Consider the following 57,671-nt stretch of genomic DNA (forward strand, 5'->3'; position numbering starts at 1 on the left):
AAAACCGCTGCACACTTTTTGGCATATCGCTCCAGGTTTTTGTTTTGTCGCGATATTCAGCCAAAAACCGCTGCACACTTTTTGGCATATCGCTCTAAATCGACATCCCCCAGATGACGGCGGCGACGGTGACCACGCAGACGCCGAAGCCGATCCGCCACAGCGGATTGCGCACGCCCAGGGCGAACAGCTCGACGATCGCCCCGCCTCCGATCAGCACGATGCCGGCGAAGATGAAGTCCGACTGGGTCCACTGGACCTCGGACGTGAATTGCATCGCCACGGCGGGCGCGATCAGTATCGCGGCCACCCCCAGCCAGCCCAGTATCCTGAGCGTCTGCCACGCCCTGTCCGCCATAGTCATGCTCGCCGTGTTCGTATTCGCCGTCATCCCGTGATCTCCTCTGCTACGGATGGAGTCCCGTCATGGCCCGGCGCGGCCTGAAAGACATGAGCACATCGTGAGGACGGGCTGAAATCGCTTTGCGGGGCCGGGAGGCGCTCAATTTCCCCCTTTGACTGCATTCAGCCGCCGTTCATCGCCGGCGGCCTATAGCGGGGCATTCGAGGGAGTCTTTTGCGGCCCGCCAAACCTCAGGCCCGGCGGCCCGTCATGCGCAGGTGATGCATCTTGTTGCGCGCTGACATTTCGGCATCGGCGACCAGCGAATGGAGCAGCAGGTTGCCCTGCTCGGGCGAGACGTGGCCCTGGGCGATCTGCTGGATGATCGCGGTGACATTTTCGGATCGCTTCGTGAACATCATTTCCTCTTTTTCGCGAATATGCACACAGAGGCGTTAAGGTTCAATTATCCGCCGCCGACACCGACGCAAGGGCCGCGTTCCTCCCCGCCACACAATTACCCCAATTAAGCGATTGGCAATCGAACGGTGCTATCCTGCCTGTAATCAAATGGTGGCCGCGTCATGGCCGCTCCGAGTGCGGGGAAGCGTAAAGTGAACAAAAACAAGGCAAAACCCAGCCAGGACAAGACCCGTTTCGACAGCCCGTTCGATGTGCTGTTCGAACAGAATCCGGTGCCGATGTGGATCTTCGACATCCGCAGCCTCGACTTCGTCGCCGCCAATCCCGCCGCCAGCGCGCTCTATGGCTATGCCCACGGCGAACTGACCGGCAAGAGCATCCTGCAGGTCCACCCGACCGAGGATTGGGCCGCCACCCGCCGCAACGCCCGCGCGCTCAAGACCTTCATCGCTCCGGACAAGTGCTTCACCCACGTCAAGTCCAACGGCAAACGCATCCAGGTCCTGATCTTCGCCCAGCGCATCCGCTATGGAGACCGCGACTGCGGCGTTGTCTGGACGATCGACGTCACTGAACGCGAACGCGCCTCGGTCGAGTTGAAATCGACCCAGATCTTCCTCGATGCCGTCGTTGAAAGCATCCCGTCCATGGTCTTCGTCAAGGACGCCCGCGACGGCCGCTTCGTCCTGCTCAACAAGGCCGGCGAAGACCTTTTGGGCATCAGCCGCCACGACCTGGTCGGCAAGACCGATTTCGACCTGTTCAGCGAAGACGACGCCCGGCGCTTCCGCACCGCAGACCAGGCCGTCGTCGCCTCGGGCAAGCTGGTGTGCATCGAGAACGAGCCGCTGGAAACCCCCACCGGCCCGCGGTCCCTGCGCACCCAGAAGATCGGCGTGCCCGACGTCGACGGTAAACCGCGCTACCTGCTGGGCATCTCCGAGGACGTTACCGAGAAGCTGAAGACCGAGGAACGCAGCCGCCACCTGGCGCTTCACGACGTCCTGACCGACCTGCCCAACCGCCTCAAGTTCCAGGACATTCTCGAGGCCGGAATGGACGGTGATGTTTCAGAGGGCGGGGAGGACTTCGTCCTGCTTCTGCTCGACCTCGACCGCTTCAAGGCCGTCAATGACAGCTTCGGCCACCACGCCGGCGACGACCTGCTGCGCCAGGCGGCCGACCGGATGCGCCGGCACGCCGGGCCCGACGACATCATCGCGCGCCTGGGCGGCGACGAATTCGGCGTCATCCATCGCGGCGACGTGTCCGACACCAGCGCCGCGCGCCTGGCGACGCAGTTGATCCATACCCTGTCCGAGCCATTCAATGTCGACGGCGACATCGTCTCGATCGGCTGCAGCGTCGGCCTGGCGCGCAAATCCACCCACGGCGCCAATGCCGACGCCCTGATGAAGCGCGCCGACCTGGCGCTGTATGCCGCCAAGGCCACCGGCAAGGGTGACTATGCCTGGTTCGAGCTGGCCATGGAGGAAAGCGCCGACCGCCAACGCATCCTGCGGGATGAACTGAGCGTGGCGCTCGAAAAGCACCAGCTGCACCTCGAATACCAGCCGATCGTATGCACCAAGTCGGGCCGCATCGTCTGTTTCGAAGCCCTGCTGCGCTGGCGCCATCCCGACCGCGGCCTGATCTCGCCGGCGGAGTTCATTCCGGTCGCCGAAAGCTCGGGCCTGATCGAGCCGATCGGCCGCTGGGTTCTGCAACAGGCGTGCACCGAGGCGGCGTCTTGGCCGGGCGACCTGCGCGTGGCGGTCAACCTGTCGCCGCGCCAGTTCACCGGTTTTTCGCTGGTGTCGGACGTCATCCACGCGCTCGACGTCTCGCACCTGGCGCCGTCGCGGCTCGAGCTGGAAATCACCGAGTCGATCTTCCTCAACGACAGCGCCGAAAACCTGCGCCTGCTGGGCCAGATGAAGTCGTTGGGCATCCGCATCGCCCTGGACGACTTCGGCACCGGCTATTCCAGCCTGGCCTATCTGCGCCGTTTCCCGTTCGACAAGCTGAAGATCGACCGGTCGTTCATCACCGACATGACGACCACGCCGGAAAACCTGGCCATCGTCCGCGCGGTCATCGGCCTCGGCAAGAGCTTCAGCGCCGTGGTCACCGCCGAGGGCGTGGAGACCGAGGCAGAGCTGGCTTGCCTGGCGCGCGAGGGCTGCGACCAGGCGCAGGGATTTTTGCTGGGCCGCCCGATGACGGCGGATAAGGTGCATGGCCTGTTCGGCGCGGGCCTTGAGGTGCGCAACCCGATCATCTTCAAGGGCCCCTACACCGCCAGGAGCCACCGCGTACGCAGCGGGTAAGGCCGCTTGCTTTTCCGCCACCCTACCCTTCTTTTTTGCGGCCTGGAGTGTTATCTCTGGCTTCGAATGTGAGGTTGTTGGATTCGTGGCTGAGACTGCCGGACATTTTATCGTTGGTCCTCAGGCCGTGGTATCGGTCGGCGATGTCGCGCATCTTCTGCCTGACTTCGGCGCGAAGTATCCTGGCGGATGGTCATGGTTGGAAAAGAAACTGGCCAGCACGCATAGCGACTCCACAAATCTCTGGCTGCTCGTCGACGATGCAAAGATTTTTGCGCTGGCGATCGAGAGCCTGAAACAGGTTCGGACGCGCAAGCTGTCGACCTTCGTGGTGGCTTCCGACCGGCGCGGCATAGGCTACGGCCGGTGTCTGCTCAGGCATCTGCAGGACGAATGGTGCCGCCGTGACGTCGAACAGGTCCATGTGACCATCGATGAGACTGACCTCGCCACCCAGTCTTTTTTTGTCCGCAACCATTTCACAGTGGATCGCGGCGCGTGTGTGCGTTACGGCGCGCGCCGCCTTGACACTGTCTTCCGGTGGTCGCGCCAGACCCAGCCCTCCAATGATTTTGCTGTCCCTGCAGACACGGTTCGCTGACGCCATCTACTCCGGCCGCAAGAGGCAGGAGTTTCGACGGCGTCCGCCCAGACGAGGCATTCCCGGCCTGGCGTTGATTTATGAAACCAAGCCCACAGGCATGGTCACGGGCATGGTTCGCATCGACGGCGTGATCGCCGTTCCCACCGGACAGGCAGCGAACCTGGCCTTCGAAGACGACCCTTACCGGGACTATTACGACCGCTATCTCGAAGGCGCGCACGAACCGGTCGCTCTGATGCTGGGGCCACCGGTCCGGTTCGTGCGCCCCCAGCCCCTGATGCCGTTGACCGGCCTGCGGCTCGCCCCGCAATCCTTCTGCTACGTCGACTCCGCGCGGCCGGAAATCACCGCCCTACTCCATCCTGAATCTTGTCGTTCCAGCGTAGCTGAGTCTGAAGACGAATGAGTTGGTCCTTGAGCTTCTGCAGGGCGGACGGGCTAAGCTTTTTCCATATCTCGTCATCGGCAAACCTGTCCGCCGTGGTCATTCCGCTGCCGTCGCCGACCAGGTTCATGGCCGACAGGGGGCCCTGCGGTGGATTGGCCGGATGCAGCTTGTCCGAGCCCTCCGCCTCAAGGTAGATAACACCGAGCGGCGGGGCATTACCGATATCGTTGATACTGAAGGCCATCAGGCAGCCCGCGACGGGGTTGGCAATCGCCGCGTGCGGCATAATCTCTTCCTGCGTGAAGCCCCATTCGCGCAGCAGCGCCTTTTCGCCGTTCTCGACCTTGGGAAAATACTGACTGCCCTGGAGACGCCAGGCTTTTCCGATAATGCCGAAGCGAACGGAGAAGCGGCGGCCGATGACCTTTTCGTCACCCAGGCGCCAGTTACCGCTGTACCGGGTCGCCTGGATCAGTTCCTGGCCGACAAAGCCCGGGACGAAAAGCGTCGCGCGGTAAGGGATGGCGGACAGGTTGACGCCAGCGTTGCGAAACGCCCCGACAATCTCCTGCATGACATTCTGGAATTGCGCGTTCAGTTTGGAGCGCTTCAGCGTATTCGTGTAGGTTTCGACAATGTCGCTGCCCAGGGCGCGTTCCCGTGCCGTGATGCTGGCCCGGACAGACTGCAGGTCGTTGAAATTTATCGTCACTCCGAACGCGGATAACGAACCGCTACGCGCCACAGTATTGCGGAAGGACGGACTTGAAAGCCACAGGATCAACAGTACGCAGAGCATGAAAAAACAAAAAAAGCTGACGGCGCCCGTCCATTTCAGGAAGCGGCGAAGCTGATCGTAAAGCACCGAAGGGACATCCTTGGATGCCTCGGCGCCGTTGAAAATGCGCTGCCGCTGCTTGCGGAGATCGCCAAGGTAGGCCGCGAGCGACTGATCGAAATTCCGGGCCGTTATATAATAGGCGGTATCCGCTGCTTCGGCGTCTTTCAACGATGCGTCGACCTTGGAACGGATATCGTCACGGCTCGCCTTCGGCAGATTGTCGGCCGCCGTCCGGATGGCGACGAGGTCGGCCTTGAGGCTTCGGAGCTTCTCGGAGGCATCCGTGGCTCCGCTGGCGCCCTTGGCCTGCGCATCCACGAGCAACTTTTCAATATTGTCGACATCCATCAATAATTGACGGGTAGATGCCGTGACCAATGACGGTTGCTTGACTTCATAACCAATATAAAATCCGATCGGCAGAAATACGCAGAAAGACAAAAACAAGGCCCAGCCGTTAAAAATCCGGACAAGCCAAATCCTGATAAAATCGCCGATTTTCTTGCCCAGTTCTTGCAATATACCCCCCATGAGCCATCGGTGAGCGCGAATCCTCGTCAAGTAAATCGTATCAAATAGCCGGATTGGAGACAAACCGGGAATTGTGCCCGCCGCCGGCACAACTTCGTCCCTGGCCCTGAATGCCCGCCAATCTGACCCTAATCGAGGCCTTTTGTGTCCGCGAGCAGCTTGAGCTTGCGGTCATAGTCCCGCCAGCCATTGGCGTGGCGCGACATGATCGCCGAATGCCACAAATGCCTGCGGCCGTCAGCGACCTTGCCCGTCGCCAGTTCGTGTCGGCCCAGTTGCTCGCAGGCCTGCGCCTTCATGGGCTCGTCGTCGAAGCCGGCGTAATCGCACAGCTTGCGGTAAGACGCCATTGCCCCTTCCCTGTCCCCGAGCTTTTCGAGGACATTACCGCTCCAGAAGGTTACGACCGGACGGCGGTCCTTGTCGGTGTCGAACGCGGCGACCAGGCGCCGGGCCGGCGCCTCCAGGCCAGGCGAAGACACGTCGGACAGCAGGCGCAGCATGTAAACATCCGGCGCGCCGAAGCGATCGGGGGCGACCCGCTGCAAAAGCTCCGTCAGTTGCACGGCACGCTCCGCGCCCTCGCCCGTCATGCGGGCGCGATAGGCCTGCATCAGCGCTTCGTTCAGCAGCGCCTCGACCACCATGGGCGGCGGCGTCTCACCCAATGTCTTCGCGACGTCCGCGACCGGCCGATCGAAATCGATCGTCTTGCCGCCCATGACCCAGGTGTCCAGGAAGGCAAGCCCGAAGGGCTGGCGCAGCGCGTCCGCATAGTCCAGTTGCGCCAGCGCCGACGGCGTGTCGGCGTTCGACAGGAAGATGAAGGTGAGCTTCTTGTCCGGCACGCGCAGGAACAGGGCGGATTCGGCCTGCCCATAGCCGAACACCCAGTGCAGCCGCAGCCCGCCGTGGCTTACCTGCGTGAACCAGCCGTATCCATAGGGATGGCCATGCCTCGGCGCGGTCAGCCGGTCATAGGCCGACTGGCCGACCAGCGCGTTCCCGTCGAGGGCGGCGGCGTACTTCGCCAGGTCGTCGATCGTCGAAATCAGTCCCGAGGCGGGATAGGCCGCGTCCCAGTCATAAGGCCGTTCGACATAGTCCCAGCCATGGGCCGACGGCTGGGCCTCATAGCGCTTGACCGCCCTGGCCGCCAGGGGACTGTCCTTCTGATAGCCCGCCATCGTATCGTCCATGCCCAGCGGCCGCAGGATACGCTGCCGGTTCTGCGTCACATAACTTTGCGGCGAGGCCGTCTGGCTGACCCTGTCGAACACGCCGGACAGGAGATTGAACCGCGCGCCGTTGTAGACATAGGTTTCGCCCGGCCGATCGCCGGCGCTCATGCTGAGCACGTCGCCGAGCGTGATGTTGGGATCGCCGATCCCTTCCGGCGGGTGCCAGCCGGCGTCGAGCGGATAGGCCAGCAGCGGGTCGTCCAGCCGGATCTGGCCCTCGCGCTCAAGCTGCTCCATGATGATGCCGGTCATCGACTTGGTCACCGAAGCGATGCCGAACAGAGAATCGCGCGCCACGGGCGTCCTGGCGTTCAGATCTGTCACGCCTTCGCTGTGGCGGTAGACAATCTTTCCGTCTCGCACGATGGCGACGCTGAAGCCGGGCAAGGCCAGTTGCCCGGCTATGCGGTGAAGCCTTTGCGTCAACGCCTTGTCACGAGTCTGCGCCACCGCGGTCGTGGCGGGCAGCAGGCATGCCGCCAGCAATACCAGGCAGCGCAGGCAAAATACCGAAAGACCGATCTTCGCCATGTCATAACCCCTCATGTCCAGGCGGCTTCTCTTTTAACAGCCGCTGAAAAACATTCAAACGGCGTTATGAAGCCGGTCGCCGGACTAACCTAATCCCATGGACGGGAATAGGCCCGGCGGACGTGGACAGAGGACGCCACCATGATGGCCGCCCAGACATAACGAAGCGCTCTGATAACAAACATGTCGTGTTGCCTTTCACGGGTCAGAAATTGCACAGAAGTTTCGCGCCGATCAGCCACATCACCACGCCGATGACCGCTTCCAGGATCCGCCAGGCCCGAGGCGTCGCCAGGACGGGCCTGAGCCATACGGCGCCATAGCCGAGCGCGAAGAAGAACAGGACGGAGCCGGTAATGGCGCCGACGATGAACTCGGCCTTGTGGCCTTCGAACTGCGTCGACAAGGCGCCCAACAGTCCGACCACATCGAGATAGACCTGCGGATTCAGCCAGGTGAAGGCCAGGCACGCCATCAGCGTCGGGCCCAGCCCGGCCTTCCCGGCCGTGGCGTCCGTGACCAGCCCGCCCGTCGCGCGCCACGCCGACCACAGGCTGCGGGCGCCGTAGCCGATGAGAAAGGCCGCGCCGCCATAGCGCATCACCGGATCGAGCCAGGGCGCCAGCAGGAGCAGCCGGCCGAAGCCCAACACGCCGAACGGGATCAGCACCGCGTCCGACAGCGCGCAGACCAGGCAGACGGCGAACACGTGTTCGTTGCGCAGGCCCTGGCGCAGGACGAAGGCGTTCTGCGCGCCGATGCAGACGATCAGGCTCAGATCCAGCGTCAGGCCGGCAAGAAAGACGGAAAGGTCCAAGACGGTCTCCACCAGATAAAACGGCTTCGAAGGTGTAGCGCCCTGCATCAAATTAGACTATTTAAGTTTCCTCACTTCAGCTTAGCCAAACTTAACCCATGCTCGACTATCCCGCCGCCCGCGCCGTCGCCATGGTCGCCCAGACCGGCAGCTTCGAAAAAGCCGCCCAGGCGTTGCACGTCACGCCCTCGGCCGTCTCTCAGCGCATCAAACACCTCGAAGAGCGTCTCGGCGTGGTGCTGATCGCGCGCGGCAATCCGTGCGCCGCCACCGAACAGGGCGAATGGCTGTGCCGGCACATGGAGCACGTCGGCATGCTGGAGCAGGAACTGGTCCGGCAACTGCCCGGCCTCGGCATGGATGACGCGCCCCAGGCCCGCGTAACGCTCAGTGTCGCGGTCAATTCCGACAGCCTGGCGACCTGGTTTGTCCCCGCCATGGCGGCCTTTACCGAAACCTCGGACATCCTGCTCAACATCGCCATCGAAGACCAGGACCATACGAAGGACTGGCTGGAGAACGGCCGCGTCCTGGCTGCCGTCACCACATACGCCAGGCCGGTGCGCGGCTGCCAGGTGATCCCGCTGGGCACGCTTCGCTACGCCACGACCGCCAGCCCGGCCTATATGGCGCGCCATTTTCCCGATGGCGTGACGCCTGAGGCGCTCAGCCGCGCCCCCGCCCTGACCTTCAACCAGAAGGACAGCATGCAGTCCGACTGGGCGCGCGGCGCGCTGGGCCATGCCGTCAGCTTCCCGACCCACTGGATGGCATCAACGCACAGCTTCATCGACGCCTGCGTGGCCGGGGTGGGCTGGGGCCTGCATCCCGTGGCGATGATCGCGGACCACCTGGCGGCGGGGCGGCTGGTCGAACTGGTGCCCGGCCACGGCGTGGACATGGCGCTCTACTGGCAGATCAACCGGCTGGCCGCCCCGCGCCTGAGCGCGCTGACCCGCCACGTACGGGCAGCGGCTGGCGCATATCTTATCATGCCGTGACCTCCACGCGCCCAGGCCTTTGCTCCACGGCGCGCCGGTACGTGAACCGACCCTGCCGGGCGGACAGGGTGAGTAAAGCGTTCGACGCCTGGCAAATTTCTGTCCGGCACGCGGATTCTTGCTGTCGCTGTCCGGGGCTATGGTATGGTCCTAACAACGCAGAGTTGCTCCATGCCGACAGCTGAAATTCGCCGTATTGCCCTGACTTCGGACGCCCTCATGCGCCCGGCGGCCCGCAGGCGCGTGCTGGCGGCATGTGGTTCGGTCGCCGTCCACGCCGTCCTTATCCTGTTTCTGGTGTGGCAACCGCACACCGGCATTCACGGCAATCTGGGCCGCTACGATGGTACCGAAGGACAAGGCGCCGGCTTCGACCCCGTCTTCGCCGAACTGGTCAGCCGGCACGCGGCGCAAACCCGTTTGACCAAACCCGCACCGCCGCAACCCGTCGAAGCGGTTGCGCTGGACGCTTCGGATCCGGCTGACACCGCCGCGCAGACACCCTCCCCGGATAATATTGCCACGCCCGGCGACCCGGGCCTGCCGGCGCAGACGACGTTGAGCGGTGGCGCGGCGCCGGGAACCCCGAACGGCCAGCATGCGCTGCTGGAACAGATCGCCCGCTGCCTGCCGCCCGATGCCCGGCCCAGTCTGAAGACCGCAAGTTTGCGCCTCAGCGTCGACGGCGGCGGCCATCTCACCGCCGCCCCCCGGCTGGAGGTCGATGTCACGCGGCTGACAGAAACGCAACTGCGCGGTGCCAACCAGATCGTCCAGGCGGCGATGCAATGCGGCCCCTATGTGGTGACGCAGGGACAGGTGGCGATGATCGATATCGTGCCGGATTTTACCGGCATTTCACCGGCTGAACGCTGAGGGGAAAAATATGGTGCGGATAGCGGTCGTCATGGGGCTGTGCCTGACGCTTTCAGGCTGCGGCGGGTCGGAAACCTTTGTCAGCTTCGGCGGCAAGGCCGGCGGCCAGCCGGTATTTTGTGTATCGGAAAAGCCCAACTGCGCCGATCCGGGCGGCAGCTTACGTGTGCTTCAGGTCGACCGCATCGACGAAGACGGGCGCGAGATCGAGGTCATGTGGCGGATCGAAGGCCCCGGCGGCTGGGGCTCCAGCTATCGGCTGGACAAGATCGCCTATGGCGCGGCGCCGGTCGGCTGGACGGTCAAGACACCCGCCCGGCAACTGGTGGCCGGGGAGCATTACCGGGTCAACAAGCAGTTCTATTTTTCGGTGACCAGTAACGGGTTGGTGCTGGTGGAGAAGAAGCGATAGTGCCGCCTTTTTTACTTTCTATTGCAATTCGAGCGGCGCCTTCAATCCACCCTTGGCATTGGCCGAAGATAAAAAAATCCGACGATGAGCCGCTGGCGACACTTCAACGCAGCAAGTATAAGTGGTTTTTTTTCACGTGCCGATCTAATTTGGAAAGATTCAGATCTTGTCGAAGTTGTACTTCATCGGTGAAATCCCATCCGGATATAATTCTAATGCCCCATTCGGGAATGAATATGTCCCAACTGGAGGAGTCATGTTTTAAAATTCCATTGTACACCATCGTAAAAACCTGGTTCGCATTTATTTCGAGGTAATTCAAGCGCCCTTTCTTAATGAATGCGCCATTTGTACTTAACTCTCGATACAATCGGGCGAACGAAATCGCCATCCTGCGAAATTCTGCGAGATGCCCATTCAAAGTCGCCTCCCTATGAGAGAACCATCGTAAGTTCAAAATTTCACTTCCTGACAGAAAATGATCAAAATATGAGACATAAAGCGGCGCAGAATATCGCCTTTGGGCGTTAAACGATTGATCGTGCTCTGGAAAATTTTCTCTCATCTCAGTATCGTAAGAGCACGCCGTCTTCGTTCATAGTCGCGACTCTCTCGCCTTTCGAATTGGTCAGCTTAAATGATCCACCGTGCGGTACCTTGTCTAAGCTTTTTTGATACCAGTACTTAGAAACTGGGTCGTACCACGCTGGCTTACCTGCCCCCGGCCCCTTACCCGGCAGCAATCCTTTCACGGTAAAAAGGCCTCCATCAATTCGATTTCCGAATTTGGCTTTGTTGGGAGGCGTGAACAAAAGTTGGGTGTCGCACCACGCGTCCTTTTTTACCATCACGCCATTCTTAAATGCAAAGCTGCGTGTAAGCTCTTCAAGTTTGTTCTGCGCAAATTTATCTCTCGCCGCGTCTCCTTCAATTGTTTGGGCAGATATACCCTTAGGCCCCTTCGTCAAGACGGTAGTCTTTGTGGTAGGAGTCGTATTAGTCATCTCAGCGGTCACTCCCTTAACAGTCACGCTGCCAAGGCCCGTCTGTATTCTATACGTCGTTACTTGCATCTCGACCGTTGTTAGCCCAAACGGATCGACAAAGTTATATGGCTCCCCATCGACATAGGCGTACGGGTTCTGGCCGCCGTCCAATCCAATCGGATCGACCTGGATATATCGCCCCAGGCTAGGGTCATAATCCCGGTGATGGTTCTGGTTTAGGCCTGAGCCTGCCGCTTCCGCCTGAAACCACTGGCCAGGCAGGCGGATATCGACATTGGCCATGGCCGTCGTGAACACCTTTGCAGAACCAAACGGCGTGACATAGGCGTCCCAGACCTTGGCCTTGGCGGTATCGGTCATCATCTGCGGTTCGTTGAGATGACCGGTATGGATAAAGTAGGTGACCGCCGTGCCAGAGGTTTTATCGATCACCGCTACCGGCATGTCGTCGGCCCAGACATATTCGCGTAAAGTCGCGCCGGAATAGCCGTTGTGTTCGGCCAGCAGGTGGCCGTCCTTGTCGAAGATGTAGTGAATCTCTGACGATGAGCCGCCGCTGAACAGCCTGCGCCAGACGCGCTGTTCGCGGAAGTCGTAGCCATACCAGGCGGCATCGGCGCCGTTGTTCTGTACGCCGACGAGCCGTTTGCGGGCGCAATAGATGTAAATTGGATCCAGCTACCTCCGGCGACAATCAAGTCGCCGGCCTGAATGACCTTTTGATGAGATTGAGGCAAAATTATTCAATTTATACAAGATTTTTTGAATTTGGACAAATCTTCTTTAAGGTCTCTGGTAATTAATCCCTTTCCGCACAAGTATTCGTCATATATTTCTAATATTCCACTTTTAGTTGAAAGCTTTATTATTATTGGAATGTATTTTTTGTGAAATTTTATCCTAAATAATTTCGATAATTCTCCGCTTTTTTCCTTAATTAATAAAGAGTCATCTATATAAAATCTTTCATCAGAAAACATACTTTCCAACGCAATTTGTGCCATAGTTTCCGATTCATCATGATAATTAGTTCTTACTATTTCAATCATTATTCGATGAATTGATAATGATGGGACCACATCCATATATAAAATTACATTGTAATCATTTCCATTTAAAACATATTTTCTACCACTTTTAACAAAGCCGCTTGTAAACAATTCTTCTTTTAGGTCGTTTAGTGTCATTAGGATTACTTTTTTGGAGGAGAATAAAAGTCGACGTGCCCAGTCCATTTTTCTCCCGTCTGCGATTCTAATTGACGCACATATTTATTTACTTGGCTTTGCCCCGCGCGTCGACCCGAGGGCGTATCTGGTTTAGGTTCCCGTACGATACGATTGAACCAATTGATCGCATCTGGCCTAAGTCCATTTAAGAGGGGCTGATTGTATTGGTATTGTGAGCCCAATGCATTGGGATAATTTCGGCGGGCCGTGCGCCCGTACATTGCTGCATATGTTTCGCCTCCGAAAGCGTTTTTTGTTAAACACGTGCCATTACGAATTGCGGCACGCGCAGCGGATTCCATTGCCATTTGTCGCGCGGTGTGGACGGCAATAACGTCGGGGTTTCCAACATAGGTATACCCCCGATAGCTTGGATCCGCATTGCGGCCTTGTTGGTTATAATATTGAATTTGCTGCGCGTTATAATATCCTGAGGGCGTTGTGATCCGGCCAATGTGATAAGTGGACCGCGGCGTTGACGAAGGGCGGCCATTTTGGCCTTTCGGATCCACCCAGTCATACACCATTCCGTCGACATAGGCGTACGGGTTCTGGCCGCCGTCCAATCCAATCGGATCGACCTGCATATATCGCCCCAGGCTAGGGTCATAATCTCGGTGATGGTTCTGGTTGAGACCTGAGCCTGCGGCTTCGGCCTGGTACCACTGGCCCGGCAGGCGGATATCAACATTGGCTGTGGCCGTCGTGAACACCTTAGCCGAACCGAACGGCGTGACATAGGCGTCCCAGACCTTGGCCTTTGCGGCATCGGCCATCATCTGCGGCTCGTTGAGGTGGCCGTTATGGATGAAATAAGTCACCGCCGTGCCCGAGGTCTTGTCGATCACCGCCACAGGCATGTCGTCAGCCCAGACATATTCCCGCAGCAACCCGCCCGAATAGCCATTATGTTCGGCCAGCAGATGGCCTGTCTGGTCGAAGATATAGTGGATCTCGGTCGACGAGCCGCCGTTGAACAGCCGCCGCCAGACGCGTTGTTCGCGGAAGTCGTAGCCATACCAGGCGGCATCGGCGCCGTTGTTCTGTACGCCGACGAGCCGTTTGCGCGCGCTGTACTGGTAGGTATAGGTCGCGCCGCCCGAGATGGCGTCGGAATACAGGTCGCCACCCGTGCGGTAGGTCAGTTGGCGCTTGACCGCCGCGCTGGCGTCCTGGACCTGGACCAGCCGGTTGCTGTTGCCGGCGGTAATTTCATTGTTCGACGTCGTCACGCCGCCGACCGTCAGGTACGAACCCGTGCGGTTGCCGGCGGCGTCATAGGCATAGCTCTCCTGCCCCCACGGCCCGTTGGCGTAGGTCAGCCGGCCGGAATTGCTTAAGGACATATAGACAGTGCGGCCGGTGGCGGCATTATCGACAATCTCACCCAGGCGGCCATCGTCATAATGGGTATAGCCAAGGTCAAGCTTCGGGTCTGAACCGTCCTTGACGGCGATACGCGTCAGCCAGTCATTGGTGTTGAAGGTCCGCGTCAGCGTCAGGCCGTTGCCGTAGGTGGCGCTGGTCAGACCGCCGAACGGTGCATAGGCCATGGACGACAGCACGGCCGAAGCAGCTCCACCCGCCGTCGGTTTGGTGGTGATGCCGGTGATCAGACCGTCATTGTCACGCGCGAACGTAATCACGCGCCCCGAAGGCAGGGTGGTTTCGGTCACCTGGCCATTGGCGTCATAGGCATAGCCGACATTATAGTTCACGCCCTGGATGGTCTTGGCGTCGGTCGTCACGCGGCCTTGCGCATCGTAGGTAAAGGCCGAGCCACCCGATTGCTCGGTCACGCTGGTCAGGCGGCCGGTGCAGTAGGTGCGCGTGCCGCGATATAGAAATTGCTCACCTCCAATCACACCGGCATGAGAATAAGTCTGAGTTATGACCATTAATTATCATTTATCATACATTTTGCGGTTGACACACGCACCTTCAAGCATAACCTAAAGGCGACCAAGCCATAAAGGTCATCTCCGCGCATACCGTGCACGGATAAAAAAAGAAAGTGCCGGCGTACCTTACGAACAGGCTTGCGTCTCCCGGGGAGTGGAGGCGCCACGAAAAAGAGGAATACCCCATGAAAACCCCGGGAAAATCGCCTGCGAAGGCGATGCTTTTGTGCACGTCCGTGCTCTCTGGCGCTCTTCTGGGCGCCGCCGCGCTCCTGACGACGCCCGCCCTTGCGCAGGACACCCCTGCCCCCGCCGCCGAAGACAGCGACGTTGTCGTCGTGACCGGCTTCCGCAATAGCTTGCAAACCGCCCTGTCCGACAAGAAGAAGTCGAACGGCGTCATCGACGTCATCCGCGCCGAGGACATCTCGAAGTTCCCCGACGCGAATCTCGCCGAGTCGCTGCAGCGCGTGCCGGGCGTGTCGATCTCACGCGTCGCCGGCGAAGGCCGCTCGATCACCGTGCGCGGCCTGCCGCCGTCGTTCACGCGCGTCCGCATCAACGGCATGGAAGCCCAGTCGGTCTCCGGCGCCACCACGTCGGATCGCGGAATCGGCACCGGCCGCGGCTTCGACTTCAACACCTTCTCGTCGGACCTGTTCTCGAACCTGACCGTGCGCAAGACCGCTTCGCCCGAGACCATCGAAGGCTCATTGGGCGCCACGGTCGACCTGCACACCTCGCGCCCCTTTGACTATAAGGGGTTTACCGCCGTGGTGAACGGCCAGGTCGGTTACAACACCCTCAGCAAGGAAGCCGATGACCGCAAGTTCTCAGGCGTCATTTCCAACCGCTGGGACACCTCGATCGGCCAGATCGGCGTCCTGGCCTCGCTGGCCTACACCAAGCGGCACTATTACGAAGACCAGTTCGGATCGGGCGGCTGGAACCCTGGCTCGGTCGACGGTGGCTTCTGTACGCCGGTCGGCGTGACGCCCCAGGTCCCGGCCAATGACGCGGCAAAGGGCACGGACGCGGCCAACTGCGCCACCGGCGTCGCACGCCCGCCCGCCGGCGATCCGCTCTACGCCCAGGCCAGCGCCTCGACGACCTTCTTCCCGCGCCTTCCGCGCTATGGCCGCTTCGAGCACGACCAGGAACGCACGGGCGCCAGCTTGTCGGTCCAATGGCGGCCGCAAACCGGCACGACGATCAATTTCGACGCCCTCTATTCGAACTATGATGTCAAACGCGAGGAAAGCTGGCTTGAGGGCTTCTCGTTCGCCCGCGCCATCAGCCAGAACGGCAAGCCACAGACGGCCGTGCGTGAGTTGATCCTCTTTCCGGCCGGCACCAGCCAGACGGCCGGCGTCAACTTCGGCAAGCAGGTGTCGGACGTGGCCTATGCGCGCTTCGACGGCGTCGATGTCCGTTCCGACACCCAGCACGACGAATTCGAGAACAACTTCACGCAGTTCACCCTGTCGGGCAGCCACAACTTCTCGGACAGCCTGTCGATCAACGGCCTGATCGGCGTGTCGGAATCGAAGTTCGACCAGACCGCCCAGACGACGCTGATGTTCCAGCGCCAGAACGCCGGCATGACGGTCGACTTCCGCAACAATCGCGACCAGCCGATCATCACGCACGATTTCGACGTGACCAACCCGGACAATTACAGCTTCAGCAGCCCGGACGGCACAGCCAATACCGCCAATGCCGAAATTCGCCTGAACCCGTCGCAGGTGACCAACAAGTATGAAACGATCGAAGCCAACCTGGTCTGGCGCGCCAACGACAACCTGACGCTCAAGACCGGCCTGCACCACAACACCTTCACCTTCGACATCAAGGCGTGGCAGCGTCCGAACACCTTCCTGGTGCCGAACCTGACCGCCCAGCAGCTGCGCGACGTGACGCGGACGGTCGAATTCCCAGGCGACGGGCTGGATTCGGGCGTCTTCCCGACGGCCTGGGCGACGATCGACTACGACAAGTTCGTGGCCGTGCACAACATCTATAGCGGCACGGCGCCGTATCAGCTGGTCGTCAACAACGGCAATACGCGCGGCGTCGAGGAAAAGGTCGATGCGATCTATGTCCAGGGCGAACTGACAAGCCAGATCCACGGCATGACGCTGCGCACCGAGGCCGGCCTGCGCTACGCCAAGACGCAGCTTTCGGCGCGCGGCATCATCGTCGGCCAGACCAACCCGGTCTTTGTCGAACACGAATATGACGACCTGCTGCCATCGATCAACGCCACGCTCGAAGTCACGCCCGACTTCTACGTCCGGGGTTCGGCGGCGCGCGTCGTGTCGCGGCCCGAGCTGGGCTTCCTGACGCCAGGCGGCAACCTGGCGCTTACGGGGACGCCATCCCTGTCGTCGGGCAATCCGTTCCTGGAGCCGATCCGCGCCGACAATCTCGACCTGTCGGCGGAATGGTATTTCTCACGCGGATCATTGCTTTCGGCCGGCATCTTCTACAAGGACATCAAGTCCTACGTGCAGAACGCTTCGCGCCAGATGTCGTTCGTCGAGACCGGCCTGCCGCTGTCGCTGATCGGCAGCTCGGGCGTCGATCCGAACAACACGCCGATCACCGTCACCCAGCCGGTCAATACCGAAGGCGGCCCGCTCAAGGGCTTCGAGCTGAACTATCAACAGTCGTTCGGCTTCCTGCCGGGCTGGTTGAGCCACACCGGCGTGCTGGTCAACTATACTTTCGTCGATTCGGACATCACCTATAACCTGGCCGGCGGCGGCACCACCGAACAGAGCCTGATCGGCCTGTCCAAGAACGCCTATAATGCCACGGCCTACTACGAAGACGAAAAGGTCAGCGTGCGCCTGTCGGCCTCTTACCGGTCGAAGTTCATCATCGCGCTGCCGGCTAACAATCCGCTGCAAGACCTTGAAGGGGTTGATGAAAACCTGGTGTTCGACCTGTCGGCCTCGTATCAGTTCACGCCCAAGCTCAGGTTGACGGTCGAAGGCTTGAACATCTTTGACAGGTTTAACCGCCAATATATTGACTCTACTCGCAATTCGACCTTCGTCTACAACCATCTGGGCGCCCAGTGGAATGTCGGCCTGCAGTACAAGTTCTAAGGCGTAAATTCTCTCCGCCAGCCTGCCCGCGCCAGCAATGGCGCGGGCTTTTTTTCAAGCGGCATTGGTCAGAGATAGTAGCCGATGGCCCAGAAGACGGCCAACCAGACCAGCGCGGACACGCCGAAGGCCAGGCACAGGCCGATCAACCGCCACGGCAGCAGGCGCCGCTTCGGCGCCTTTACACTATCGTGGACACGCAACTCTTTTACCGAACCCAGACTCACACGCGCCTCCCCAGGCATTATTGAGGAGAGCATTCCCCCGATTGGGGAAAAACACAAGCGGTATCGGCACACATATCGGTGATCACGGAAGTAATGCTGGTTAGCTTATCTCAGATATCTCCCAGGCATATTTTCACGTCCTGATTGTTTTTAACCTTTCGCACAACGACGTTACGTGTTACCCGTCGCGGCACGCATCACACGCAAAGGGGGCTTGTCATGAACGCGAAAGATATCCAGACGGCATTGGCTCAGGCGGGCTTCCGGCCCGGACCGCTCGACGGCATATGGGGCCGCCAGACCATCGCCGCCGTCCGTCAGTTCCAGCTCAGCAAGGGCCTTGAGCCTGATGGCATAGCAGGCCCGCTCACCCTGGCGGCGCTCTTTCCCGATGCGAAACCGCGCGACAGCGGGCTGGATGATCCGACGCTGGTCTGGTTCCACGAAGCGCGCCGGCTGATCGGCACGCGTGAAGACCCCAGCACCGGCAACAACCCGAAGATTCTCGACTGGGCGACGAACGCGGGTATTACCTACGGTAGCGACGACATCCCGTGGTGCGGCCTGTTCGTCGCCCACTGCATTTCCTCGACGCTCGACCGCGAACCGACGCCCGCCTCTGCCCTATCGGCGCGTGCCTGGGGCCGGTTCGGCATCCCGACGGAGCCGACACCCGGCGCCGTCATGGTTTTCTGGCGCAAATCGGTCCAGAGCAAGCTTGGCCATGTCGGATTTTACGCCGGCGAGGACGCCACCGCCTATCGCATCCTGGGCGGCAACCAGTCGGATCAGGTGTCGCTGGCCTGGGTGGCCAAGTCGCGCTTTTTGGCCGCGCGCTGGCCATCGACGGTCCCCCCTGTGACGCCGACCCCCGTCAAGGTGAAACGAACGGACAGCCTGTCGTGGAACGAAGGCTGATGGCGGTCGATCCCTTGGCAGAAGAACGGCTAAAGCTTGAGCAAGACCGTATCGCCTTCGAGCGCCAGAAGCTCGACCGGGAGATCGCGCGTGAGCATAAAGAGCAGAAACTCCCGATTCTGAAATGGATTCGCGAGATGCTCAGCACGCCGCTGACGATCGCGATTGTCGGCGGTTTCATCACGGTGCTTACGACGACCGTAATCAATCAAGACATTGCCGAACAAAATCTCAAAGGCGAAAAGTACAAAGCCGATCTGGCCCGTCAGGCCGCAAGAGATGCGCTTGAAGCCGACTTGATAAAGAAATACACCGACGGTGAGCGTGACGTCGTCAAGAAGAACCTGGAATTCCTGGTAAAAACACGGCTGGTGCCGAGCTATAGCGATCAAATCGCCGCCTATCTGAAAGAGAACCCTACCGACATGCCACAGAGCGCGCCATCTGTCGTGCAATCGGCCCCGCCCCCCCCTGCCTCCGGCGCGGCGCAAACCCCATCGGCGCAAAGCACGTTGCCGGGCTGGAATGTCGATGTCTTCTGGTGCGCGGGGGGGACCGCCGAATCGGCCACTAGGACCCGGGCAACAACCATCGCCGGCAAGCTGGGGGACCTGGCCTTAAACGGAACGGCGATTTCCACCAATGTCAGGCTGAACCGGGTCCAGTTGCGCTCGTTTTCCCAGGACCTCCAGCGATCGGGGCGCTTTTTCTCCAAAGGCGACAATGTGGTTTACGACGCAAGCCCCGGCGAAGCAGCCGCTGCCGAAGCATTGAAGTCGGCGATTATCCAGCAGACCGGCGTTGTCACAGCGCTGCGGAAAAGCTCGGGCTATACAAACCAGTACCTCAGCGTCTTCGTCTGCCCGAGCGCGTAAGCCACCAAGGGGACCACGATGCAAAAGAAGAAGAAACTGGCCATCTTTTGTGACGGCACCTGGAACGACCTGCGCATGAAGACGCTGACCAATGTGGCGCGCCTGGCCAAATGCGTCGCGTCAGAGACATCCAACGGCGTCCCCCAGATCGTCTATTACGATGAAGGCGTGGGCGTCGCCACCGGTGTTTCCAGGTTGACGAACGAACTGACGAAACTGCTGGGCGGCGCTTTCGGAAACGGATTGGACCAGAAGATCGAGGCGGCCTACCGCTTCCTGGTGTCGAACTACAACCCCGGCGACGACATCTACATCTTCGGCTTCAGCCGTGGCGCGTACACGGCCCGCAGCCTGTGCGGCCTGGTCCGCAAATGCGGCATCCTGAAGCGCAGCCAGTTCGACAAGACGCCGCGCGCCATGGAGTTGTACCGCAACGGCGAACACCCGAGCGCCCCGGCGATGGTCGAGTTCCGCCGCGCCTACGCCCACGAACAGGCCTCGGGCGAAGAAGACCACAAGCGCCTGGGCCTCGCCTTGGAACCCGTCCCGCCAGGCGCGGCCACCGACTATGAAAGCCTGTACCAATATCGCCCGGAGGGCACCTACCGGATGATGTACCTGGGGGTATGGGATACGGTCGGATCGATGGGCGTCCCCGAGCGCTTCGGCCCGCTCAACTTTCTCAACAAGAAGTACCAGTTCCACGACACCAACGTGTCGAGCCTGATCGCCAGCGTCCGCCACGCCGTGTCCATCGATGAGGACCGCCGCGTGTTCGGATCGACCGGCATGGATAATATCGGTGACCTCAACCGTGACTGGACCGCCAAGACCACCGGCTGGGACGTGCAGAATCCCCAGGCGCCCAACTTCGTGCCCTACAGCTACCGCCCCTATCAGCAGTTGTGGTTCCCAGGCGACCACGGCGCGGTCGGCGGTGGCAACGCCCAGCCCGGCCTGTCAAGCCGCACCCTGATCTGGATCGCCGAAGGCGCCGAGCGCATGGGTCTGCATTTCCGCTGGACCTGCCCGCCCGATGAACCGGCACTGGAACTGGAACTGGCAGCGGCGCGGCTCGATCCGTGCGCCAACTGGCGAGTCAACAAGGACGGGTCGCTAAAGAAGCCCAAGGAACGCGACTTTCTCGGCAAGGTCGGTGGCTACCGCCCTCGCCCCGGCCCCCGCCAACTCGAAGACGTCAGCGACTTTGCATGGCAGCGCTGGTGCCGCGACACCGGCTACCGACCGGAAAACCTGTCGGTCCTCAAGGGCGCCAGTTGTCCACCGCCGCTTCCGCCGCGGCCTCCGGCGGGATTTCCACCCAGCCCGCCATCTTCTCCGCCGTAACCTTGTGGCGGCGCGCGGCCGAGCCATATAATCTCGAGGAAAGCGCCGTTACGGCGAACATGGAAGGACTGACATGGGCTGGCATCTGGCGGAACTGAATATCGCGCGCTTCCGGAGCCCGATCGAAGACCCGGTTAATGCGGAATTCGTCGGCGCGCTCGACCGCGTCAATGCCCTGGCCGATGCGTCCGACGGCTTTGTGTGGCGGCTGACAGGCGAAGGCAATGACGCCCTGGCCATCAAGGCCTTTGACGATCCGAACATCGCCATCAACATGTCGGTGTGGCGCGACCTCGACAGCCTGGCGGCCTTTACCTACCGCGATCCGGCCCATCTTGAGATCATGCGCCGCCGAAAAGAATGGTTCGAGCGCATGGAGCTTTATGTCGTGCTGTGGTGGGTGCCGGCGGGCCATATTCCCAGCGTCAGCGAGGCCGTCGACCGACTGGAACGCCTGCGCCATTCTGGCCCTACGGCCTCCGCCTTCACCTTCCGCACGCCCTTCCCTGCCCCGGGTTCGGGCGAGATCGAACCCGTTCTGGATACGTGCGCGTAAGGCGCGGGCCCTTTTCCCCTTTCCGCATTCATGTCAGACTGACGCGGTAACGGGAGGGGCAGGATGACAATCAAGGCGACCATTGCAGCGGCCTTTCTGGCGGGGCTCGTGCCCGGCACCTCCCACGCCATCGAGCCCGAACGCGACGGCCAGGAGACATTCCTCTCCCGCGCCGCCTGGGCCGGAAACCGCCTGTGGCTGCTGTCGGACGCGGGCCGGCTGTCGAGCCTGGCCGAAACCGACAGCACGCCCCGGAGCGAAACCGCGCCTGAAGCCGTCCGCGACATGTGCGTCAGCGACGGCCGGCTGCTGGCCCTGACCGCGACCGGCAAGAAGCCCGCCGCCTGGACGCTGCGCCGGCACGGGGCGGACGGTTGGACCACGCAGGCCGCGATCGACGCCAGGGGCGAGCATGTCATCTCGCTTATCTGTGGCAACGGCAACGCGCTGATCCTGACCACGAAACGGCTGATCACCCTGGGCGCGGACGCGGTCAGCGAGGTCGCGCTGGACGGCGAACTGGACTGGGGCCTGGCGACGACCCTCATAACGGCGGACACCGTCTATGCCGGCTTCAACAAGGGCGAATGGGGCGGCGGCCTGCGCGCCATTGACCGCAGGACGGGCAAGATCCGTCTGATCGAAAACGAGGACGGCGAGCTGTGCGGCGGCCTGCTTAATACGGAGTGCGACCCGGTCAATGGGCTGGCGGCCGTGCCTTGGCGGCCGGATTGCGTCGCCGCCGCCATCGGCCTGGTCCACATGATGGCGCACGGCCGCATCGCCACGGTCTGCGGCGCTAGCATCAAAACCTTATATAGCAAGCCGTTCGGGGATAAATCTCCCAACCCTGACCTGAAGCCCGAAGACGCCTACATGACCGTGCCGTTCTTCGGCCTGACCGCGGTGGGCGACAGGCTTCTGGCCGTGGGCGGCGACGGCCTCTATACGATCGGCGAGACGGGCGCACCTGAGTTCGAGGCCATGCCCGCGTTCAAAAAAGCCGGGCCGTTCCGCATAAGCTTCGCCCGACCGGGCGTCGTATTGGTCCTGACCACGGTGAACCAACGCCATTCGGTCAGCGGTGCCACGCCCATGCTGGTGGTGCGCTGAAGGCCTGCATCCGCCAGCAGCAAATATTTTGGAAAATAAAATGCCGCCTCACCAAACATTTTTTGTCAATATAGATGGTCGAATTCCGCCGAATTATTATTTATCTTGCTATTTTTATCGCGTTATGAGAGAATTGTTTTATTCGAAAACAGACCTTTGACTTTGTCTGCGCCTATGCGGCCCCTTCCAAGCATTGCTACTTTCGGACCCTCGACGCGCAATTCCGCGCGGCGATACTGCACGAATGTGCTATTCTTCAAGGAGGCCACCATGGCCAACGGTACCGTCAAATGGTTCAACGCCACTAAGGGTTTCGGCTTCATCCAGCCCGAAGCCGGCGGCAATGACGTCTTCGTCCACATCAGCGCCCTGGAACGCGCCGGCATGCGCACGCTGATGGAAGGGCAGAAGATTTCCTACGATGTCGTGCTTGAGCGCGGCAAAAGCTCGGCGGCCAATCTCGCCACCGCCTAAATCGCGTTCGATCGCAGATACAGACGCCCGGCGCCTCTGGTGCCGGGCGTTTTTCATGCCCAAAGGATTATCATGTCACAGCAATCTCCCCCCTCGCCCCACACCTGGGACGATATCTGGCCCACGGTCGGCGAACCCGGCCTGACCTATGAAAACGTCCCTGTCCGCTTTCGCATCGCCCCGCGCGGCCAGGGCTGGGAAGTGTTCCGCAATGCCGCCTTCTGGGGCATCTTCCAGTCACGCGGCGAAGCCAACGATACGGTCCGGCGCGCCATGAGCGACATCTTCGCGACCGGCGGCGCGGCCCAGATGCGTTTTGCCTGAAGGCCATCATTGCATTTTGACGGGCCTTGATGAGATGCTGGCCCACCACGCATATTTTACCTCATTCGAAAGCATAGATGGGCATTCGTTATACCCTCGGCTGCACCCTGTCCTATTCGGTACAGACCCCGACCGTCTTTATCTTCAATCTCGAAGTCGCCCGGCTCCGGCGTCACCAGGACCTGGTCGAGCGGCTGAGCATCACGCCCGGCATCGAACGGACCAGCCACACGGTCCCCGACATCAACAACCGCTATTTCGGCGTCCACGCCCAGCCCGGCCCGCTCACCGTCCATTACGAAGCCGAGGTGACGCTCGATCCGCACCGCGCCGATCCGGGAAGCGTCGCGGAAACGCCCGTCCAGCACCTGCCGCTCGACATCATGCCGTTCCTGCTGCCGTCGCGGTTTGTGCCGTCGGACCGTTTGGGCGACTTCGCGCGGCGGGAATTCGGCTACCTGTATCCGGGCTATAGCCGCGTCACGGCGATCTGCAACTGGATCCACGCCAATATCGACTACCGGCGGGGGTCGTCGAACGAACAGACCATCGCTTCGGAAAGCCTTCTGCTGCGCGCCGGCGTCTGTCGCGACTTCGCGCACCTGGGGATAGCGTTCTGCCGGGCGCTGGAAATCCCGGCGCGTTACGTCAGTTGCTATGCCTATGGGCTTAAGCCGGCCGATTTCCATGCCGTGTTCGAAGTCTATCTCGACGGGCGCTGGTGGCTGTTCGACGCCACGCGCCAGGCGGACCTCGACGGGCTCATCCGCATCGGGGTCGGCCGCGACGCCGCCGAAATCGCCTTCTGCTCGCCCTTCGGCGGCGAGGTCGACTGTGGCCCGGTGGAGGTCTTCATCCGCCGCGCCGACGGCCAGGAGGTTCCGGCGATGCGCACCACCGACGCCATCTCGACCGAGGAACCGGCGCCCAATGCGGGTGCGTGCTAACGGAGGCGGCGAAGGTAAGGTCCTTATATCTACACGAACGCCAAATCGTCCTTTGTCACCACGGCGCCGCCCGAGATCATGGCCAGTTCGATAGCCGCGCCAGCCCCGTCGCCATCCGCGTCGAAATAGAGATGCCGCCCGACGCTGTCCCAGACGAATTGCGCCGAAGACCCGACTGCCACGGCGCCGACGGTGAACTCGGCGTCCGTCAGCACGTGGCCAGAGGCGAAGCCATAATCGCCGCCCGTGAACACCAGCGCGTCCAGCCCGTGTTCGAAGTCGACGATATGGTCGTGACCATTCACGGCCGTCGACGAGAAGACGAAGTCATCCGCCCCCGTGCCGCCGCCAATGACGTCGTTGCCGTGGCCGCCGGTCATCGTGTCATTGCCATTGCCGCCCGACAGGCGGTCGTGGTCGTTGCCGCCGACCAGGCTGTCGTCGCCATCCCAGCCGTAGAGGCTGTCATTGCCAAGCCCGCCCGACAGGATGTTGTTGAGGCTCGACCCGTTCAGGGCGTTGCTCAAGCCGTTGCCGGTGCCCGAAATCGCGCCTTCGATCAGGTACAGCACCTCGACATCGGCGGTCAGCGAATAGTTGATCGACGCTTTGACCGTATCCGTGCCTTCGCCGTACAGCTCATAGACCCGGTCGCCGATGTGATTGACGACAAAGGTGTCATTGCCCGTGCCGCCATACATCGCGTCATTGTCCGCACCGCCGTCGAGGATATCGTTGCCCTCGCCGCCGCGCAGCGTGTCCCAGCGCGCGCCGCCATTGAGCTGATCGCCGCCCGCGCCGCCTTCCAGGCTGTCCGAGCCCTCGCCGCCCGACAGGGTGTCGTCACCGCCACCTCCACCCATGCTGTCATGGCCCGCCATGCCCTTCAGGACGTTGGCGGCCTCATTGCCGTAAATGCCGTTGGCAAGATCATTGCCGGTACCATCAATCGCGGCCGTGCCAACCAGGACCAGATGTTCGACATTGTCCGTCAGGGTGTAATCGATATAGGTGTTGACGACGTCAAAGCCTTGGCTTGCCTGTTCGATGGCCAGGTCGCCGCGCTCATGGATGATATAGACGTCGTCGCCACTTCCGCCCTCGAGCGTGTCGAGCAGGTCAAATCCGCCGTCGTAGCTTATAAGCACATCATTGCCATCGCCGCCTTGAAGCGTATCGTTGCCGAAGTGGCCGTGCAGCGTATTGTTCAGTTCATTACCGACAATCAGGTTGTTTTCCAGATTGCCCTCGCCCCACAAGGCGTCGCCTTCAAGATAGAGGTCGTCCGCATGGGCGCCAAGGGTATGGTCCACCGCGCTATAGACAATATCCTTTGAGCCGACGTCCGCATAAATGACGTCGCCGGTTGAATCGACGAAATAGGTGTTCGTCCCGCCGCCGCCGCCGGACATGGTGTCATCACCTGCGCTGCCGTCCAGCGTATCGTCGTCGAAGCCGCCTGTCAGGCTGTCGTCGCCGTCGTTGCCAAAAAGATCGTTAGCACCCTGCCCGCCGTTCAGCGTGTCATCGCCTGCCCCGCCCATTAGCGCGTCATCGCCGAGCCCGCCATCGGCGAAATCACCGCCATCGCCGGTCCAAATGACATCGTCGCCGTCGCCGCCATAGGCCTCGCCGCCCGGGAGGGCGATGGTGTCGTTGCCGTCGCCGCCGTATAGCCTGTCGTACTGAGGGTTTCCTCCGTAAATATTGCCAGCGATCAGGTCATTGTCGGCGCCGCCATAGATGGTGTCATCGCCATCACTGCCGGTCAGGCTGTCGTCACCGTCGTCGCCCTCCAACAGGACCGCATCTTGCGCCGCGCCGAACTGGTGACCCAAATTGTTGCCGTCAATGGGGCTTATGTATGCGGCGATCTGGTCATTGCCCGCTCCGCCATGCGCTTCGCCACCCAGCAGATAGATAATGTCATTACCATCGTCGCCATGTAGTTCGTCGCTTTCATCCTCGCGGCGAAACTGACCATAATTGCCGGTGATTTTGTCGTCGCCGGCGCCGCCATAAATCGTGTCGTCGCCTTGCGTACCTTGCAGGGTGTCGTGGCCGACGCCCCCGTCGAGCCAGGCCTGCTCAGTCGATCTAAGGTCAACGAGGTCGTTGCCGTCATCACCAAAGAAAGTCTTTAAACCCGCGACGACATAAGGCGCGAGTGAGTCCCGCAGATAGTCGTCGCCATCGCCACCGCGGATCGTATCATTGCCCTCGGTGTAGCGGTTCCACCCGACGTAAAAGACGTCGTTGCCGCCTTCACCGAACAGCGTGTCGTCACCTTCCTCGCCCCAGATGGTGTCGTCGCCCTCGCCGCCATAAACCTTGTCGTCGCCACCATAAACGTCGATCCAATCGTGTCCTGACGTACCCGAAATGACATCGTCGTCATACGTCCCGTTTATGAGCTTGTCAGGCCGCGCCGCCATGGTCCCCTCCACGTATCATTAACCATCTGCTGACTGCATAGACGTACCTTTGGCACACTACAAGGCATGCGGCAAATAACTACCGCTGCCTGTCACTTTTGCACAACAAATACACAGGATAGGCTATACAGACGAAGGGCCGGCGGCGTTTGTCCGCCGACCTCTTTGCCAGTCGAGCATCAAGACGGTCAGATCAGGACCAAATCGTCCTTTGTCACCACGGCGCCGCCCGAGATCATGGCCAGTTCGATAGCCGCGCCAGCCCCGTCGCCATCCGCGTCGAAATAGAGATGCCGCCCGACGCTGTCCCAGACGAATTGCGCCGAAGACCCGACTGCCACGGCGCCGACGGTGAACTCGGCGTCCGTCAGCACGTGGCCAGAGGCGAAGCCATAATCGCCGCCCGTGAACACCAGCGCGTCCAGCCCGTGTTCGAAGTCGACGATATGGTCGTGACCATTCACGGCCGTCGACGAGAAGACGAAGTCATCCGCCCCCGTGCCGCCGCCAATGACGTCGTTGCCGTGGCCGCCGGTCATCGTGTCATTGCCATTGCCGCCCGACAGGCGGTCGTGGTCGTTGCCGCCGACCAGGCTGTCGTCGCCATCCCAGCCGTAGAGGCTGTCATTGCCAAGCCCGCCCGACAGGATGTTGTTGAGGCTCGACCCGTTCAGGGCGTTGCTCAAGCCGTTGCCGGTGCCCGAAATCGCGCCTTCGATCAGGTACAGCACCTCGACATCGGCGGTCAGCGAATAGTTGATCGACGCTTTGACCGTATCCGTGCCTTCGCCGTACAGCTCATAGACCCGGTCGCCGATGTGATTGACGACAAAGGTGTCATTGCCCGTGCCGCCATACATCGCGTCATTGTCCGCACCGCCGTCGAGGATATCGTTGCCCTCGCCACCGCGCAGCGTGTCCCAGCGCGCGCCGCCATTGAGCTGGTCGCCGCCCGCGCCGCCTTCCAGGCTGTCCGAGCCTTCGCCGCCGGTCAGCTGGTCGCTGTCGGCCCCGCCCCACAGCCGGTCATCGCCATTGCCGCCGTCGATCTTGTCATTGCCTTCGGCGCCATCGATCGTGTCGTTGCCGTCATTGCCCTTGATGGTGTTGCGGCCGCTGTTGCCGGTGATGACGTTGTTCAGCGCATTGCCGGACAGGACGATGTTCGCCGTCCCCTGGCCCGTAATGTTTTCGATAAAGGCGCCGGCCTGGAAATCGGCATAGGCCAGGACGACGTCGAAGCCGCCGGTTTCGACCTCGATCACCCGGTCGCCGGCGTCACGGACGACATAGGTGTCGTTGCCCAGTTCGCCGTACATGGTGTCATTGCCGAGGCCACCGTCGATGAAGTCGTTGCCCGCCGAGAGATAATCGTCGCTGAATATCTCATCATTGCCGGCGCCGCCCAATATGCTGTCATTGCCTTTTCCCGCGCGGATGTTGTCGTCACCGTCGCCGCCATCCAGCGTATCGTTGCCGTCACCGCCGTCGATATTATCATTGCCGCCGTAGCCATAGATGAGATCGGCTTCCGTTCCGCCCGTCAGTCCATTGTTGGCTTCGCCGCCGTGCAGCGTATCATAACCCGGGCCGCCATTGAGCTGGTTGCCGGCGCCGCCGCCGCTGCCGGCATAGAGCAGGTCGTCGCCCTCGTCGCCATAGACGTAGGTATGCAGGTTGCTGCCATAGACGGTATCGTTGCCGGCGCCGCCGAACGCACGGCCGCCGCTATTCGGGCTCATGATGATGACGTCGTTGCCGTCGCCACCGTCCAGCGTATCGTAGCCCGCGCCGCTGGTCAGGCTGTCGTCGCCGCCCAGCCCGACGATGCTGTCGTTCCCGGCACCGCCGTCGATCGTGTCGTTGGCCGGTGTGCCGATGAGCGTGTCATTACCCGGCGTGCCGGTCTGGCTGTCCTCACCCGGAGCGGGCGTATAGGTCGCCTGGAACAGCTTGGCTTTCACGGCCGTGCCATTGCTGTCGCCGCCCTGGCCGCTATTGTCTTCCCAGGTGATGACGAAGCTGCCGTCGGCCAGCACGGTGATGTCGGGTTGCCACTGGCCGGCGTTCGTCGCGGTATTGACCAGCATTTCCGTGCCCACCTTGACGCCTGCGGCATCGAACAGCTGCGCCTTGATGGACGAGGTGCTGGCGTCACCGCCCTGCAGGCTGGTGTCGTCCCACACGACGACCAGACCGCCGTCCTTCAGCCCCGCGACGGCGGGGCGCGCCTGGGCGTTGGCTGTTTCGGTATTGATGAGGAATTCGCTGCCGACCTTCACGCCCGCCGCCGTGAATATCTGGCCCTTGATGCTGGAACTGCTGCTGTCGCCCAGGGTCTGGCTGCGATCAAGCCAGGTCACGGCGAAATTGCCGTTCGACAGCACCGTTATGGCGGGGTCCGACTGGATGCCCAGGGTTTCGGTGTTCACCCGGATTTCAGCGCCGATCCTGTTGCCGTCCAGCTCATAGATCTGCGCGCGGATACCGGAGCGCTCGGCCGTGGTGCCCGCGCCATCGTAACGGTCCTGCCAGGCGACGACAAAGGTGCTGTTGCTGAGCCCCGCGGCCGTAGCGCCGGCCTGGGCGGACGTACCGACCTGGAAGGCGGGCGAAGGATTGCCGAAAAAATTGTAGATGCGCGCCGCGATGCCGATATCGGGTCCGCTGTCCGGATCGCCCGGACCGACCACGCCTTTCCAGGTGACGACAAAGCTGTAGGCGCCGTCCTGATGCGTAATGCCGACTTGCTCGACGCCGGCCACCGACGGCTCCTGGCCCAGGTTTTCGACGGTGACGGTCCGCTGCCCGCCTTTCGGCACGCCAAAGCTGTCATAGACCTGGACCGAGACGCTGTTGTCGCCTTCGTAGTCGCGCCAGGCGATGACAAAACCACCCGACGGCAGGCTGCCGACATCCGGTTCCTCCTGGACGCCGTCCGTGCGCGTATTGACCAGGAATTCGCTGCCGACCTTGGCGCCTGCCGCGTCGAACAGCTGTGCCTTGATGTTGTACTCGGCCTCGCCGCCGGAGGCCGCGCTGGCGTCCTGCCAGGTGACAACAAAACCGCCATTGCTGAGATAGGTGACCTTCGGCGCGTTCTGGGCGCCTGACGTCACGGTGTTGACCAGGAACTCCGCGCCCGCGCTATAGGTGAATGCCATGGCTTCCGCCTCCGGTTTATGATTTAAGATTTTGAATTTATTATAGTTAATCTACAAGGTTACGGCTGATCGAGACCGCCCGCTCCCTCCTCGCTACGCAGTGGGGAGGTGGCAGCGCGCCCGAAGGGCGAGATGACGGAGGGGGCAACACCGACGGCGAATACCCCTCCACCGCCTTCGCGGTCCCCCTCGCCACTGCGTAGGAAGGAGGGAGCGCGATATCCTTACACGAACACCAGATCGTCGGCCGTCACCGTGCCGTAAATGCGCGCCAGCACGACCAGCGAGCCCACACCGTCACCGTCGGCGTCGTACGACAGGTAACCGTCGGCCGACAGGAGGAACTGCGCTGACGACCCCACGGACCAGACACCCAGGGTGAACTCAGCCGCCGTCAGCACATGCCCGGCACTGAAGCCATAGTCGGACGCCGTGAAGACCAGCCGGTCCACGCCATGTTCGAAGCCGGTGATCGTGTCCGAGCCGTTGAGCGGCACACCCGCCGCTCCGAAGACGAAGTCGTCCGCGCCTTCCGCGCCAACCAGCCAGTCATCGCCCTTGCCGCCGACCAGCGTGTCATTGCCCTCGCCACCGAACAGGCCGTCGTCTCCCGCCCCGCCCGACAGCAGGTTGTTGCCGGCGTTGCCGTGCAGCGTATTGGCGGCGTCATTGCCCGTGCCGCTGATATCGGCCGATCCGGTCTGATGCAGGACCTCGACATTATCCGCCAAGGTGTAATCGAGACCGGTCTTGACGGCATCCGTCCCGTCCGCGGGGCCCTCGATAACGAAATCGCCCAGGCTGTCGACAACATAGGTGTCGTTGCCGTCGCCGCCGCCCATGGTGTCGTCACCCGCGCCGCCGTCGAGGATGTCGTTGCCATTGCCACCATCAAGCGCATCCGCGCCCGCGCCGCCGTTCAGTTTGTCGGAGCCCTCGTCGCCCTCAAGCGTGTCATTACCAATGCCGCCGTTCAGGCTGTCATTGCCCTCGCCGCCGTAGAGGCTGTCTTCACCATCGGCGCCGTCAAGCTTGTCATGGCCGGCCCCGCCGTCGACCGTGTCATCGCCGGCATTGCCATTGATGACATTGGCGCCGCTGTTGCCGGTGATGACATTGTCAAGGCTGTTGCCATAGGCCGACAGGTTGTCGGTTCCCATGAGCGTGACGTTTTCCATGAAGGTCTGGGCCTGGTAGCTGACCCAGGCCTGGACGGTATCATCGCCACCATCGGGCACTTCGGTGACCCGGTCGCCGGCATCGCGTACGATATAGGTGTCGTCGCCTGTGCCGCCGGACATGCTGTCATTGCCCGCGCCGCCATCCAGCGTATCGTTGCCGTCCATGCCATAGAGCGTGTCCTGGCCGTCAAGCCCGTCGATGCTGTCCTGGCCCGCGCCACCGGTCAGGGTGTCGCTGCCCGCCGTGCCGGTCTGGGTGCTTACGCTGCCGGAGCCGCCGGGGGCATAGCCGATGAAGTTGTGCGTCGTCAGCGCCGAGATCATGACGTTCTGCAGTACGGCCAGGGTGGCGATCTCGCCCGCCAGATTGTACTTCAACCGGGTATGGTCGCCGTCCTGCTCAAGGAACAGCAGTCCCGAAGCGAACGGATCGGTGCTGGACGGCAGGCCCAGCTCCGACAGGATATGCAGGACGTCGATCCTGTCGCCGCCCGCGCCCGTGGCAAAGTCGGTGATGTTGAACAGGTCGCCGACAAAGGCCAGACGATAGGTGTCCTGCCCTGCTCCACCGGTCAGGTATGCGCCATTGCCACCCGTGCTGCTGATGTCGAAGAGATCATTGCCCTCGCCGCCATTCACCGTGCTGTTGCCGCCGTCGATCGTGACGTTCAGCGTATCGTCGCCGGTGCCGCCATCGACCCTGAGGAGATACGGGTCCTCGACACGGGCGTTGATAAGGTCGTTGCCTGCGCCGCCCGAAACGGTGGCATTGCCCGCGCCGTCATCGTTGAGCACATCATTGCCCTCGCCGCCGGACAGGCTGTCATTGCCCTCGCCGCCGGTGAGCGTGTCATTGCCGCCGCTGCCCAGAATGGTGTCGTTGCCGATACCGCCGTCGAGACTGTCGTCACCTTCGCCGCCATCGAGGCGATCATTGCCGTCGTTGCCCCAGAGGGTATCGCTGCCGGTGCCGGCGCCGCCATGCAGGGAGTCATTACCGGCGCCGCCTTCGAGCCTGTCATTGTCCGCGCCGCCGTTCAGGGAGTCGTTGCCGATACCGCCGTCCAGCGTATCACTGCCCTCGGCGCCTTCGACCGTGTCGTTGCCGACGCCGCCCGACAATGTATCGCTGTCGGAGCCGCCGTTGATGCTGTCGTCCCCAGCGCCGCCGTCCAGGCTGTCGCCGCCCGCGCCGGCATCGAGCGTATCGTTGCCGTCACCACCGACCAGGCTGTCATTGCCTTCGTTGCTTTCCAGGTAATCGTGGCCCGCACCGCCCGACAGGGTGTCGTTGCCGGTTTGGCCGATCAGGGTGTCGTTCCCGCCCAGGCCGCTGATGCTGTCATCGCCGGCCAGCCCGAGGAGCCCGTCGTCGCCCTCAGTCCCCGTCAGCGTGTCGTTGCCGGGGGTTGGTCCCGATGGTGTGACATAAACAGACGGGGTGTAGCCCATGAAGTTGTGCGCGGTGAAGTTGGCGGCTGTCGTGTCTTCGAACACCATCAGGGTCAGGCCGGCCGTATAATCGTAGTTGGATACAAGGCGCACATCGGCGCCGTCCTGGACCAGCCGCAGAGTGCCGGTCACAAACGGATTGCTGCCGGTCGGCAGCCCCAGGTCCTGCAGGACGCGCGTCAGGTTAAAGACGTCGCCACCGTTGCCAGCGGCGAAATCGGTGATGAAATACATGTCGTTGATGGTCGTCAGGCTGAAGGTGTCCTGTCCCGCGCCGCCAGTCAGATATATATAGTCGCCGCCCGAGGTTTCGACATTGATGGTGTCGGCGCCGTCGCCGCCATCCAGCGTGGCGCCGCCACCGAAGACCGAAACATTCAGCGTGTCGTCGCCAATGCCGCCTGCGACACTCGCAAAGTACGGGTCCTCAACGACGACGTTGGCGATGTCGTTGCCCGCTCCGCCGGACACGGTGACATTGCCCGCACCGGCATCATTCAGCACATCGTTGCCATCGCCGCCGTTCAGCGTGTCATTGCCGTCGCCGCCAATCAGGGTATCGTTGCCGTTATTGCCAATCAGGTTATCGTTGCCAGCCAGGCCTTCGATAAGGTCGTTCCCGCCCAGGCCGTCGATGCTGTCATTGCCCGCCGTCCCGGTCAGGGTGTCATTACCGGCCGTTGGTCCTGCCGGGGCGACATTCGGCGCATAGCCCATGAAGTTATGCGCCGTCAGGGATGACGCACTGACGTTTTCCAGCGTCACCAGGGTCACGGTCGTGCCCGAAGCGCTATAGCGAAGCAGGACGTTGCTGCCGTCCTGGACCAGGGCCAGGCGGCCGATGGCGAACGGATTGGTGCCGGCCGGCACGCTCATCCGCACCACCAGGTCCGGCACGTTAATCTGGTCCCCGCCGTCGCCGGCGGTAAAGTCCGTGATCCTGTACTGGTTGTTGACAAAGGGCGGCAGGGTATAGGTGTCCTGTCCGGCCCCGCCGGTCAGGTAGACGCCTGTGCCGCCGTCGCCGCGTAGCCTGAATTCGTCATTGCCCTCGCCGCCATTCAGCGTTCCGCCGCCATACACAGTGGCGACAAGCGTATCGTCGCCAATGCCGGCATCAACGTCCGTGACATAGCCAGCCGCGATCTGGACGGCGATGAGATCGTCGCCCTCTGCGCCTGTCACAGTGAAATTGCCCGTGCCGTAACCGTAAATGGAATCGTTGCCGGCGCCGCCGCTCATGACGTCATTGCCGTCGCCGCTATATAGCCTGTCGCGGCCGTCGCCGCCGTTGAGCGTGTCATTGCCGGCGCCGCCGTTGAGGCTGTCATCATCGCCACCGCCGTTCAGTACGTCGTCGCCGGCGCTGCCGTCCAGGCTGTCCTTACCGCCAAGCCCGTCGATGCTGTCGTTGCCGCCAAGTCCGTCGATGCTGTCAGTGAACGGGGTGCCGGTCAGGGTGTCGTTGCCGGCCGTTGGCGTCGCGCGGGTATCGGTGGTCGGCGTAAAGCCCATGAAGTTGTCGGCCGTCAGCGCCGAGGCCGTCACATTCTTCAGCACGAGCCAGTTGCTATCATGGCCCCACAGATTGAAGTAAATCACGACGTCGCTGCCGTCCTGGACCAGCCACATATTGCCGCTGGCGAACAGGTCGGTGCCAGCCGGCAAGCCCATGTCCTGCAGAAAACGCGGCAGGTCGATCCTGTCGCCACCGGCGCCCGCGGCGAAGTCGGTGATGATGAACATGTCGTTGATCGGCGGCACGCGATAGGTGTCCTGGCCTGCGCCTCCGGTCAGATAGGTCATGTTGCCGCCCGACGTCTGGAGTTCGATCAGGTCGTCGCCATCGCCGGCATTGATACTCGCGCTGCCGCCCAGAATATAGCCCCGGATCGTGTCGTTGCCGGCGCCGCCATCGATGACCGCGACGAAATTGTCCTCGATCTGGAAGTCGATCGTGTCGTTGCCTTCGCCACCGACCATGGTGACGTAGCTTTCCATGTTGTCGAAGAGGTAATCATCACCCGCGCCGCCGTCCAGGCTGTCATTGCCGAAGCCGCCCAACAGGCTGTCATTGCCATCGCCGCCGTTCAGCGTGTCACTGCCGTCATCACCGAACAAGGTATCGTTGCCGCCCAGTCCATTGAGGACGTCGAACCCGACGCCGCCGGACAGGCTGTCATCGCCCGCCGTGCCGTCCTTGGTGACGCCCACGGGCCCTGGCGCGCCGAAGCGGGTATAGCCGCCAAAATTGGCTGCGGTCATGAGACCGCTCTCGATATTTCTAAGAATGGCGACGGTAGTGAAATTTCTGCCGTTGGCGGCGCCGTCGACATCAACCTGCAACCAGGCGTCGTCTTCCTCTTCCTGGTAGATCCGCAAGTGCCCGGTGGTGAACGGATTGGAAGCGTTGTTGACCACGTAGTTGGTCAGTACCGACAGGTCGAGGCGCAGGATGTCACCGCCATCGCCGACCGTGAAGTCTTCGATCACGACCGGGTTGTCCAGATCGCGTTCGAGGATTGCGTAGCGGTCGCCTGTGATGGTGATGGTGTCGCGCCCGGCGCCGCCATAGACATAAAGCGGTCCGCTGTTGCGGTCCACGGATACGGTGATGGTGTCGTCGCCATCCTCGCCCCAGGCGCGGGCAGACCCGCTGCTGGCGTGCGAAGTTATCGTGTCGTTGCCGTCGCCGCCGTAGTTGCTGCCGCTGTTGTACAGGAGGTCATTGCCCGCACCCCCCATATGCGTGCGGCCGCCCTGGAGTTCGTCATCACCATCCCCGCCGTCGAGAACGTCGCCATCATGGTTGCCGCGCAGCGTATCGTTACCTGCGCCGCCGGTGATGCTGTCCATGCCGCTTACGCCCGTCAGGCTGTCATTGCCCGGCGTACCGTCGATGATGTTAACCATGTGATCCTGCCCTTTTGTCTAACATCGGTCCGCCCGCCGGACGTATCCGTTCGCAATATTCAACGAATTGAAATACTTATTTTTACAAAGCGATACGCCCCGGCACGCACGACGTCTCCGGTAACCTTTACCCGGAATCCTACACAGCAACGGCGGCATGCGCAATTCAATACGCCTCAACCGCGCGGGGAAAATGTGGCGCGATTGCGGCGGGGACTGAAAGCCTTTGCGGCGGCGGGCTTTCTTGTTACACCGGCCCAGCCCTTCCCGGATTCGGAGCCCTTCATGCGCACCCCCATTGAGACCGTGTCCGCCGACGGCGTGACCATCACCGCCTACCGTTTCGTCGAAAAGCGCCAGGTCGCCCGCGTCATTCCCGCGCCAGGCACCACTGCCAACGGCGCGCCGCTGAGCCACGTCATTTCCGAAGAAAAGCAGATCCACCAGATCGGCGTCGAACTGTCAGGCGGCGCGCTGGTGCTGGAACCCGGCGCCCTGCAATATCATCATGGCCGCATCCAGTCGGAAATCCAGCGCCATGAGCCGGGCAAGGGCTTCCTGTCGCGCGCCGTCGCTTCGGCCGGCACGGGAGAGTCGGCCTTCGCCACCCGCTTTTCCGGCACGGGCACCCTGTGGGCCGAACCGACGCGCAAGCACTTCATCCTGGCCAATATGGACATTGGCGACGACCTGCTGCTCGATGACCGGGCGTTCTACGCCTGCACCGGCGGCATTTCGCTGTCGACGCACCGCCACACCTCGGTCAGCGGCATCCTGTCGGGCAACGGCTTCATGCAGCCCAAGCTATCCGGACGCGGCGCGTTCGTCGTCGAAAGCCCGGTGCCGGTCGAGGAGATCGACGTCATCGAGCTGAGCCAGGGCGAAGCGGTCGTCGACGGCGACTTCGTGCTGATGTATTCGGCGTCGCTCGAGGTCTCGATCGGGCCTCTGGTCTCGGGCCTGCGCAATGCGCTGCGTTCCGGCGAAGGCCTGGTCTACAAGTTCCGCGGCACAGGCAACATCTGGGTTATGCCCACCGCCCGGGTTTCCTGACATCGCCGGTAGCTTCGGGCCTTCAGCAGGCACAGCTGCGCGGATTTCAGATGTTGGCGCAGCGCGGACTACGGAAGGGAAGCGAACAGAATGAAAGCTCATAAGGTCACGTTTGAGAAACAGCCACAGGGAATCTACATTTTTGTGTTTGAGAGTGAAAACAATTCGTTTCCCGAGCGTGATTATTTACAGGACGACATAGATCTTGCAGTCAGTTTCTACAGAGAGGACTTAGAATTGGATGAAGCTTTAATTCAACGGGGTCTCAGTTCTATGGCCCCTGATTAAGGCGTTACTCTCGTCGGAACCCAATACGCGAAAAATTTTTCCACGGGACGCCGGGGTTCACCTATTGTGGGGCCACGGCGTCACTAACTGTAATTAGCCGGTTCCATTTCCGCTTATGACGCAAAGCAACTGACTATAGGCCCTGCAACGCCCCAAGAAGCGCCGTCATATCGGCCTCGGTCGTCGTGAAGCCCGGCGTGACGCGAATACAGGCGCCGCCCGCAAGCCCTGTGCGCGCGACGGTGAAAATCCTGTGCTTTTCCAGCAGCGTCTTCACGCATGCCGCGTGCGCTTCAGGCGTCGGGGCGGACTTCAGCCGGAACGACGTGATGCCGGCGTGCAAGCGCGGATCGGCCGGCGTCAGGATATCGACATGCGGCAGCTCCCGCGCCGGCTCGGCCCACAGGGACCGCAGGTAACGGAAGCGCTGTTCGCAGGCGTCCGGTCCGATGGCGGCATGGACATCCAGCGCGTCCGACGCGGCCATCTGGGCGGCGAAATTGGCCGTGCCCGTATGGACGCGCGCCGACACCGGATCGCGCTCGCTGACCGCTTCGCCCATGTAAGGATCGATGTCGCCGATGCGGTCCTTGCGGATATAGACCGCGCCGACGCCCAAGGGCGCGCCAATCCATTTGTGCAGGTTGAAGCCGGCGAAGTCGAAGCCCTCGGCCTTGACGTCAACGATTGATTGTCCCCAGGCATGGGCGCTGTCGACGATGGCGTCGACGCCGCGCGCCCTGGCCATGGCGATGATCTCGCGCACCGGCAGGCGCAGGCCGTCGCGGTGGCTGATGTGCGTCAGCAGGATCAGCCGCACCTTGGGGTTGGCGACAAGCGCCTGTTCGTAGGCGTCGATCAGGCCCTGGTGCGTCGCCGGATGCGGCAGGCCGATATCGATGACATCGACGCCGCGCCGCTCTTTAAGCCATGCCATCGCCGTCCGCATACTGTCGTAATCGTGGTCCGACATCAGCACGGCGTCGCCCGGCTTCAGGCGGCTGTAACCACCGATCAAGGCCTGCAGCGCTTCGGTGGCATTGCGCGTGATGGCGATTTCCGCCGGGTCGGCATTGAGCGCGGCCGCGATCTTCTGGCGGAGCTTCTGGTAGTACGGATAGAAGTCGCGCCGGGTGAAGTACGCGCCCCTTTCATTCACCGCCGCGCTATAGAACCCAAACTTCATCATGACCGCACGCGGCGCCTGGCCGAAGGCGCCGAATTCGAGATTGATCACCTCATTGTTCCGGGGCGGAAACAGCGCCGCGACCTTGTCCCAGCCGGTGGCCGTATCCGCGGCCCGGGCCGAGGCCGCCAGTCCGCCGATACCGATGGCGGTCAGGAAGGTGCGACGCTGCATGACATGCCTTTAAAGAAATCGAACGCGTGATTGATAGCGAAGCCCCCCTTCCGTCGCGGCGCGCAGCGCCGTGACGGAAGGGGGACTTTCTTACTTAGAACTTCGCGTTCAGGCGGACATAGACCTGACCGCCATAGGTGTCGTACGGCGCGTTACGCGAATATTCGATTCCGCGCGATGCCTGGAAGATGGCCTTTTCCGGGTACTGGTTGAAGATGTTCTCGGCCGAGACCTTGAGCGACAGGCGGCTATCGATATCCCACAGCACCGAGGCGTCGACAAAGCTCATGGCGCCGAAGCGCTGGAAGATGTCGCCCGTCGTATTGCCCGTCGAGTCGGTCCAGGCGCCGTAATACCGCGTACGGACCTGGTATTCGAACGCGCCCTTGCGGAAGGTGCCGGTGAAGGCGGCATTGTCCTGCGGCAGGCCCTCCTCGAAGATACGCTTGGTCGTCGGGTTGGCGTTGAGCGTGCCGCCGGTGATTTCGGTCTCGTTGTGGTTATAGGCCAGGGTCAGGCTCAGGCGGCCGTTCCATACCGGGCGGGTATAGGTGGTGACGATGTCGACGCCCTTGGTGCGGGTGTCGTAGTCGTTGGTGTACCAGTTGACCGAGGTGAAGCTGGCGGCGGCCGGATAGCCCTGCGCGACCAGGGCGTCCTTCTCGGCCTTGGTCAGGCTGATCGAAGCCGACTGGCCCAGGCGGTTCTCGACGTCGATCTGGTAGACATCGACCGTGCCCGACAGACCGATATCGGTACGCCAGACCAGGCCCGCGCTGGTGTTCGACGAGGTTTCGGGCTCGAGCGGCCTGGCGCCCTTGCTGACGGCGATCGGGTTGAGCGGCGACAGGCGGCCATTGGTGAAGACCTGCAAAGTCACCGTATCGAGGCCCTGCGAGACCGACAGCGAATTCATCTGGCCCGGGGTCGGGGCGCGGAAACCGGTCGAGACCGAGGCGCGCGCGGCGACGTTCTGCGTGAACTCATAGCGCGTCGCCAGCTTGCCGTTGGTCGTGCCGCCGAAGCTGTCATAGTCTTCGTAACGCACGGCCGCGCCGACCGTCCAGGCCGGGATCAGCCTGGCTTCGACGTCGACATAGGCGGCCGAAGAGACCTGCGACCACTCGCCGGCCTGCAGGTCCGAGAAGCCGGGGAAGCCGTTCGAGGCGACCGCCAGTCCGTCCTTGGCGCCGGGGCCAACGGCATAGGAGGCCGCATCGCCCGCGCCTACGCTGTAGGTTTCCTCACGGCGCTCGGCGCCAAAGGCGATATTGACCGGCTCGCTCAGGCCCCAGTTGGCGCGATAGACGCCGTCGGCATTGAGCGTGACTTCGGTCTGGGTCTGGGTGCCCAGGAAGAAGTCAAATGGAGAGGATGGCCCAAGCGAGGCATTGATGGTGTTGTAGAGATAGAACTCGGTCTTGTTCTCGCCGACGGACGCCGACAGGTCCTAGGTGAAGTTCCCCTCGCCGCCGCGCAGGCCCGCGACCGCCTGGTAATCCTTGTATTTGGCCTGTTCGCGCGGGGTGAAGCCCAGCGGATAGACCGACTTCAGGTCCCAGCCCGGGAAGGTCGGCACGGTCTTGTAGACGCTGGCGTTCGACGTCGCCGACGGGATGCGCCAGTTGATGTCGTTGATGCCTTCGCCGTTGGCGGCCGTCGCGAAGCCGTAAAGCTCGCCGAAGCCGACATTGACCGCGCCATTGATGGCGAAGTTGATGTTCTTGGTATCGGGCGCGCCCCAGCGCTGGACCGGATCGGGCAGGACGACGCCCGGATTGGCCTTCATATAGTCGATGGCGTCCTGGCGCTGGTGGCTGCGCGATGTCATGCCGGCGTCGGCCCATTCCAGCGAGGCGGTGACGAAACCGGCGTCGAAGCGCTGGCCGGCCTTGACGCCGGCGCGCAGGGTTTCGCCGTCGCCTTCGTAATATTGCGAGGCCTGGACGTAGGCCGCACCGCCCGGACGGTCATCGAGCTGGATGTTGATCACGCCGGCGATGGCGTCCGAACCGTATTGCGCCGAAGCGCCGTCACGCAGCACTTCGACGCGGCCGACGCTCAAAGACGAGATCTTGTTGAGGTCGGCGCCCTGCGCCCCGCGTTGCCCCAGGAAGGCCGAACGGTGGAAGCGCTTGCCGTTGATGAGCACCAGGGTCTGGTCCGACGACAGGCCACGCAGGCGGGCGGGGCGGATGAACTGAAGCCCGTCCGACGACGGCAGCTTCAGGACCTGGAGCGACGGGATGACCTGGGCCAGGTTGTCGGCCAGCTCGGACGAGGCGCCGTCCTGGACGGCTTTGGCGGTGACGACGTCGACGGGCGTCAGGCTTTCATAGCGGGTGCGGCCCTTTTCGCGCGTGCCGGTGACGATGACTTCCTGGGCGGTGTCGGCGGCTTCCTGGGACGGGCTTTGGGCATGCGCGGCGGGCGCGGCGATGAGCAACGGCAGAAGCGGCGTAAGCGCGGCGGTCGCCAGCCACAGGTGACGGGCGCGGAAAGAAACGGACATGAGACGATACCCCTGAACAGCAACAGGCGCTCCGGTCGGGCCCGGTAGCGCGGATGCGAAGGGGTAACGTCCTACTAAGACGATCCGGTGATGGTTTTGTTAAGTCCTGTTAAAGATGCGCCGGACGCCACGGGTCCCACGGCGTCCTGGCTTGCCTATCGGGCCAGGCCCTGCCGGCGCAGGAAATTCAGCAGCTTGATCTTCTGCGGCAATGCCTGTGTCGCCACTTCGTCCCGCGGGCGGGCGCGCTCGATCAGGTGCACCGTCTCGCGCAGATGCGCCGCGCATTTCTCCAGCCGGTCGGCGGGAATGTCCTCGGAGACAACCGTCTGCGCCGCCTGTTCCTGCAGGCGCGCCATGTAACGGATAGCGTAAGGGATATGCGAATTTGAACTGGTGTGCGTCACGCGACATGCCCCTACAATGCGACTCAAGGGCTCAACGCTACCACAATGGTTAACAAAGATGAATCCGGCATGAGCCGATCTGGCGGCGGTTTCGGTGGATGATCCCGTTCCGAACGATTTGCCGGTACATAGAACATGGCTTCGCAAAAGGGACTCGGTAACGCCGGCCCTCTTCTCCTTCCTAAGCTTGCGTGGAGGGATCATTTGGTGGAGGGGTACCTCTCCCCATCCTACTCTCTTGCCTGAGGCCGCAGGACCTGCGCGGCGGCGCGATGCCCCTCCCCCCAGACCTTCAGCGTGCCGTCGGCGCGGAACTCGCCGTTGTAGCGCCTGCCCCTGCCAGGCAGGCCCCCCATCTCTTCTTCCAGCGTAAAGGCGATGCGATAGCCGCGCACCCTGACCGGCACGGTCTCGATATGCGCGCAATAGCGTTCGCAGTCGTGGACGGTGACGACGGGCGGATTACCGGGGCGGAAATCGATGGCCATGCCTTCGGTGGCCTCGGCGCCTTCGCGGTAGACGATATTGGAATAGAACCCGGCAAGACGCGCGGCGCCGGCATTTTCCTTATGCACCACCCGGATCAGCCGCGCGTCGCGCTTTTCGACGTAGAAGTCCATGCCGGCCAGGCTCGGCACCACGATCGGCTGCCCCGGCGCAGGCGGCGGCGCATCAAGGCTTGCCGCTTTATCCTCGGGCCGCAATATCTGGGGGTTCCACAGCCGCCCCTCGCCCCTGAGCACCAGGGTCCCGTCCTCACGCACCTCACCGGTGAAGCGGCTCCCGGCGCCGCGCCCCAGGTCGACGCTGAAGGTGATGCGCTTGCCGTTGACTTTAAGCGGCACTTCGATGGGCACGCGGCACTGGCGCTCGCAGTCGGTGACGATGACGGTCCGGTCGCGCAGCTCGACGCGCATGCCGCGCGTCTCGCCATTGGTGTCATCGACCCGGACGTTGGAATAGACGGTGGCGTGCGCGCACAAGGGCAACCCGGCCACGGCCGCCACGGTCAGCATGAGTTTCAGGTGCGTCGATCGTCCCCACATGGGGACGATCGTAACATCCTAGGACGCCGATGTCACAGGCTGACTTCGGCGACCTTGTCCTTGAAATCCTTTTTGGGATCGACACCCAGCAGGATCTTCACGCCGGCCAGGAGGCTCGATGCGTCGATCCATACCTTGGCGTCTTCCGGATCGAAACGCAGCAGGCACAGCTTGGGATCGTCCTTGCCTTCTTCATACCAGGCGGCGATGAACGGGTTCCACAGCCGGTCAATGACGGCGCGGTCATTATCGACGGTCAGCCGGCCATCAATGCTGGCGAAGACGTCGTGGCCCTTCGATGAAAAGGCCAGGCTCGCGAGGTTGCCGGGCTTAAGCGCTTCGACGGCGTGGGTCTCGGTCGAGGTGAAGATCCAGAACGGCCCTTGGTCAGCGTCACCGTCGGGCAGCACGGTCATGGGCTTTGAGCCGGGCGTGCCCTCGACCCACAGCATGGCGGTGCGATCAGAACGAATGGCTTTCCAGAACTTGCGTTCGATATCGGCGGTATCGGTCATGGGAGTCTCCTTTGGGGTCAGGGAGACTCGCATCGCCGGGCGTTAAGTTTCAATGTGGGGAGGCCCCGCCGATGGGATCGTCAGCGGCAAATGAGTGTAGTAGCAGACAAGGCGCGGATAAACGATACCCGTTAGTCAAGTACAAAACTTCCATGTGTCTAATGGTCACGTTGTGTTGGGACTTTTGGAGTCTGTGGCTCTTCCACGGCTTTTACGGAAACCTTCGTGACTTTATAGACTGCCACCTCCCCTCCTTCTGCCTTACTTGGATCGAACAGAGCGAGATTGATGCCATCACTAACCGAGCTCCGGTAAACGACTCCATCGAACCCACGTTTCTTTATAAACTCGCAAAGATATTGGCTGGGGATGTAGTCAATCGCCGCGCCCTGCGGCAAAACGGGACGTGTGAGTTCCTCGCCCAATCGCTCAAGAAACAGCAAGTCCGCCCGAAGCTGACCAATTTCGCTGGCGTCAGCAAGGATAAACGGTGATACGAACTTTCGTGGATCGCGAAGATCAACAGCTCTGACCGACGGAATTGTAAACTCTGCAACGCAAGCGACTTCGCCCGTGTGTGGTCTGATTTCGGCTATAGCCGTGTCCGGCGTAGAACCAAGATAAAGATAAGGAATACCGGCAGGATTGGCTCGGCCGTGAGAGGCTTGGCGCTTGGGCGGTGCTTGCATTTGGCCGATCGTGAAAACCGTATCACCTGACTGAATACGTGCGCGGTACCAATGCTTAGGCAAGTCAGTAATTGACAGCAAATCGACCAATTGCCTGAGTCGATCGGTATCAAGCTCGACATCCAAAAACCACCGATTGCGATGCATCATTTCATCGCGCAGCGTCTCCCATACGACCAATCCTTCGCTACTATAACTAGGCGAAGGCACAAAGCTCTGACGGACAATTTGAGGGTTATCGAGAATTTCGACGAGCAATTCTTTCGCGTGAGCAAAATCCATTTTCGGATGACTAAATAACAACCAGTCATCTTTCATCCAATCGACTAACGGCTTGCCATCGTCGTTTTGTTCGTAAACATTGACTAAAAGCTCAAAGTAGTCATGCAATTGACTTGGTTCAACCAAATCAACGTTTCTGCTGTCGCAGAAGTCACAGGTTCCATGAACCGGATTCAGCGATGGGATAATGCTATCCCGAAGCCCGCGATCGTCAAAACACTCCGGGCAGCAATATCTTTTTACTGGCATGCCTCAACCGAGATAGTGCGCAAGCGTTTCGATGTGATGCTTCATCGAGAGCTTCTTTACGTATCCAAGACCTGGGAAATGCCCTTTAGCATGGAGTTCACGAAACTCTCCAATTGCACTGGTATTATGCAATTTTGAAGTTCCGGAATCCCAACGCTTAATCAATTTAGCTAACGCCTGACCAAACTTTCCAGCGGGGTCAGCCGGCGTATTATTAGTGTCCGAAACAAAATGATAAATGAACATCTCACCATCACGATCAGCATCAATAAAGGTTAGATGAATCGCAACCGCATACGCCGGCCCTCCGCTTTCGGAATACGCGTCACCGACGGTGAGGAAATCTCCGAAGCCCGTCATGTTCATTTCCTCATAGGTGACATGAAGGTCTGAAAATGGTTCCAAAGGCGGATAATCGGCATTTTTCTGACGTTTAAACCCGTCTCGAACAAGGATGCGCGCACTTCCCTCAAAATGCTTCCGGTACAGAATTTTCGCATGGTCCTCTACAAAGACATTTCTAGAATTAGCCAAATTTTGGCCGAGATGATCGGCAATTGATTTTGGCGAGGTAAAACCGGCGTGTACCAGAGTCGGATTGTGTGCCCTATGATTGTCATAGCAGGCACTTGCCTCGTCAGCAGATATGTCACTTCTCAGTAAAATTCCTGCGGAGATACTGTCATCACCAAGATAATCTGCTAGAAGCTGTGTAATTCCAGCCCCATCTTCTCGATGGTCACCGTGATAAGGATTCACAATTACAATTGCTCGACCGTGACTGTCGCGAATAGCTTTAAGCGTCTTTTGCAATCCGCCTAAAGATTCCTTCACCGGTTCAATGATTGGTACAAATCCGGCATCAGCTAAAAGCACCGCGCTTTCTCGAATAGTGATGAGTTCGTATTGCTTACCACGGAAGTAAGGAAAGTACATTCGGTTAGCCCCAAACCGCAACTTCATCCAAAGACGTAGCCAATGCGGTCATCAGGCGGCTACGATGGTCCCTGTGTAACGTAACTGACAATGCAGTCGCGTGTAACGATTGCGGCAACTTATCTACCATTTCAGATAGTGGGGCAAGGTTTCGAGTACGCTTTAACGTCCGAACCATCGCTGTATGTACGTCTTCCGGGGAAATGGCCCGAAAACACTCTTTCATAACCGAGTGGCGTTGAGTGTTCGGGACATCCGGAAGATCAATACCCAGCATACTCAATACCTGCGTTGCTTCCGCCGCTCGCAAACTATCTAAAACAGTTAGGGGACAAACGAGGTCAGGGCGATCCACTGCATCTCTCGTTATCGATATATGGCCACGTTTCGACAGGCAGAGTATGCCAACATCAGGAGGCACCGTCGCGGCAACGCCACTTATGTGACCTTCGCTGGTAATTACGTTCACGGTCGCAAAAACTTTACGGTAGTTTTTTACCTGATTGGCGAGGCGGGACAGTGAATCTCTTTCTGACTTTATCTCGTAAACGGTCGACGTCCCGTTTAAAATTACCAAATCCGCCTTACACGCCCCCGCTCTAAATTCGGTCAGCATCGATGCGGTACGCAGCGAGTGCTTTCCCAGCAGTATTTTCTGCGTAACGGCGGCACGATAAACATACTCGTCTCGAAATCCAGAAATTTTGAGAACTTTGAATGCAGCCTCGAACGCATCCGCAACCGTCACGGCCCTGCGCAAACATAATGCTCCACTAGCTTCCTCCAACAGACGCTTAAACAACGACGAACGTCCTTTCTTCGCCAGGTCTTGGTATACCGTGGAAGAAAAGAGGCGAGTTATCGCTGCAAGCTGTGTCGAATTAGGGCTCATTACATCCATTGTGGCTTTACGCACACAGCGCTGAAAAGGGGAAGCGACTAAGCAAAATCATAGCTGTTTGGAAGCAAAATTCTTACAGCAGCGCCTCTTCCGCAAAATCGATTCGCTGACAATTATGAGTGTAGCGGAAAACTTTGTTTACAAATCGTTCGATTTGTCGGCCACCTTCCCTCGCGCATAGCTGTCGGCACATAAAACGTCCTTTAGTTTCCACCGCCATGCCGACAGCCTCCCCTACTCCACCGCCCGCACCTTCACCGGCAGGTCCACCGTCACAGCCGTCGCGCGACCGAACAGGTCCAGCAGCGCCCGTAACCTGCCCATGCCGTCATTGGCCGTCACGACCGCGCGCAGGAACTTGCCCGCCGTCTCGATTTCGACCTCCGTGCCAGGCGTCAGAGAGGCGCGCCAGTCTTCCACCGGCACGTGGCGGCGTTCGCGCTCAAGCACCCAGCCTGTCAGGCCATCAATCATTGTTTTGCGCGCGCGGATGGCGTCGATCACCACGGGCTTGTCGCGGCTCACACCCTTTTCCGTTGTCTCTCAGAAAATCGAAATTTGCGCGCTTAGGGCCCCTTGAACCGCGAATTTGAGAGACAAAACACTTTGTCCTTCTAAAATGACGTTTTTGATAGACAAACTCATTTGACTCTCTAAATGAGGGTCAAACAATTTTGTCTCTTCAAATTTGTAAAATCTGAGAGACAAAGCACGGCGAGCGAGGCTGAGATGGCGATCTCCTTACACGAACTGAATTTCGATAAGGCGGTTGACTATCATTACGATAAATTCCCGCCGAACAATCTGGACTACAGCCTTATTATCGGCCCCCTGGCCAAGGCTGTGGACGCTATCGCCCGCTTTGACCAGATGCTGAAAACAATGCACAACTCGGAGTTCTTGCTGGCGCCCCTGCGTAATCAGGAAGCAGTGATTTCATCGCGGATGGAAGGCACCGTCAGTACGGTGGATGAAATCCTGCTCTACGAAGCGGAGTACGCCGAAGGGGAGGAAAACGAAGCCCTTGTCCGTTCCGAAGTCATCGAAACCATCCTGTACCAACGCGCCCTTGTAACCGCGCAAAAGGAGTTGGAAAGCGGAAAGACAATATCGGAATGGCTGATCCGTTCCATGCATGCCAAATTGCTGTCGTTCGGGCGCGGCGCGGAAAAGTCGCCGGGGCAATACAAAGGCGAGCAGAATTATGTTGTGGATCGCTCTAAACGCAACGTGCTGTTCGTGCCGGTCAGCCCGGAAAAGCTCAATGACGGGATGCAAAATCTTATCGGCTATATCAATGACGACAGGATGCAAATCCTGTTGCGCACAGCCATAGCCCACGTCGAATTCGAAGCCCTTCACCCGTTTAAGGACGGCAACGGGCGCCTGGGCCGGATGCTCATTACGCTGATGCTATGGCAATACGGGGTGATCAGCGCCCCGCATTTCTATGTCTCCGGCTACCTGGAAGAAGAGAAAGATCAATATATCGACTCAATGAAAGCGGTCTCGCAAAAGGACGACTGGACAAGCTGGTGCGTGTTCTTCCTTGGCGCGATGGAAAATCAGGCGATCCGCAATCTCAAAATAGTCGAGGATATTTCCGGCCTGTATGAGACCATGAAGCACGTTTTCGAAGACAAGCTTGGCACTCGGTGGCATTTGCGGGCGCTGGATTTCATCTTTGGCAATCCATATTTCCGCAACAACAAGTTCACCAAGCTCAGCGGCATACCTGAATCCACGGCGGCAAGATTCACCCGCATCCTGATAGATGAAAAACTGCTGATCACGCTTCAAGAGGCGTCCGGCAGACGCCCCGCCATGTATGCCTTTGAACCGCTTCTCAGATTGGTGCGTGTATAACCCCTACTCCACCGCCCGGACTTTGACCGGCAGATTCACCGTCACCGCCGTAGAGCGCCCGAACAGATCGAGCAGCGCCCGCAGTCTCCCCATGCCGTCATTGGCCGTTACGACCGCGCGCAGGAACCTGCCCGCCGTCTCGATTTCGACCTCCGTGCCAGGCGTCAGAGAGGCGCGCCAGTCTTCCACCGGCACGTGGCGGCGTTCGCGCTCAGGCACCCAGCCCGTCAGGCCGTCGACCGTCGTCTCACGCGCGCGGATGGCGTCGATCACCACCGGCTTGACCGCGCCGATCGCGATCCGGCCTTCGACGCCGTAGAGGCTGATCATCGGACGGATGGGCGTCTTCCCGTGCGCTTTGCGGGCAAAGACATAGCCGCCGAACAGGGGCTCGGGCACCCATTCGAGCTTGGTCGCCAGCCGGCCGTTGCGCATGGGACGGCGGCGGCGCAGGAGTTGAGGCAGGTAGGCTTCGTAGCCTTCGCGCGCCATGTCGGCCAGCATCAGCCGGATCGTCGCCGGGTCGTTGCGGTGGCGCAGCACGTACCACAGGCCGTTTTCGGCGGGGATATGCGGGTTGGGCTGGGCGCGTGGGGAAGGAAGAAGGCCCCCACCACCATCTGCTCCGCAGATGGTCCCCCTCCCCACGTCGTGGGGAGGAGTGAGGGAGGGCGTGGCATTTGCCGTGCGTTGATCTGCGCTCATAGTGTGTCTCCTTTGAAATCCAGAAATTCCCGCGCCTTCTTCGCCATGGCGCGACGGAAGGCGCCATGGCGCTGGCACTGCGCCAGAATGTCGCCCGGCTGAGGGACAAAGGCCGCCTTGGGGCCGCTGATCCAACTCTGCGCGGCGCGTTCCAGTACATCGCGCGGCCAGCTCTTAAGGCTCTGCCGCCACTGCGTCACGACCATGGTTTTCGAGGCTTCGGCGCGGCGGTCGAACTCGGCGTACATGATCAGAAGCCCGAAAATGACCTGCCCCAGTTCGGCGTCGCCGGCCGGCAGATTGTCCGCCAGGACGCGTCTGGCGTCGGCCCGCAGGCGCTCCTGGTCGGGGTGGTCACGCAGAGCCTTCAAACTCAGCTTCGCCAGGGGCAGGTCCGCCAAATGCTCGGCTGAAAGCGGCGATGGTCGAGTCCTCGTTGCGCTCGGCGCGGGAGCGCTCGGCGCGGGTGCGGTAAGCGGCTTTGGTGTTTGGGGCATGGGTTGGCTCGGCACGGTAGGGGTCCGGTGTCGGTTGGGTGCGCAGGCGGCGGGCTTCGGCGATGGCGGGCGCGAAGAAGAGCCAGCTTTTCGGGGTCAGGGGCTTGCGGGCATTGAGCAGCGTCGTGCGGACGCCGGCCAAGACGTCGCGCCATTCGAAACGGTCAACCTCATGCCAGGCCATCAGGACCGGTGCGGTCGTCCGCGGCCAGATATCGCGGGCTGGATCGGCGCAACCGGTCTCCTTGATCAAGACATCGACCCACTCATCTTTCGCCGTGGGCCAGTCCGCCCTGGTCTCATCAGTATTTAAATAGTTTTGGTTGTGGTTTGGGTTATGGCTGTGGTTGGGGTTGGCAAGCGCCCGTTCTTCGCCCGCACCAACGCCCGTTGAGGCCACCGCGCTGATTTTGCTACGCTTTTTGGCCACACTGGCTTTTCCGGCGTTTTTGCGCTGGGTAATCGCCTTTGTGTACTTCGCGTATTCCGCCGTTAGCCGCTTCTGCCTCAGCACGCCCCCCCTGCGCCGGAAGAAGCTGAGAATAGTGCTACGCATCCCGGTCCATTCGGCATCGCTGCATTGCGCCAGCCGCGCCAGACGATCATCGTCGGTCGCAAGCTTGCCGCCGCCGCGCCACATCGCCATGAGCAGCAACAGGTAGGCGCCGTGTTCGGACCGCGTCAGGTGCGTGGTGTCGGCCAGGTAGTCGCCGACATAGAGCGGGATATAGGGCGCGGTCATTGTTGGGCCCTCAGCTCCGCGGCGACCGCGTCGGCGCCGTACTGCCGGATGAGGCACGCCACGCCATCGGCGATGTCGGTGTGCCTGATGACGCGTAAGGAGCGCGATTTGCCGGGCGTCCGGGCGATATAGCCGAGATAGACCAGGCCGTGGATATGGCGGAAGACGGCGGTCTTGGCGATGCCGCACAGCCGCCCGATCTCTTCGTAGGACGGCGAAACCCCCTGGCTGGTCAGGGTGAGGATGGCGTCGAGGCAGCGCCGTTCGGCGGGGGTGATGCCGCTCATGCGCGCCCCCTGCCCGCAAGCCGCGTCACGCCGGCGCACAGGGCGTCGAACGCGTACATCGGCCACAGAAGCATGTCCACCGCCCAGCCCCACAGGCAGATGCGGCGCGCGCGATCGGTATCGGTGTCCATGAGGCTTTCGGCGTAGATGTGGCGGTGGCCGTCCAGGGCGGCGGAGACCACCCCGCCGATCGCGAAATAAAGCGCTGGACTCATAACGCTGTTCATGAAATGTTCCAAGAGTGAGTATCCCTCGTTGAGTCGATCGAAAAGGCGCCCCGCGCCGTGATGGAAATGACGCGGGGCCAGTTTCAGGGAGTCAGTAGCTTTGGCGGAAAATTCCGCCTATGGAGTGTAAGTCACGACCGGACGCGGAACTGCGGCCGGCCAATCCTCATCAGGCCAGTTGTTGGAGAACCAACTCATGACCTCATCGTACTTGCGGACCGTAAAGGCCCGCCCGTCCCTCAGGCGCCCGAAAAAGCGCCAGTCTCCGGCGGACATGTTGCCGACCGTCGCGTCCCTGAAGCCCCTTTTGGCCGCAAAGAGGTGCGCGCATGTCAGCAGATGAGTCCGAAGTTCGTAATCCACCTCCGCACTATAAGCGGATACTTCCGCTTTTGACAAGCGGAAAGATACGCGTTGCGGCCGATATTTTTAAAGCGGATATTTCCGCCATGACTGAGACATTGACCGAATCGTTGCTGGCCAGGCGAATCCGCGCCCGCCTCCCCGTCATCGGCAAGAGCGCGGCGCGCGCCTCACTGGACGCCGGCTTCGGCAAGGACTTCATCGCCGACATCTTCAAGGGCAAGAAGGACAGTATATACGGCGACAACCTGGCCGCTCTGGCGCGTGAGCTTCAGGTGCCGGCGGCCTACCTGACCGACGATGACTTCGTGCTGGAAAACGCTCCGCTGACCATCCGCGACAGCCGCGTCGAAGGCGATATCGTCAAGGTGCCGCAGATCGACCTGCGCTTCGGCATGGGCGGCGGCCAGCCGTTCGACGAGGCGGTGACCGAGGACGTGATGGACTTTCCGAAAAACTGGATCCGCCAGTTCACGACCTCATCGCTGACCCAGCTGTTCTTTGTCATCGGCGCGGGTGATTCCATGTCGCCGACCATCGGCGACAGCGACATATTGTTGTGCGACCGGACGCAGACCCAGCCCTCCATGGGCGACAAGATCTGGGCGATCACGCAGTATGGCCACGGCCAGATCAAGCGGTTACGGCCAACGCAGAACGGCTACCAGATCCTGTCGGACAATCCGCTGATCCCGCCCGACATGGCGGCGGACGGCTCGATGGAGATCATCGGCCGCGTGATCGCCATCGTCAGACGGGTCTGATACTCCGTCCCTCCTCCCTGTGCCGCAGGCATGGGGAGGTGGCATTTGCGCCAGCAAATGACGGAGGGGTCCGTCGCCGGCACGGCGCCTGCGCGGACAGGCCCCCGACCGGTTCAAACGCAACGTCCGGATCTATGGCCTGCCGTGCGCGCGGATTTTCGGCCTGGAGGACCGTCTCGACTATGCCGGATTCTGGGCCACGAAACACAAGGCCATAGCGCGGAAGATCGATGAACATGGCCCCGAAATCCTGGGCGGCAGCGGGCTTATCGAACACGTGCGCATCGGTGAGTTCCGCCCGCACATCACCGACATCCTCACCATCATCGCCGACACCTGGCAGGCGCGCACACTGGACGATTTCTGTGCATATGCCTTTGACTGACGCAAAAAAAACCAGCGGACTTGCAATCCCAGCGCGGACATGCTCATGTACAAAACATGAACATCCGGACGGGCAGCGCCGGATCATTTGGGGGCAAGCTTATGAAAATCAAGGCATTGGTTGGCGCGGTTGTGATCGCCGCCGCGGCCGCCTGTGTGGGGCCGGTCAGCGCCATGGCCGCGCCGGATCAATGGGCCTTCTCGCGTAAGATGTCGGGCATCAGCGACTTCCTGTACGCCGAGAGCACGTGCGAAATGATCAATTACAAGGTCCACCCGGAAAGCTTCGCCAAACTGTGGGACCCGGCCGTCATCGACGCCATCCAATCCGGCATCCCCGCCGACACGGCCACACGAATCGCGGGCGCGGCCTTCGACGCGCGCGAAGCCGACAACAAGCGTATCATCAAGGAATTCACCGACACTGTCTGGACGGCATTTAACGATGAGGGCGCCGATGCAGTGATGGAACTTGTCAAGGATCATTTCGACTATATGGACGGCAAATGCCGGGGCTTTGCCGAGTCCCCGGAGTTCCGGGCGCTTATCACCGCGCCTAACGACCCGGCCAACACCGCGGGCCTGATCCGCTTCGCACGGTCGGTGTCGGACAAGCTCAAGGAAGCAATCGCACAGTGAGGTTCAGCATCACTCAGGCAAGACCTTCCGGCCCCTGGACCGTCGCCGCCTTGATGGCCGTGGCAGTGCTTAGCCGGTGGACTGCTGAGCAATAAATACGGCCCGCCAGTGAGTTGCGGCGTCTTGGGCGGATCGGGGCCCAATGCCGCTGGCTGGCCGGAGAAACCTATATCGGGCTCAACCGCTAGGCATCGTGGACATTGTGAACGTCTGGTACATGGCCAAGCCGGACTCGCTCGACGACAGTCTTTGAAGGGAGACGGCCGTAAGGCGCCAATGCGGTAGTGCGTTCCGCCCCTACTTCAGCCTGTCCTTCAAAGATTGCGGGCACTCCATCTTCCCGCACATCGCCACGATCATTTCCTTTTGCATCTGGACGTTCATCTGCGACATGCCGGCAATGGCGCGCTGGTTGATCTCGGGCACCTTTTTCAGAATGGCCCGGCCTTCCGGCGACTCGTAGAATTCGACCATGGCGGTCAGTTCGGCCTCGTTCAGTATCTCGCCATAGGCGGCGAAGGTGACCTCCTTCATCTTCGGCGTATATTTTTGCGCGACGCCCGATACGGCCTCGCTCATGATCTTCGTCTGTTCGGCGGTCATTTCCGGGAATATCTGGCGCATGCCGTCCATCGCGCTGGTCATGGCCGCCTGCGTGGACTGGTTGATCAGCTTTTCGAAGTCCATCGCCTTGTCCAGCCTCACCAGCAGGGCCTGCTTGGCGGGCGAGATCGCGGCGGGCGCGGCGGGCGCCAGATCCCCTGCCGCATGGACCGGCGTGACGGACAGGCTGAGGCAGGCCGACAGTACGGCCATCGAAAACAGTTTGCGCATGGATTATCCCCGGTTGAATGCGTCACGATAGTCCCGTCGACACGCAGTGGCCAGACGGGCGTGTGTTAAATTTTTACGACGGCCGCCGGTCTATGCGCTGCCTTATTCCCTATTCGTCGTCCTCTTCCTCGAACAGCTTGAGGATATCGGCCTGCGGCTGGCCCGTGCGGATGGCGGCGATAATGGCGCGCGCCCTGGCGGCGGCTTCGGCGTCGTGCGGCTGGCTGGCCATCGGCGCCAGCAGGGTGGCGGCGTTCTCCAGGTCGCCCGTCATGACCAGAAGCCAGGCGGCGTGGTAGGCGTAGGTTTCTTCCGACGGCATCAGGTTGCTGGCCTGGATGGCGGCGCGGACCGCGGTGGTGCCGGGCGGCGAGGTCTGCGGCTCGGACAGCGACAGGTAATAGAGATTGGGCGCCAGCATGGGGTTGGCGCGATACGCCGTGCGGAAGGCCTGCCGCGCCTTCGCCATGTCGTCGCGGCTGTAATGGAGACGCCCCAGCAGGTAATGCGCCTCGGCGTTCTTCGGGTCGCCGGCCGCGGCATTGAGGATGGCCTCGGCGCGGGCGGGCTCGCCGATCATCACTTCGGCGCGCGCCAGGACAAGTTGCGCCCAGGCGTCAGCGGGATAACGGCCGGCCTCGGCGCGCACATCGGACAGCAGCTTGGCCCTGTAGGCCTGACGCGGACAGGTTTCGAGCCACGACTGCCACATCAGAAGCTTGTCGGCGCTGGGCGGCATCTTGGTGATGGTGATGCCCGGGTCCGGAATGTCGTTGAAGGTGAATGAGACGACCGGCACGCCCTTGGCCAGGTAATCGCGCAGCGTCTTTTCAAGGTCGGCCGGCGCGACGCCGAACTGTTCGGTGAAGGTCGTCAGCGGGTCGGCGCCGCCATTGATCCGGTCGACATAGACGCCGAAGGCCTTAAGCCGCTCGGGCGAGGTCATGATCCAGTGGCTGAGCAGCCACGACTGGGCGTAAAACTTCAGCACGTCTTCGGTCGTCTTGCGCGGCTTATTGGTCAGGATGTCGGCATAGCTCAGCCAGCCGCCGGCCTTCAGGCGGCCATAGCGTTCGGAATCGGCATTGCCGATGGCTACCGAACGCCCGTCGATCGTGGTCGTGTGGAAATATTCGGCAAAGCCTTCGACATACCAGGCCGGAAAGACGGTGGTATAGTTCTGGAACATGAAATGGTGGCCATATTCATGGAACAGGATTTCGAAGTCGTACCCCGCCTTGCGTTCGCGCGAAATCCGGGTGCCGGTGGCGCTCCTTGACGTCGAGCTTTTGGGCGAATAGGCGACGGCCCCTTCGGAACAGTGGCGGTAAAAGCCGCCGATGCCGTCGCCGATGTCCGGCCAAACGGCGCGCATGTCCTGCTGGTCCCTGAGCAGGAAGACCTTGAACGGCGGGGTTTCCGGCATGTCGCCGTTCTTTGCCCGGTAAAGTTCGTAGAGCGTGTAGTCGAAGGCTTCCAACTGCTCGGTGAATTGCCGCGTCAGCGCTTCGGAATTGTTGGAATAGACGATGAAATGGTTCGACGTCGCCTTGACCCATTCATCGGCCCGCGCTGTTCCCGAAGCGCCCCCCGCAAGGATCGCGAACGCCATAACGGCCCTGACCAGCACACCCTTCATGATACCCCCCAATCGGCTGCAGGGTGACGATAGCGAAGGTTGCGGCCGTTGAAAAGACCCGTGCCGCACGCTCAGGCCCGCGCCTCGGCGATATCGGGGCGGAAACCGGCGATCGCCGCCAGGCCCCTTGAAGACCATCAGATGGCGAAAGCGCTGGACCGACCGCACGTCATCCCAGGCGATAAACCGCGGCTTGCGGAACAGGATCGGCTAGGAATAGATGCCTGGCTTCAAAAATAGTTCGAACATTTGCTGGCTTTGACAAAGCGCTTCCGCTTCAGGGAAGAAATCGGCAAACCGAAATTCCCGCAGTTCTATTTCCGGTGATGGCGCTAAGCCGACTCGTGGCTATCTACGCTTTTAGTAAAGGCGGACGTGAAATCGGCTCCGATGGATGCCCTGACGCAATTTCTTGTCGTCGGCTATGCGGACGCTTCTGGCGTGTCCGTGTAAGGTCGCAATCTTGGCGAAGATAATTGCCATGAACAAAAAGGGTCGAGCTCCGAGGCTCGACCCTAAATGTCTTCTCAATGAAAAGAATGGCTCTAAGCTGCCTGAAGCTGCCCCGCGGACATTTTGCCGGACTTTGCGTCGCGTTGCAGCTCGTAGGTAATTTGCTGGCCTTCATGGAGGCTGCTCATGCCGGAGCTTTCAACCGCGCTGATATGCACGAAGACGTCCTGGCCGCCCTTTGTCGGCTCAATGAAGCCAAAACCTTTTGTGGGATTAAACCACTTAACTGTACCTGCGCTCATAACGAACCCTTTCGATGGTACTGTTATACGTGCCAAGCATATGCATCGGCACCTCGAATAAATTTGAATGGGGAGTTTCGTCTGTGCCGCTAAGGCGCATCTAAAATCATCAGACAATCATCAGTCGATAACAAACTAATATTTCATTCTATAAATAATGTCAAGTAATTTATCCATCACATACATTTACATGTAGCCGATCGATGGAAACGCACCAGCGGAAGAACTAATTTTTATTTATATATTACATTCTTACAATTTATGAGCTATGCTTGATTTATTAGGGGCTGCAGACGGCCCTAAATAGCCTTATGCAACTTTCAGCCGTGCTGCGTGTGCCGTGGTAACTATCCATGCGGCCCCGCAGAAATGTTGATTTTACAGACCAACACGTTCTCGGCCGATCTGCAGCAGCCTATACGACTCTAAGTAATTTCCGAAATCATTCGGATACTCATTCTACCACATTGGAAAACCATATGACGGTTCAGACACCGTGCCAGTTCGTAACGCCCGGGCTGGAAAGCCGCACCATGAAGCATCATGACGCCACGACAGTTAGTAATGCTTTCGGAAGCGGCGCAGCCATTGCCATCAAGACCTGGGACCTTGCACCGAGCGATGTTCTGGATATCCGGATGTCGTCGGGCTCGAAAGCCCTTGCCTTAATTGAAACCTTCGGATTGGCGGGACTGGAGATCAACATCGACGGCAACCTCTATCACTGCCGTCCATGGAAAGCCGGTGACAGCCCGTTGCAGACCGACAGAGGCTTCACGTCGAACTGGACCATTATCTAAATGGCCAATTTCGTAGAGCCTACAGATGCAATGAGGGACGATACGGCCGATCTGGAGCGCCGCGTGCTGGCGCACGAGCAGGTGCTTCAGGCATTGATTGCCTACCTGGTGGAAAGCGATCCAAAAATCCTGGAACGGATGAAGGCAGCCTTCAGCCGTCCGGTGCGCGTCGTGCCTCCTTTTGGGCGAACCGACACCGCCGCTTACGCGGCTGCCTTCGTGCGGGAAGTAATTCGACTTGGCGATAAGGGCGGCGCATCGTCTGGTCCGTCGCCCATATCACTATGGGACGATCTTTGGCCAACTGCGGGAGAGGCGAACCTGGCAAACGAGAACGTGGCCGTCCTCTTTGTCGTGCAGCACCGCGATGACATGTGGGAAGTTCTGCGCGACGGCCGGCTCATCGGCGGGTTCGTATCGCAAAAAGGCGCGCTTGAGGCCGCACATCAAGCGATGCAGGAGGTCTTCTGTACAGGCGGTGCGGCAGAACTTGTGGCGCGTCATCCGCCTGGCGCGACACGCCCGAATTGATGCTCAGTTACCGCAAACCCAAACTCTTGAGAATCAAACAATGACCGATGCAAAAAGCCACGATCTTGCGATCGCCAGACCTAAGTTGGCGCCGACGACAGAACCATCTGTTCCACGGGGGTGGCGCTCGCGTCCGATAGCACCGGCGAGACCCAGCGGACTCCAGAGCGTCCATGCGACGGTCGAGCCGAGATATCGACGGGGTGACTTCTATCTGAAGATTGACGGCCTCACCGGCCCGCGGACCGGCATGTCCGTCAGGTCTGAAAACGGATGAACCGTGCACAGTTAAGCGTAGAGGATCGGATACACCGCCGCGTACTTCAGGTCGTGCTCGCAGCACTTCTGGAGGAGAATCCGAAACTCCTGCGCAAGATCGAAGAGGGCTTTGCGAGCGAAGCGGCCTTGGCGCCCGCCCATGATCATGATGCCGTTCTGGCTTACGGCTCCCAGTTTGTTCACGCTACACTGTTTGTCGGCGCGTCGGATGCGCAGAGCACATTGCTGTCGTCTGCCCCGGAATGGGTCCGTCTATGGCTTGAGCCCGAGTTACTGGCCGAGCCGGGTAGCCGGAGTTGGATACGTTTCGAAGTCCGTGCTGAGGCTGGCACCTGGCATTTGAGCCGGGACGGGCGCGTCGTCAGTGAGTTTCCAACGCACGAAGAGGCTGCGAAGGCCGCGCAAAAGGCGGTTGCAATTATATGCGCCGCTGGTGGCCAGGCGGATTGGCACGACGCATCGCCTGACCTGTCTGATTAGGAGCGATCATGTCCGTATCAATAAATCTCGAGGCAGGCACCGATATTCAGATTAGAGCGGAACGCGGGAACGGAGGAGCCGTTTATATACTTGTGCAGCAGCAAGACGTCCTTCACCACGCCTACAC

At 60.9% G+C, this 57,671-nt stretch carries 52 protein-coding genes; 22 read left to right on the forward strand and 30 right to left on the reverse strand.

Annotated features, from left to right (window positions below):
* Positions 1-94 precede the first annotated feature (94 nt).
* Positions 95-391 carry a hypothetical protein gene (locus J2X24_RS19025; protein WP_209725065.1) on the reverse strand — a complete coding sequence of 99 codons (297 nt, stop codon included), beginning with the start codon at positions 389-391 and terminating at the stop codon, positions 95-97.
* A gap of 203 nt (positions 392-594) precedes the next feature.
* Positions 595-762, reverse strand: coding sequence for a hypothetical protein (locus J2X24_RS19030; RefSeq protein WP_209725067.1), 168 nt, complete (start codon positions 760-762; stop codon positions 595-597).
* 195 nt (positions 763-957) lie between these two features.
* Here J2X24_RS19030 and J2X24_RS19035 point away from each other — a divergent pair, with 195 nt between their 5' ends.
* The 3 genes from J2X24_RS19035 to J2X24_RS19045 all read left to right on the forward strand — a co-directional run bounded on the left by J2X24_RS19035 (position 958) and on the right by J2X24_RS19045 (position 4,106).
* Positions 958-3,096 carry a putative bifunctional diguanylate cyclase/phosphodiesterase gene (locus J2X24_RS19035; RefSeq protein ID WP_209725069.1) on the forward strand — a complete coding sequence of 713 codons (2,139 nt, stop codon included), beginning with the start codon at positions 958-960 and terminating at the stop codon, positions 3,094-3,096.
* Positions 3,097-3,181: 85 nt separating this feature from the next.
* A complete protein-coding gene (locus J2X24_RS19040; RefSeq protein ID WP_209725071.1) occupies positions 3,182-3,697 on the forward strand; it encodes a GNAT family N-acetyltransferase in 516 nt (171 codons plus the stop codon).
* Positions 3,663-4,106 carry an ASCH domain-containing protein gene (locus tag J2X24_RS19045; protein WP_209725073.1) on the forward strand — a complete coding sequence of 148 codons (444 nt, stop codon included), beginning with the start codon at positions 3,663-3,665 and terminating at the stop codon, positions 4,104-4,106. The genes J2X24_RS19040 and J2X24_RS19045 overlap by 35 nt, the downstream gene beginning before the upstream one ends.
* Here J2X24_RS19045 and J2X24_RS19050 read toward each other — a convergent pair.
* From J2X24_RS19050 to J2X24_RS19060, 3 genes are all read right to left on the reverse strand, one after another.
* Positions 4,045-5,448, reverse strand: a complete 1,404-nt coding sequence (locus J2X24_RS19050) for a hypothetical protein (protein WP_209725075.1) — start codon at positions 5,446-5,448, stop codon at positions 4,045-4,047. The genes J2X24_RS19045 and J2X24_RS19050 overlap by 62 nt on opposite strands.
* A gap of 140 nt (positions 5,449-5,588) precedes the next feature.
* Positions 5,589-7,232, reverse strand: coding sequence for a serine hydrolase domain-containing protein (locus tag J2X24_RS19055; RefSeq protein WP_209725077.1), 1,644 nt, complete (start codon positions 7,230-7,232; stop codon positions 5,589-5,591).
* A 205-nt stretch (positions 7,233-7,437) separates the two neighbouring features.
* Positions 7,438-8,049: a LysE/ArgO family amino acid transporter gene (locus tag J2X24_RS19060; RefSeq protein ID WP_209725079.1), complete on the reverse strand. Its 612-nt coding sequence runs from the start codon at positions 8,047-8,049 to the stop codon at positions 7,438-7,440.
* Positions 8,050-8,147: 98 nt separating this feature from the next.
* Here J2X24_RS19060 and J2X24_RS19065 point away from each other — a divergent pair, with 98 nt between their 5' ends.
* The 3 genes from J2X24_RS19065 (at position 8,148) to J2X24_RS19075 (ending at position 10,338) form a co-directional block, all read left to right on the forward strand.
* Positions 8,148-9,050: a LysR family transcriptional regulator ArgP gene (locus J2X24_RS19065; protein WP_209725081.1), complete on the forward strand. Its 903-nt coding sequence runs from the start codon at positions 8,148-8,150 to the stop codon at positions 9,048-9,050.
* A 171-nt stretch (positions 9,051-9,221) separates the two neighbouring features.
* Positions 9,222-9,926, forward strand: coding sequence for a hypothetical protein (locus J2X24_RS19070; protein ID WP_209725083.1), 705 nt, complete (start codon positions 9,222-9,224; stop codon positions 9,924-9,926).
* Between the two features lie 10 nt (positions 9,927-9,936).
* Positions 9,937-10,338 carry a hypothetical protein gene (locus tag J2X24_RS19075; RefSeq protein WP_209725085.1) on the forward strand — a complete coding sequence of 134 codons (402 nt, stop codon included), beginning with the start codon at positions 9,937-9,939 and terminating at the stop codon, positions 10,336-10,338.
* A 566-nt stretch (positions 10,339-10,904) separates the two neighbouring features.
* On the opposite strand, the gene J2X24_RS19080 is transcribed toward J2X24_RS19075, so the two are convergent.
* The 3 genes from J2X24_RS19080 to J2X24_RS19090 all read right to left on the reverse strand — a co-directional run bounded on the left by J2X24_RS19080 (position 10,905) and on the right by J2X24_RS19090 (position 14,439).
* The gene (locus J2X24_RS19080; RefSeq protein WP_245344962.1) at positions 10,905-11,789 is read right to left on the reverse strand and encodes an RHS repeat-associated core domain-containing protein; all 885 of its coding nucleotides are present in this window, start codon (positions 11,787-11,789) and stop codon (positions 10,905-10,907) included.
* Between the two features lie 299 nt (positions 11,790-12,088).
* Entirely contained in the window at positions 12,089-12,532 is a 444-nt protein-coding gene (locus tag J2X24_RS19085) for a hypothetical protein (protein ID WP_209725086.1), read from the reverse strand.
* A gap of 5 nt (positions 12,533-12,537) precedes the next feature.
* Positions 12,538-14,439, reverse strand: a complete 1,902-nt coding sequence (locus tag J2X24_RS19090) for an RHS repeat-associated core domain-containing protein (RefSeq protein WP_342591101.1) — start codon at positions 14,437-14,439, stop codon at positions 12,538-12,540.
* A gap of 221 nt (positions 14,440-14,660) precedes the next feature.
* Here J2X24_RS19090 and J2X24_RS19095 point away from each other — a divergent pair, with 221 nt between their 5' ends.
* Complete coding sequence (locus J2X24_RS19095; RefSeq protein ID WP_209725091.1) at positions 14,661-17,588, forward strand: TonB-dependent receptor; 2,928 nt, start codon at positions 14,661-14,663, stop codon at positions 17,586-17,588.
* A gap of 68 nt (positions 17,589-17,656) precedes the next feature.
* On the opposite strand, the gene J2X24_RS19100 is transcribed toward J2X24_RS19095, so the two are convergent.
* Positions 17,657-17,815 (reverse strand): hypothetical protein, encoded by a 159-nt coding sequence (locus J2X24_RS19100; protein WP_209725092.1) that lies wholly within the window; start codon positions 17,813-17,815, stop codon positions 17,657-17,659.
* 219 nt (positions 17,816-18,034) lie between these two features.
* On the opposite strand from J2X24_RS19100, the gene J2X24_RS19105 reads away from it, so the two are divergent.
* The 8 genes from J2X24_RS19105 (at position 18,035) to J2X24_RS19140 (ending at position 24,369) form a co-directional block, all read left to right on the forward strand.
* Entirely contained in the window at positions 18,035-18,733 is a 699-nt protein-coding gene (locus tag J2X24_RS19105) for an NlpC/P60 family protein (RefSeq protein ID WP_209725094.1), read from the forward strand.
* Complete coding sequence (locus J2X24_RS19110; RefSeq protein ID WP_209725095.1) at positions 18,733-19,608, forward strand: hypothetical protein; 876 nt, start codon at positions 18,733-18,735, stop codon at positions 19,606-19,608. Before J2X24_RS19105 ends, J2X24_RS19110 begins: the two co-directional genes overlap by 1 nt.
* Positions 19,609-19,626: 18 nt before the next feature.
* Positions 19,627-20,955 (forward strand): DUF2235 domain-containing protein, encoded by a 1,329-nt coding sequence (locus J2X24_RS19115; RefSeq protein ID WP_209725096.1) that lies wholly within the window; start codon positions 19,627-19,629, stop codon positions 20,953-20,955.
* A gap of 73 nt (positions 20,956-21,028) precedes the next feature.
* A complete protein-coding gene (locus J2X24_RS19120; protein ID WP_209725097.1) occupies positions 21,029-21,511 on the forward strand; it encodes a DUF3291 domain-containing protein in 483 nt (160 codons plus the stop codon).
* 63 nt (positions 21,512-21,574) lie between these two features.
* Positions 21,575-22,624: a hypothetical protein gene (locus tag J2X24_RS19125; RefSeq protein ID WP_209725098.1), complete on the forward strand. Its 1,050-nt coding sequence runs from the start codon at positions 21,575-21,577 to the stop codon at positions 22,622-22,624.
* 270 nt (positions 22,625-22,894) lie between these two features.
* Entirely contained in the window at positions 22,895-23,098 is a 204-nt protein-coding gene (locus J2X24_RS19130) for a cold-shock protein (RefSeq protein WP_209725099.1), read from the forward strand.
* Between the two features lie 72 nt (positions 23,099-23,170).
* On the forward strand, positions 23,171-23,422 hold the full coding sequence (locus J2X24_RS19135; RefSeq protein ID WP_209725100.1) for a hypothetical protein: 252 nt from the start codon (positions 23,171-23,173) through the stop codon (positions 23,420-23,422).
* Between the two features lie 77 nt (positions 23,423-23,499).
* Positions 23,500-24,369, forward strand: coding sequence for a transglutaminase-like domain-containing protein (locus J2X24_RS19140; RefSeq protein ID WP_209725101.1), 870 nt, complete (start codon positions 23,500-23,502; stop codon positions 24,367-24,369).
* A gap of 29 nt (positions 24,370-24,398) precedes the next feature.
* On the opposite strand, the gene J2X24_RS19145 is transcribed toward J2X24_RS19140, so the two are convergent.
* The 3 genes from J2X24_RS19145 to J2X24_RS22675 form a co-directional block, all read right to left on the reverse strand.
* Positions 24,399-26,804: a calcium-binding protein gene (locus tag J2X24_RS19145; protein ID WP_209725102.1), complete on the reverse strand. Its 2,406-nt coding sequence runs from the start codon at positions 26,802-26,804 to the stop codon at positions 24,399-24,401.
* A 188-nt stretch (positions 26,805-26,992) separates the two neighbouring features.
* Entirely contained in the window at positions 26,993-29,968 is a 2,976-nt protein-coding gene (locus J2X24_RS19150; RefSeq protein ID WP_209725103.1) for a calcium-binding protein, read from the reverse strand.
* A gap of 224 nt (positions 29,969-30,192) precedes the next feature.
* Positions 30,193-35,514, reverse strand: a complete 5,322-nt coding sequence (locus tag J2X24_RS22675; protein WP_245344963.1) for a beta strand repeat-containing protein — start codon at positions 35,512-35,514, stop codon at positions 30,193-30,195.
* A 285-nt stretch (positions 35,515-35,799) separates the two neighbouring features.
* On the opposite strand from J2X24_RS22675, the gene J2X24_RS19190 reads away from it, so the two are divergent.
* Entirely contained in the window at positions 35,800-36,567 is a 768-nt protein-coding gene (locus tag J2X24_RS19190) for an AIM24 family protein (protein ID WP_245344964.1), read from the forward strand.
* A 421-nt stretch (positions 36,568-36,988) separates the two neighbouring features.
* Here J2X24_RS19190 and J2X24_RS19195 read toward each other — a convergent pair whose 3' ends face one another.
* The 10 genes from J2X24_RS19195 to J2X24_RS19240 form a co-directional block, all read right to left on the reverse strand.
* Positions 36,989-38,215: an aminotransferase class V-fold PLP-dependent enzyme gene (locus J2X24_RS19195; RefSeq protein ID WP_209725105.1), complete on the reverse strand. Its 1,227-nt coding sequence runs from the start codon at positions 38,213-38,215 to the stop codon at positions 36,989-36,991.
* 94 nt (positions 38,216-38,309) lie between these two features.
* Positions 38,310-39,662, reverse strand: coding sequence for a TonB-dependent receptor plug domain-containing protein (locus J2X24_RS19200; RefSeq protein ID WP_209725231.1), 1,353 nt, complete (start codon positions 39,660-39,662; stop codon positions 38,310-38,312).
* A 3-nt stretch (positions 39,663-39,665) separates the two neighbouring features.
* On the reverse strand, positions 39,666-40,727 hold the full coding sequence (locus J2X24_RS19205) for a TonB-dependent receptor plug domain-containing protein (protein WP_209725106.1): 1,062 nt from the start codon (positions 40,725-40,727) through the stop codon (positions 39,666-39,668).
* A gap of 155 nt (positions 40,728-40,882) precedes the next feature.
* Entirely contained in the window at positions 40,883-41,134 is a 252-nt protein-coding gene (locus tag J2X24_RS19210; RefSeq protein WP_209725107.1) for a hypothetical protein, read from the reverse strand.
* Positions 41,135-41,364: 230 nt separating this feature from the next.
* Entirely contained in the window at positions 41,365-42,180 is an 816-nt protein-coding gene (locus J2X24_RS19215; RefSeq protein ID WP_209725108.1) for a hypothetical protein, read from the reverse strand.
* Between the two features lie 32 nt (positions 42,181-42,212).
* Complete coding sequence (locus J2X24_RS19220; protein ID WP_209725109.1) at positions 42,213-42,695, reverse strand: pyridoxamine 5'-phosphate oxidase family protein; 483 nt, start codon at positions 42,693-42,695, stop codon at positions 42,213-42,215.
* A gap of 158 nt (positions 42,696-42,853) precedes the next feature.
* Positions 42,854-43,915 (reverse strand): RES family NAD+ phosphorylase, encoded by a 1,062-nt coding sequence (locus tag J2X24_RS19225; protein WP_209725110.1) that lies wholly within the window; start codon positions 43,913-43,915, stop codon positions 42,854-42,856.
* A gap of 3 nt (positions 43,916-43,918) precedes the next feature.
* Positions 43,919-44,851, reverse strand: coding sequence for a sce7725 family protein (locus tag J2X24_RS19230; protein ID WP_209725111.1), 933 nt, complete (start codon positions 44,849-44,851; stop codon positions 43,919-43,921).
* Between the two features lie 4 nt (positions 44,852-44,855).
* The gene (locus tag J2X24_RS19235) at positions 44,856-45,653 is read right to left on the reverse strand and encodes a sce7726 family protein (protein ID WP_245344965.1); all 798 of its coding nucleotides are present in this window, start codon (positions 45,651-45,653) and stop codon (positions 44,856-44,858) included.
* 333 nt (positions 45,654-45,986) lie between these two features.
* Positions 45,987-46,277, reverse strand: a complete 291-nt coding sequence (locus J2X24_RS19240) for a transcription termination/antitermination protein NusG (RefSeq protein ID WP_209725114.1) — start codon at positions 46,275-46,277, stop codon at positions 45,987-45,989.
* 204 nt (positions 46,278-46,481) lie between these two features.
* On the opposite strand from J2X24_RS19240, the gene J2X24_RS19245 reads away from it, so the two are divergent.
* Positions 46,482-47,618, forward strand: coding sequence for a Fic family protein (locus J2X24_RS19245; RefSeq protein ID WP_209725117.1), 1,137 nt, complete (start codon positions 46,482-46,484; stop codon positions 47,616-47,618).
* 3 nt (positions 47,619-47,621) lie between these two features.
* Here the strand turns inward: J2X24_RS19245 and J2X24_RS19250 are convergent, their stop codons facing one another.
* Genes J2X24_RS19250 through J2X24_RS19270 form a run of 5 tightly spaced genes read right to left on the reverse strand, consistent with a single transcriptional unit; the run spans position 47,622 to position 50,076 of the window.
* Complete coding sequence (locus tag J2X24_RS19250; protein WP_209725119.1) at positions 47,622-48,323, reverse strand: transcription termination/antitermination NusG family protein; 702 nt, start codon at positions 48,321-48,323, stop codon at positions 47,622-47,624.
* The gene (locus J2X24_RS19255) at positions 48,320-48,694 is read right to left on the reverse strand and encodes a hypothetical protein (protein ID WP_209725121.1); all 375 of its coding nucleotides are present in this window, start codon (positions 48,692-48,694) and stop codon (positions 48,320-48,322) included. Before J2X24_RS19255 ends, J2X24_RS19250 begins: the two co-directional genes overlap by 4 nt.
* A complete protein-coding gene (locus J2X24_RS19260; protein WP_209725123.1) occupies positions 48,678-49,562 on the reverse strand; it encodes a YdaU family protein in 885 nt (294 codons plus the stop codon). Before J2X24_RS19260 ends, J2X24_RS19255 begins: the two co-directional genes overlap by 17 nt.
* Positions 49,559-49,849, reverse strand: coding sequence for a LexA family protein (locus J2X24_RS19265; protein WP_209725125.1), 291 nt, complete (start codon positions 49,847-49,849; stop codon positions 49,559-49,561). Before J2X24_RS19265 ends, J2X24_RS19260 begins: the two co-directional genes overlap by 4 nt.
* Entirely contained in the window at positions 49,846-50,076 is a 231-nt protein-coding gene (locus J2X24_RS19270) for a hypothetical protein (protein ID WP_209725127.1), read from the reverse strand. Before J2X24_RS19270 ends, J2X24_RS19265 begins: the two co-directional genes overlap by 4 nt.
* A gap of 449 nt (positions 50,077-50,525) precedes the next feature.
* On the opposite strand from J2X24_RS19270, the gene J2X24_RS19275 reads away from it, so the two are divergent.
* Both J2X24_RS19275 and J2X24_RS19280 read left to right on the forward strand, forming a co-directional pair.
* Positions 50,526-51,203 (forward strand): S24 family peptidase, encoded by a 678-nt coding sequence (locus tag J2X24_RS19275; protein ID WP_209725129.1) that lies wholly within the window; start codon positions 50,526-50,528, stop codon positions 51,201-51,203.
* A gap of 486 nt (positions 51,204-51,689) precedes the next feature.
* A complete protein-coding gene (locus J2X24_RS19280; RefSeq protein ID WP_209725132.1) occupies positions 51,690-52,226 on the forward strand; it encodes a hypothetical protein in 537 nt (178 codons plus the stop codon).
* A 297-nt stretch (positions 52,227-52,523) separates the two neighbouring features.
* Here the strand turns inward: J2X24_RS19280 and J2X24_RS19285 are convergent, their stop codons facing one another.
* From J2X24_RS19285 to J2X24_RS19295, 3 genes are all read right to left on the reverse strand, one after another.
* A complete protein-coding gene (locus tag J2X24_RS19285) occupies positions 52,524-53,060 on the reverse strand; it encodes a DUF2059 domain-containing protein (RefSeq protein ID WP_209725134.1) in 537 nt (178 codons plus the stop codon).
* Positions 53,061-53,169: 109 nt separating this feature from the next.
* On the reverse strand, positions 53,170-54,699 hold the full coding sequence (locus J2X24_RS19290; RefSeq protein ID WP_209725136.1) for a tetratricopeptide repeat protein: 1,530 nt from the start codon (positions 54,697-54,699) through the stop codon (positions 53,170-53,172).
* Between the two features lie 545 nt (positions 54,700-55,244).
* Positions 55,245-55,454: a cold-shock protein gene (locus tag J2X24_RS19295; RefSeq protein WP_209725138.1), complete on the reverse strand. Its 210-nt coding sequence runs from the start codon at positions 55,452-55,454 to the stop codon at positions 55,245-55,247.
* Between the two features lie 479 nt (positions 55,455-55,933).
* Between J2X24_RS19295 and J2X24_RS19300 the strand changes: the two genes are divergently transcribed.
* From J2X24_RS19300 to J2X24_RS19310, 3 genes are all read left to right on the forward strand, one after another.
* On the forward strand, positions 55,934-56,254 hold the full coding sequence (locus J2X24_RS19300) for a hypothetical protein (RefSeq protein ID WP_209725140.1): 321 nt from the start codon (positions 55,934-55,936) through the stop codon (positions 56,252-56,254).
* Positions 56,255-56,785 (forward strand): hypothetical protein, encoded by a 531-nt coding sequence (locus J2X24_RS19305; RefSeq protein WP_209725142.1) that lies wholly within the window; start codon positions 56,255-56,257, stop codon positions 56,783-56,785. It begins immediately after the preceding gene.
* Positions 56,786-57,058: 273 nt separating this feature from the next.
* Positions 57,059-57,544, forward strand: coding sequence for a hypothetical protein (locus J2X24_RS19310; protein ID WP_209725144.1), 486 nt, complete (start codon positions 57,059-57,061; stop codon positions 57,542-57,544).
* Positions 57,545-57,671: the final 127 nt, after the last annotated feature.

The sequence above is a fragment of the Asticcacaulis solisilvae genome (assembly GCF_017875235.1).
In the GTDB taxonomy this organism is placed as follows: Bacteria; Pseudomonadota; Alphaproteobacteria; order Caulobacterales; family Caulobacteraceae; genus Asticcacaulis; species Asticcacaulis solisilvae_A.

Excerpts from the sequence above, each read along its gene's own strand:
- J2X24_RS19110 (WP_209725095.1), top strand. The coding sequence starts at position 18,733 with ATGGCGGTCGATCCCTTGGCAGAAGAACGGCTAAAGCTTGAGCAAGAC.
- J2X24_RS19070 (WP_209725083.1), top strand. The coding sequence starts at position 9,222 with ATGCCGACAGCTGAAATTCGCCGTATTGCCCTGACTTCGGACGCCCTC.
- J2X24_RS19080 (WP_245344962.1), bottom strand. The coding sequence starts at position 11,789 with ATGCCGGTAGCGGTGATCGATAAAACCTCTGGCACGGCGGTCACCTAC.
- J2X24_RS19145 (WP_209725102.1), bottom strand. The coding sequence starts at position 26,804 with ATGGCGGCGCGGCCTGACAAGCTCATAAACGGGACGTATGACGACGAT.
- J2X24_RS19195 (WP_209725105.1), bottom strand. The coding sequence starts at position 38,215 with ATGCAGCGTCGCACCTTCCTGACCGCCATCGGTATCGGCGGACTGGCG.
- J2X24_RS19205 (WP_209725106.1), bottom strand. The coding sequence starts at position 40,727 with ATGTCCGTTTCTTTCCGCGCCCGTCACCTGTGGCTGGCGACCGCCGCG.
- J2X24_RS19095 (WP_209725091.1), top strand. The coding sequence starts at position 14,661 with ATGAAAACCCCGGGAAAATCGCCTGCGAAGGCGATGCTTTTGTGCACG.
- J2X24_RS19275 (WP_209725129.1), top strand. The coding sequence starts at position 50,526 with ATGACTGAGACATTGACCGAATCGTTGCTGGCCAGGCGAATCCGCGCC.
- J2X24_RS19055 (WP_209725077.1), bottom strand. The coding sequence starts at position 7,232 with ATGGCGAAGATCGGTCTTTCGGTATTTTGCCTGCGCTGCCTGGTATTG.
- J2X24_RS19290 (WP_209725136.1), bottom strand. The coding sequence starts at position 54,699 with ATGAAGGGTGTGCTGGTCAGGGCCGTTATGGCGTTCGCGATCCTTGCG.
- J2X24_RS22675 (WP_245344963.1), bottom strand. The coding sequence starts at position 35,514 with ATGGTTAACATCATCGACGGTACGCCGGGCAATGACAGCCTGACGGGC.
- J2X24_RS19150 (WP_209725103.1), bottom strand. The coding sequence starts at position 29,968 with ATGGCATTCACCTATAGCGCGGGCGCGGAGTTCCTGGTCAACACCGTG.
- J2X24_RS19075 (WP_209725085.1), top strand. The coding sequence starts at position 9,937 with ATGGTGCGGATAGCGGTCGTCATGGGGCTGTGCCTGACGCTTTCAGGC.
- J2X24_RS19265 (WP_209725125.1), bottom strand. The coding sequence starts at position 49,849 with ATGAGCGGCATCACCCCCGCCGAACGGCGCTGCCTCGACGCCATCCTC.
- J2X24_RS19285 (WP_209725134.1), bottom strand. The coding sequence starts at position 53,060 with ATGCGCAAACTGTTTTCGATGGCCGTACTGTCGGCCTGCCTCAGCCTG.
- J2X24_RS19045 (WP_209725073.1), top strand. The coding sequence starts at position 3,663 with ATGATTTTGCTGTCCCTGCAGACACGGTTCGCTGACGCCATCTACTCC.
- J2X24_RS19120 (WP_209725097.1), top strand. The coding sequence starts at position 21,029 with ATGGGCTGGCATCTGGCGGAACTGAATATCGCGCGCTTCCGGAGCCCG.
- J2X24_RS19085 (WP_209725086.1), bottom strand. The coding sequence starts at position 12,532 with ATGACACTAAACGACCTAAAAGAAGAATTGTTTACAAGCGGCTTTGTT.
- J2X24_RS19105 (WP_209725094.1), top strand. The coding sequence starts at position 18,035 with ATGAACGCGAAAGATATCCAGACGGCATTGGCTCAGGCGGGCTTCCGG.
- J2X24_RS19260 (WP_209725123.1), bottom strand. The coding sequence starts at position 49,562 with ATGACCGCGCCCTATATCCCGCTCTATGTCGGCGACTACCTGGCCGAC.
- J2X24_RS19215 (WP_209725108.1), bottom strand. The coding sequence starts at position 42,180 with ATGTGGGGACGATCGACGCACCTGAAACTCATGCTGACCGTGGCGGCC.
- J2X24_RS19135 (WP_209725100.1), top strand. The coding sequence starts at position 23,171 with ATGTCACAGCAATCTCCCCCCTCGCCCCACACCTGGGACGATATCTGG.
- J2X24_RS19280 (WP_209725132.1), top strand. The coding sequence starts at position 51,690 with ATGAAAATCAAGGCATTGGTTGGCGCGGTTGTGATCGCCGCCGCGGCC.
- J2X24_RS19140 (WP_209725101.1), top strand. The coding sequence starts at position 23,500 with ATGGGCATTCGTTATACCCTCGGCTGCACCCTGTCCTATTCGGTACAG.
- J2X24_RS19225 (WP_209725110.1), bottom strand. The coding sequence starts at position 43,915 with ATGCCAGTAAAAAGATATTGCTGCCCGGAGTGTTTTGACGATCGCGGG.
- J2X24_RS19310 (WP_209725144.1), top strand. The coding sequence starts at position 57,059 with ATGAACCGTGCACAGTTAAGCGTAGAGGATCGGATACACCGCCGCGTA.
- J2X24_RS19115 (WP_209725096.1), top strand. The coding sequence starts at position 19,627 with ATGCAAAAGAAGAAGAAACTGGCCATCTTTTGTGACGGCACCTGGAAC.
- J2X24_RS19065 (WP_209725081.1), top strand. The coding sequence starts at position 8,148 with ATGCTCGACTATCCCGCCGCCCGCGCCGTCGCCATGGTCGCCCAGACC.
- J2X24_RS19130 (WP_209725099.1), top strand. The coding sequence starts at position 22,895 with ATGGCCAACGGTACCGTCAAATGGTTCAACGCCACTAAGGGTTTCGGC.
- J2X24_RS19125 (WP_209725098.1), top strand. The coding sequence starts at position 21,575 with ATGACAATCAAGGCGACCATTGCAGCGGCCTTTCTGGCGGGGCTCGTG.
- J2X24_RS19220 (WP_209725109.1), bottom strand. The coding sequence starts at position 42,695 with ATGACCGATACCGCCGATATCGAACGCAAGTTCTGGAAAGCCATTCGT.
- J2X24_RS19305 (WP_209725142.1), top strand. The coding sequence starts at position 56,255 with ATGGCCAATTTCGTAGAGCCTACAGATGCAATGAGGGACGATACGGCC.
- J2X24_RS19230 (WP_209725111.1), bottom strand. The coding sequence starts at position 44,851 with ATGTACTTTCCTTACTTCCGTGGTAAGCAATACGAACTCATCACTATT.
- J2X24_RS19190 (WP_245344964.1), top strand. The coding sequence starts at position 35,800 with ATGCGCACCCCCATTGAGACCGTGTCCGCCGACGGCGTGACCATCACC.
- J2X24_RS19295 (WP_209725138.1), bottom strand. The coding sequence starts at position 55,454 with ATGAGCGCAGGTACAGTTAAGTGGTTTAATCCCACAAAAGGTTTTGGC.
- J2X24_RS19245 (WP_209725117.1), top strand. The coding sequence starts at position 46,482 with ATGGCGATCTCCTTACACGAACTGAATTTCGATAAGGCGGTTGACTAT.
- J2X24_RS19300 (WP_209725140.1), top strand. The coding sequence starts at position 55,934 with ATGACGGTTCAGACACCGTGCCAGTTCGTAACGCCCGGGCTGGAAAGC.
- J2X24_RS19030 (WP_209725067.1), bottom strand. The coding sequence starts at position 762 with ATGTTCACGAAGCGATCCGAAAATGTCACCGCGATCATCCAGCAGATC.
- J2X24_RS19250 (WP_209725119.1), bottom strand. The coding sequence starts at position 48,323 with ATGAGCGCAGATCAACGCACGGCAAATGCCACGCCCTCCCTCACTCCT.
- J2X24_RS19270 (WP_209725127.1), bottom strand. The coding sequence starts at position 50,076 with ATGAACAGCGTTATGAGTCCAGCGCTTTATTTCGCGATCGGCGGGGTG.
- J2X24_RS19025 (WP_209725065.1), bottom strand. The coding sequence starts at position 391 with ATGACGGCGAATACGAACACGGCGAGCATGACTATGGCGGACAGGGCG.